Origin of the sequence: Segetibacter sp., from assembly GCF_025963695.1 — a bacterium.
In the GTDB taxonomy this organism is placed as follows: domain Bacteria; phylum Bacteroidota; class Bacteroidia; order Chitinophagales; family Chitinophagaceae; genus Segetibacter.
Genome location: NZ_JAOQAH010000097.1, coordinates 57,672 through 115,342, shown reverse-complemented (window position 1 = coordinate 115,342; position 57,671 = coordinate 57,672). Strand labels below are relative to the sequence as shown.

General features: G+C 39.4%; 49 protein-coding genes (2 of these 49 cut by a window edge). 22 read left to right on the top strand and 27 right to left on the bottom strand.

Features of this window, described 5'->3' with window-relative positions; translation table 11 throughout:
- Both JWR87_RS17580 and JWR87_RS17575 read right to left on the bottom strand, forming a co-directional pair.
- On the bottom strand, positions 1-951 hold the 5' portion of the coding sequence (locus JWR87_RS17580) for a TlpA disulfide reductase family protein (protein ID WP_297822620.1). The gene continues 312 nt to the left of window position 1, outside the view; 951 of the gene's 1,263 nt are visible here — the first part of the coding sequence; the start codon lies at positions 949-951; its stop codon lies beyond the left edge, outside the window.
- 631 nt (positions 952-1,582) lie between these two features.
- Positions 1,583-2,059, bottom strand: a complete 477-nt coding sequence (locus JWR87_RS17575) for a hypothetical protein (RefSeq protein WP_297822618.1) — start codon at positions 2,057-2,059, stop codon at positions 1,583-1,585.
- An 800-nt stretch (positions 2,060-2,859) separates the two neighbouring features.
- Here JWR87_RS17575 and JWR87_RS20315 point away from each other — a divergent pair.
- Complete coding sequence (locus JWR87_RS20315) at positions 2,860-3,150, top strand: exo-alpha-sialidase (RefSeq protein WP_366090933.1); 291 nt, start codon at positions 2,860-2,862, stop codon at positions 3,148-3,150.
- 72 nt (positions 3,151-3,222) lie between these two features.
- On the top strand, positions 3,223-3,402 hold the full coding sequence (locus tag JWR87_RS20310; protein WP_366090931.1) for a hypothetical protein: 180 nt from the start codon (positions 3,223-3,225) through the stop codon (positions 3,400-3,402).
- Between the two features lie 409 nt (positions 3,403-3,811).
- Here JWR87_RS20310 and JWR87_RS17565 read toward each other — a convergent pair whose 3' ends face one another.
- Positions 3,812-5,584: a pyruvate dehydrogenase complex dihydrolipoamide acetyltransferase gene (locus tag JWR87_RS17565; protein WP_297822616.1), complete on the bottom strand. Its 1,773-nt coding sequence runs from the start codon at positions 5,582-5,584 to the stop codon at positions 3,812-3,814.
- A 541-nt stretch (positions 5,585-6,125) separates the two neighbouring features.
- Here JWR87_RS17565 and JWR87_RS17560 point away from each other — a divergent pair.
- The 3 genes from JWR87_RS17560 (at position 6,126) to JWR87_RS17550 (ending at position 9,314) form a co-directional block, all read left to right on the top strand.
- Positions 6,126-7,007, top strand: coding sequence for a sugar phosphate isomerase/epimerase (locus JWR87_RS17560; RefSeq protein WP_297822613.1), 882 nt, complete (start codon positions 6,126-6,128; stop codon positions 7,005-7,007).
- 227 nt (positions 7,008-7,234) lie between these two features.
- Positions 7,235-8,749 (top strand): biopolymer transporter TolR, encoded by a 1,515-nt coding sequence (locus tag JWR87_RS17555; protein ID WP_297822611.1) that lies wholly within the window; start codon positions 7,235-7,237, stop codon positions 8,747-8,749.
- A 112-nt stretch (positions 8,750-8,861) separates the two neighbouring features.
- Complete coding sequence (locus JWR87_RS17550) at positions 8,862-9,314, top strand: hypothetical protein (RefSeq protein ID WP_297822609.1); 453 nt, start codon at positions 8,862-8,864, stop codon at positions 9,312-9,314.
- Positions 9,315-9,385: 71 nt separating this feature from the next.
- On the opposite strand, the gene JWR87_RS17545 is transcribed toward JWR87_RS17550, so the two are convergent.
- The 8 genes from JWR87_RS17545 to JWR87_RS17510 form a co-directional block, all read right to left on the bottom strand.
- Complete coding sequence (locus JWR87_RS17545) at positions 9,386-10,174, bottom strand: NIPSNAP family protein (RefSeq protein ID WP_297822607.1); 789 nt, start codon at positions 10,172-10,174, stop codon at positions 9,386-9,388.
- Between the two features lie 74 nt (positions 10,175-10,248).
- Complete coding sequence (locus JWR87_RS17540) at positions 10,249-11,112, bottom strand: sugar phosphate isomerase/epimerase (RefSeq protein ID WP_297822604.1); 864 nt, start codon at positions 11,110-11,112, stop codon at positions 10,249-10,251.
- A gap of 24 nt (positions 11,113-11,136) precedes the next feature.
- Complete coding sequence (locus JWR87_RS17535; RefSeq protein ID WP_297822601.1) at positions 11,137-11,703, bottom strand: gluconate 2-dehydrogenase subunit 3 family protein; 567 nt, start codon at positions 11,701-11,703, stop codon at positions 11,137-11,139.
- Positions 11,704-11,965: 262 nt separating this feature from the next.
- Entirely contained in the window at positions 11,966-13,435 is a 1,470-nt protein-coding gene (locus JWR87_RS17530; protein WP_297822599.1) for a Gfo/Idh/MocA family oxidoreductase, read from the bottom strand.
- Positions 13,436-13,514: 79 nt separating this feature from the next.
- Positions 13,515-14,156 carry a gluconate 2-dehydrogenase subunit 3 family protein gene (locus JWR87_RS17525; protein ID WP_297822597.1) on the bottom strand — a complete coding sequence of 214 codons (642 nt, stop codon included), beginning with the start codon at positions 14,154-14,156 and terminating at the stop codon, positions 13,515-13,517.
- Between the two features lie 34 nt (positions 14,157-14,190).
- On the bottom strand, positions 14,191-15,876 hold the full coding sequence (locus JWR87_RS17520; RefSeq protein ID WP_297822595.1) for a GMC family oxidoreductase: 1,686 nt from the start codon (positions 15,874-15,876) through the stop codon (positions 14,191-14,193).
- An 85-nt stretch (positions 15,877-15,961) separates the two neighbouring features.
- Positions 15,962-16,750, bottom strand: a complete 789-nt coding sequence (locus JWR87_RS17515; RefSeq protein ID WP_297822594.1) for a TIM barrel protein — start codon at positions 16,748-16,750, stop codon at positions 15,962-15,964.
- Positions 16,751-16,833: 83 nt separating this feature from the next.
- Positions 16,834-18,084, bottom strand: coding sequence for a nucleoside permease (locus JWR87_RS17510; RefSeq protein ID WP_297822592.1), 1,251 nt, complete (start codon positions 18,082-18,084; stop codon positions 16,834-16,836).
- 627 nt (positions 18,085-18,711) lie between these two features.
- On the opposite strand from JWR87_RS17510, the gene JWR87_RS17505 reads away from it, so the two are divergent.
- From JWR87_RS17505 to JWR87_RS17495, 3 genes are read left to right on the top strand one after another with little or no spacing between them, the layout of a single operon-like run.
- Positions 18,712-19,767 (top strand): sugar phosphate isomerase/epimerase, encoded by a 1,056-nt coding sequence (locus JWR87_RS17505; protein ID WP_297822589.1) that lies wholly within the window; start codon positions 18,712-18,714, stop codon positions 19,765-19,767.
- A gap of 29 nt (positions 19,768-19,796) precedes the next feature.
- Positions 19,797-20,192, top strand: coding sequence for a c-type cytochrome (locus tag JWR87_RS17500; protein ID WP_297822586.1), 396 nt, complete (start codon positions 19,797-19,799; stop codon positions 20,190-20,192).
- Positions 20,193-20,194: 2 nt separating this feature from the next.
- Positions 20,195-20,938 (top strand): DUF1080 domain-containing protein, encoded by a 744-nt coding sequence (locus tag JWR87_RS17495; RefSeq protein ID WP_297822583.1) that lies wholly within the window; start codon positions 20,195-20,197, stop codon positions 20,936-20,938.
- Between the two features lie 49 nt (positions 20,939-20,987).
- Here JWR87_RS17495 and JWR87_RS17490 read toward each other — a convergent pair whose 3' ends face one another.
- From JWR87_RS17490 to JWR87_RS17470, 5 genes are all read right to left on the bottom strand, one after another.
- Positions 20,988-22,229, bottom strand: a complete 1,242-nt coding sequence (locus JWR87_RS17490) for a glutamate-5-semialdehyde dehydrogenase (RefSeq protein WP_297822581.1) — start codon at positions 22,227-22,229, stop codon at positions 20,988-20,990.
- Between the two features lie 147 nt (positions 22,230-22,376).
- A complete protein-coding gene (gene proB, locus JWR87_RS17485; protein WP_297822579.1) occupies positions 22,377-23,411 on the bottom strand; it encodes a glutamate 5-kinase in 1,035 nt (344 codons plus the stop codon).
- A gap of 214 nt (positions 23,412-23,625) precedes the next feature.
- Positions 23,626-24,042 carry a hypothetical protein gene (locus tag JWR87_RS17480; RefSeq protein WP_297822577.1) on the bottom strand — a complete coding sequence of 139 codons (417 nt, stop codon included), beginning with the start codon at positions 24,040-24,042 and terminating at the stop codon, positions 23,626-23,628.
- Position 24,043: 1 nt separating this feature from the next.
- Positions 24,044-24,388: a phage holin family protein gene (locus JWR87_RS17475; protein ID WP_297822575.1), complete on the bottom strand. Its 345-nt coding sequence runs from the start codon at positions 24,386-24,388 to the stop codon at positions 24,044-24,046.
- 49 nt (positions 24,389-24,437) lie between these two features.
- Positions 24,438-24,830, bottom strand: coding sequence for a YtxH domain-containing protein (locus JWR87_RS17470; RefSeq protein WP_297822573.1), 393 nt, complete (start codon positions 24,828-24,830; stop codon positions 24,438-24,440).
- A 391-nt stretch (positions 24,831-25,221) separates the two neighbouring features.
- Here JWR87_RS17470 and JWR87_RS17465 point away from each other — a divergent pair, with 391 nt between their 5' ends.
- The 6 genes from JWR87_RS17465 to JWR87_RS17440 all read left to right on the top strand — a co-directional run bounded on the left by JWR87_RS17465 (position 25,222) and on the right by JWR87_RS17440 (position 35,072).
- Positions 25,222-25,485, top strand: coding sequence for a SemiSWEET transporter (locus JWR87_RS17465; protein ID WP_297822570.1), 264 nt, complete (start codon positions 25,222-25,224; stop codon positions 25,483-25,485).
- A 705-nt stretch (positions 25,486-26,190) separates the two neighbouring features.
- Complete coding sequence (locus tag JWR87_RS17460; protein ID WP_297822568.1) at positions 26,191-31,659, top strand: translocation/assembly module TamB; 5,469 nt, start codon at positions 26,191-26,193, stop codon at positions 31,657-31,659.
- Positions 31,649-33,979 carry a BamA/TamA family outer membrane protein gene (locus JWR87_RS17455; RefSeq protein ID WP_297822565.1) on the top strand — a complete coding sequence of 777 codons (2,331 nt, stop codon included), beginning with the start codon at positions 31,649-31,651 and terminating at the stop codon, positions 33,977-33,979. The genes JWR87_RS17460 and JWR87_RS17455 overlap by 11 nt, the downstream gene beginning before the upstream one ends.
- A 17-nt stretch (positions 33,980-33,996) precedes the next feature.
- A complete protein-coding gene (locus JWR87_RS17450) occupies positions 33,997-34,302 on the top strand; it encodes a DUF4286 family protein (RefSeq protein ID WP_297822563.1) in 306 nt (101 codons plus the stop codon).
- Between the two features lie 219 nt (positions 34,303-34,521).
- Entirely contained in the window at positions 34,522-34,791 is a 270-nt protein-coding gene (locus JWR87_RS17445) for an HU family DNA-binding protein (RefSeq protein ID WP_297822560.1), read from the top strand.
- Positions 34,792-34,889: 98 nt separating this feature from the next.
- On the top strand, positions 34,890-35,072 hold the full coding sequence (locus JWR87_RS17440; protein ID WP_297822557.1) for a 30S ribosomal protein THX: 183 nt from the start codon (positions 34,890-34,892) through the stop codon (positions 35,070-35,072).
- Positions 35,073-35,155: 83 nt separating this feature from the next.
- Here JWR87_RS17440 and pdxH read toward each other — a convergent pair whose 3' ends face one another.
- The 4 genes from pdxH to JWR87_RS17420 all read right to left on the bottom strand — a co-directional run bounded on the left by pdxH (position 35,156) and on the right by JWR87_RS17420 (position 38,003).
- Complete coding sequence (gene pdxH / locus JWR87_RS17435; RefSeq protein WP_297822555.1) at positions 35,156-35,797, bottom strand: pyridoxamine 5'-phosphate oxidase; 642 nt, start codon at positions 35,795-35,797, stop codon at positions 35,156-35,158.
- Positions 35,798-35,973: 176 nt separating this feature from the next.
- Positions 35,974-36,684: a UMP kinase gene (gene pyrH / locus JWR87_RS17430; protein ID WP_297822552.1), complete on the bottom strand. Its 711-nt coding sequence runs from the start codon at positions 36,682-36,684 to the stop codon at positions 35,974-35,976.
- A gap of 184 nt (positions 36,685-36,868) precedes the next feature.
- The gene (locus tag JWR87_RS17425; protein ID WP_297822550.1) at positions 36,869-37,603 is read right to left on the bottom strand and encodes a DUF2490 domain-containing protein; all 735 of its coding nucleotides are present in this window, start codon (positions 37,601-37,603) and stop codon (positions 36,869-36,871) included.
- Positions 37,604-37,622: 19 nt separating this feature from the next.
- On the bottom strand, positions 37,623-38,003 hold the full coding sequence (locus JWR87_RS17420; protein ID WP_297822548.1) for a RidA family protein: 381 nt from the start codon (positions 38,001-38,003) through the stop codon (positions 37,623-37,625).
- Positions 38,004-38,078: 75 nt separating this feature from the next.
- Between JWR87_RS17420 and JWR87_RS17415 the strand changes: the two genes are divergently transcribed.
- From JWR87_RS17415 to JWR87_RS17400, 4 genes are all read left to right on the top strand, one after another.
- Positions 38,079-38,717: a 3-hydroxyacyl-CoA dehydrogenase family protein gene (locus tag JWR87_RS17415; RefSeq protein WP_297822546.1), complete on the top strand. Its 639-nt coding sequence runs from the start codon at positions 38,079-38,081 to the stop codon at positions 38,715-38,717.
- On the top strand, positions 38,701-39,390 hold the full coding sequence (gene tsaB / locus JWR87_RS17410; RefSeq protein ID WP_297822544.1) for a tRNA (adenosine(37)-N6)-threonylcarbamoyltransferase complex dimerization subunit type 1 TsaB: 690 nt from the start codon (positions 38,701-38,703) through the stop codon (positions 39,388-39,390). The genes JWR87_RS17415 and tsaB overlap by 17 nt, the downstream gene beginning before the upstream one ends.
- A 104-nt stretch (positions 39,391-39,494) precedes the next feature.
- Positions 39,495-39,836 carry a metalloregulator ArsR/SmtB family transcription factor gene (locus JWR87_RS17405; RefSeq protein WP_297822542.1) on the top strand — a complete coding sequence of 114 codons (342 nt, stop codon included), beginning with the start codon at positions 39,495-39,497 and terminating at the stop codon, positions 39,834-39,836.
- Positions 39,837-39,964: 128 nt separating this feature from the next.
- Positions 39,965-41,368: an MBL fold metallo-hydrolase gene (locus JWR87_RS17400; RefSeq protein ID WP_297822540.1), complete on the top strand. Its 1,404-nt coding sequence runs from the start codon at positions 39,965-39,967 to the stop codon at positions 41,366-41,368.
- Positions 41,369-41,501: 133 nt separating this feature from the next.
- On the opposite strand, the gene JWR87_RS17395 is transcribed toward JWR87_RS17400, so the two are convergent.
- From JWR87_RS17395 to JWR87_RS17375, 5 genes are all read right to left on the bottom strand, one after another.
- Entirely contained in the window at positions 41,502-42,467 is a 966-nt protein-coding gene (locus JWR87_RS17395) for a zinc dependent phospholipase C family protein (protein ID WP_297822538.1), read from the bottom strand.
- A gap of 9 nt (positions 42,468-42,476) precedes the next feature.
- The gene (locus JWR87_RS17390; protein WP_297822536.1) at positions 42,477-43,121 is read right to left on the bottom strand and encodes a DUF502 domain-containing protein; all 645 of its coding nucleotides are present in this window, start codon (positions 43,119-43,121) and stop codon (positions 42,477-42,479) included.
- Positions 43,122-43,331: 210 nt separating this feature from the next.
- Positions 43,332-44,387 carry a UDP-glucose 4-epimerase GalE gene (galE, locus tag JWR87_RS17385; protein WP_297822535.1) on the bottom strand — a complete coding sequence of 352 codons (1,056 nt, stop codon included), beginning with the start codon at positions 44,385-44,387 and terminating at the stop codon, positions 43,332-43,334.
- Between the two features lie 70 nt (positions 44,388-44,457).
- Positions 44,458-45,471 carry an inorganic phosphate transporter gene (locus JWR87_RS17380; RefSeq protein WP_297822534.1) on the bottom strand — a complete coding sequence of 338 codons (1,014 nt, stop codon included), beginning with the start codon at positions 45,469-45,471 and terminating at the stop codon, positions 44,458-44,460.
- A gap of 31 nt (positions 45,472-45,502) precedes the next feature.
- Complete coding sequence (locus tag JWR87_RS17375; RefSeq protein ID WP_147204716.1) at positions 45,503-46,150, bottom strand: DUF47 family protein; 648 nt, start codon at positions 46,148-46,150, stop codon at positions 45,503-45,505.
- A gap of 416 nt (positions 46,151-46,566) precedes the next feature.
- Here JWR87_RS17375 and JWR87_RS17370 point away from each other — a divergent pair, with 416 nt between their 5' ends.
- Entirely contained in the window at positions 46,567-49,386 is a 2,820-nt protein-coding gene (locus tag JWR87_RS17370) for a TonB-dependent receptor (RefSeq protein WP_297822529.1), read from the top strand.
- 308 nt (positions 49,387-49,694) lie between these two features.
- Positions 49,695-51,113 (top strand): hypothetical protein, encoded by a 1,419-nt coding sequence (locus tag JWR87_RS17365; protein ID WP_297822527.1) that lies wholly within the window; start codon positions 49,695-49,697, stop codon positions 51,111-51,113.
- An 83-nt stretch (positions 51,114-51,196) separates the two neighbouring features.
- On the opposite strand, the gene ppk1 is transcribed toward JWR87_RS17365, so the two are convergent.
- Positions 51,197-53,302 carry a polyphosphate kinase 1 gene (gene ppk1 / locus JWR87_RS17360; protein ID WP_297822525.1) on the bottom strand — a complete coding sequence of 702 codons (2,106 nt, stop codon included), beginning with the start codon at positions 53,300-53,302 and terminating at the stop codon, positions 51,197-51,199.
- Positions 53,303-53,753: 451 nt separating this feature from the next.
- Between ppk1 and JWR87_RS17355 the strand changes: the two genes are divergently transcribed.
- Positions 53,754-56,465, top strand: coding sequence for a bifunctional YncE family protein/alkaline phosphatase family protein (locus JWR87_RS17355; RefSeq protein ID WP_297822523.1), 2,712 nt, complete (start codon positions 53,754-53,756; stop codon positions 56,463-56,465).
- A 96-nt stretch (positions 56,466-56,561) separates the two neighbouring features.
- Here the strand turns inward: JWR87_RS17355 and JWR87_RS17350 are convergent, their stop codons facing one another.
- Positions 56,562-56,690 carry a hypothetical protein gene (locus JWR87_RS17350; RefSeq protein WP_297822521.1) on the bottom strand — a complete coding sequence of 43 codons (129 nt, stop codon included), beginning with the start codon at positions 56,688-56,690 and terminating at the stop codon, positions 56,562-56,564.
- A gap of 190 nt (positions 56,691-56,880) precedes the next feature.
- On the opposite strand from JWR87_RS17350, the gene JWR87_RS17345 reads away from it, so the two are divergent.
- Positions 56,881-57,671 carry the start of a DNA polymerase III subunit gamma/tau gene (locus JWR87_RS17345; RefSeq protein WP_297822518.1) on the top strand. The gene runs 1,072 nt beyond the window's last position, so the window shows 791 of its 1,863 coding nt (coding positions 1-791); it begins with the start codon at positions 56,881-56,883; its stop codon lies beyond the right edge, outside the window.

Genomic DNA, 57,671 nt, shown 5'->3' with positions numbered 1-57,671 from the left:
CTCAATGCCTTTCATTTTATTTTGCTTATAATAGCCACTCAAAAACCTGGTCTCGTCCAGGCAATTGGCACACCAGCTACCCATAAGCTGTACTATCACCACTTTGTTCTTATACTTTTCATCCTTTATTGATACCGGATTACCATTCAGGTCGTTAAAAGTAAAATCTAATCGGGTGTAGCCATGGCGCAATTTGGTTGGATCGTTCATTTCGGGCAACGAAATAGTAGAGTCTTTTGTTGCTGTCCACACTTCGCTAGCATCATAGCCGTTATAAAAAACGCCATTTAAGCTATTGTTCTTTATATCAATTTTTGCCTCAAACAAACGGGCATTGTCTCCATCAAAGCTTGAAAGCAAGATAGAGTCACCGGTCACAATTCCATCCAGGTAGCGATAATCTGCGGAGGGTGTAAGAAAGCTACCCGTAAGCCGGTTGCCTTGCTGGTGAAATACGCCCACTGCTTTTCTAATTGTGCCATTTGGCCTGGTAATGCTAACATTCCATTTGCCCGAGATATTACTTTTTGCATTTCCCTGCGTTGCTTTAAATCTTACCAAATCATTGGCCCTTCCAAACACCGGCCAATACTGCACACCAGTTGAAATGCCTTTTATAAAGGTTCCCGTCAAATTGCCATTAGCCTCCACCTTAACCCTAAAATTTGCTTCAAAAGCCGGCATAGTAAAAAATAAAGAGTCTTTAACCGATGTAACCTCCGTCACTTTTATTTTTTCTCCGGCATTCACCACTACTAATGCATTTTTGCCTTGCATCCTGGCTTTTTCTAATTGAAAGATAATCCGCTTGCCGTCCTTTCGTTGTAATGCAATTCGCCAACCTTTTTCATTGGCTCCTTTAGGTTGAGGAAATGCTGGTAGACAAAGCGACATGCATAAAATCACCAGGGAAACATGGGCGACCAGTCTTTGTGTGAAAACGTTGTTCATGGTAAAAGCAAGATAACCCCCATTTTATTACCAATATCATTCGTTGGCGCTTGTGGGATAAATGAGGGCTGGTACTGTATTATTGGTACACGAAGAACAATGTGCTTTTAAAGCTATTTAATCAAATGATCTCGATAATTGTATTTATGGTCAGGCCGAAGTAACCCGATTGATCATCCTTGCGTCGCAATCCGTTCGTTAATATATTTTTTATCAGGCCTTTCTTACCTTTTACCATTTATATGAACAGTGTTTATGGGAAGAATTTGATGGGTATGAAGTGTTGACGTAATGTCGTAAGAAATAACTAAAGAGTTCACTAGTTATTGTTGCTTATACTTATGCTGCTTGCAGCTTTCATAAAAGTAGTGCGACTGCTTTTGCCGCTTATGCCCAGGGGTATATGAATTGTTAGGATCTTTTACAGTCGTTACATTAAAATTCAATTTCTAATAACGTATGGAGTCATCTTTTGATTGCACAACGTAGTTATTGAAAAGGTCAGTGCCGATTTGATTAGGGGAGATAGAGATTTTGAAAAGAGATATAGTAATTAGTGATATCCCTCTACGGAAATGAAAACACGCCATTAACACTCAATTTTATCACTACAGTTTTCATCTGGCTTTCCTTATTTGCTAATTTGCATATCTATTACCGTCCAGTTATTTTTATCAGTCCAATCCCCATTTTTGTATTTAAGCTTTACAACCCAATTATACCTGCGTCTTATACAATTAGCATCATCTGCCTCAACTGCAGATGTAATTTTATAAACGTTGTGTTTCAGTTTTATCCAATCCAAGTCAGAATTGTCGAAAATTGGAGGGGGTAAAATATTGAGCTTTTTGGTTACAAATTCTTTAGCCATTACTATTGCCTCAACATGGGTATAATCGTCTATTGGCCTGGAAGCTAAGTGAATCTCATTTGAAACTTTAGGAGAATCTGCTGGCTTAGCAGGGCGAGTATCTACGTTTTTAGAATAATCCGTAGAAACGTGATTAACACCTACTTCATCAACGCAGGAGATCGTTATAGAAAGCAATAAAGGATAAATAAGCCTTTTTTTCATCAGCAAGCTTACTTTAGCAACATCAATCAGCATCTTTTAATTCTAATACCTTATTTAAAGGTCTGAAATAATAGTTGCAGAAGCAACAGAAAGTTATCCTCATTACTTCGTAAAAGCTTTATAATAACACCAGCTTAATTAAAAAATACGAAAAGGATAAATGAAGAAATACAGGAGACTTAGATTTAAACTTCTATACGATAGGTGATTACTTTAATTGTATTCACTCATTAATAAGTGAAATATACGTGTCAGGACAGCCTTTTATTTTTGCTATTAAAACCGGATTAACTATTGGAAAAAATAGAAGGTGTTTCGAATTAGCAGGCTTTTACTAATAAATGCTTGTCCACCTCCTCCAATTTTACATTTTGTAAACGAGTTCGAAACTTGCTTTGAATGGCCATCCTTTTCGTTTCTTGTTCATTAATTTGTGTAAGATGGTTAAAGTATAGGATAAGAGACGCGGAGGATATAAACATTAGTAAAAAAGTGAAAAATAGTATCATATAAAAACTTTTAAAAGCTTCTCTTAAAGATAATTTAACGTGCCAACGATTGCAAGTTTAAAGAAGGCTTTTTTTAAATAAATGAAAGAACTGAAATTTATAAAAAGGGGGCTGCCTTTTTCTCAGCTAATCTTTGTTCGCTTTACTAAGTAACACTTTGACAATAACACTATTCAAGCAAAAACATACATTTAGAAAAATGAATAGAGCCCCAAAAATTGTCGATTAACAATTTTTAAAACCCGAATTATTAGCTCAAATACCTGAAGACTATGAGAAAGTTTTTTGTTGCAATTGAGCCTTCATACAAGTCTTAATTTTTTAATGGCCCAACCACCGCACTTTAAAAGTGGAATGGTTGAAGATGAATTGATCTATGATGCTGCTCCTTTTTCAGCATGTCATGCAGATACCATTGTAGAAAGGCCTAAGGGGTTGGTTACAGGCTTCTTTAGGGGCACAAGGGAAAGAAATGCTGACGTAAAAATTTATGTTTGCAGAAAAGAAGGTAAGAAATGGACAGCTCGAGTTTCGGTCGCTAATGGAATTCAATGCAGTTCGCTTCGCTACCCCACCTGGAACCCGGTTCTATACCAAATACCTCGCGGTGATTAATGGTTGTTTTATAAGATTGGTCCCAGCCCTTCCACCTTGAAAGGAGGGGTGAAAACCCCTAAAGACAACGGTATGACATGGCGAGAAGCAAAGGCATTGCCTGAAGGGTTTTATAGGACCGGTGAAAAACAAACTGCTCAGGTGGGCAAGCACCGTTTAATTGCCACGTCAAGCAAGGAAGGTAAGGGATGGCAGGTGCACTTCGAAATTCAGACAATTTTGGTAAGTGATGGAAGATGGGGGAGCTATTAATGATGGCAAATCGATTAGCGCGACTCGGCCCGGCATCCTGGTTCATAGAGACGGAAGATTGCAAATACTTGCGCGTAGCGAAAACAGGGCAATAATGAGGTATGGTCCTTCGATAAAGGTGATAGCTGGACCACGTTAGTAAATCATAGCTACCTAACAGCAACCCGGAAACTGATGCAGTTACCTTAAAAAATGGAAAGCATCTTGTAGGTTATAAACATATTTTTAGCACTAGGAAATCGGGCAGGGGGACCGGGAACAACTCCTTATCTAACCTATTCAGATGATGGCAAAGCGTGGAATGCCAGTGTTGTTCTGGAAAATTCAGCTATTGGCGAGATTTGGCATTGGCTATAATAAAAAAAGCGAGACTTAGTCTCGCCTTTTTTATTAATTCTATAAGTCGGTTCTACACTAGCATTCTCAAAGGTTCTTCCAACAAGCTCTTTAGAGTTTGTAAGAAGGCAGCACCAGAGGCTCCGTCAACAACGCGGTGATCGCAACTTAGCGTCACTTTCATCACATTTCCCGGAACGACCTGTCCGTTTTTAACCACCGGTACCTGCGATATTCCTCCAATCGCCAAAATACAAGCATCCGGAGGATTGATGATAGCTGTAAATTCATCTATACCAAACATTCCCAAATTACTAATGGTAAATGTGCTTCCTTCCCAATCGGCCGGCTGCAACTTTTTGTCTTTTGCTTTTTGCGCAAACTGTTTTACTTCAACAGAAATTTGGCTCAACCCTTTTGCATCTGCAAACCGAACTACCGGTACCAGTAAACCTTCGTCTACAGCAACCGCCACACCAATATTTACATGATGATTAATGCGAATCTTATCTCCTAACCAGCTACTATTAACTTTGGGATGCTGCTTAAGAGCCACTGCCGTAGCTTTTAGAACCATATCATTAAAGCTGATTTTAACAGGAGAAAGTTCATTTAGCTTTACCCGTGTTTGAACAGCCTGGTCCATATCAATGCTCATCGTAAGGTAGAAGTGGGGAGCAGAAAACTTACTTTCAGCAAGTCGACGGGCAATGGTCTTGCGCATTTGTGAAACCGGAACTTCATCGAAACTTACTTGTCCTATTCCAGAAGCTGCAGGTGCTGCTTGTGGTTTGGTTTCTGCTGCTTTTGCAGCAGGTTCTATCGCCGCTGGTTGCTTTGCTTCAGGTTGTGGTGCTGCAACTGGTTGCGCTTGTGGTGCAGTTTGCGGTTGTACAGGTTCCTGTTGTTGGGCCGGACTAAACCCATCTATATCTTGTTTCACAATTCTTCCATTATCACCGGAACCCTTTACAAAGCGTAAGTCAACACCTTTTTCTTCAGCAAGTTTTTTCGCTAGTGGAGAGGCGATGATCCGACCTTCGTTTACTACTTCCATTTGTGGTGGAGCTGTTGCCGGTTGTGGCGCTGTTGAAGTCTGCGTTTGAGCAGCAGCCTCAGGCTGTGCAGATGGCGCGGCACCACCTTTCGATGCTGCAACGATAGCGTCTATATTCATTCCTGCGTCACCTATTATACAAAGCAGGTCATTTACCTGAATTTTTTCTCCAGGCTTAGCTCCCTGGTACAACAACGTTCCGTTTTTATAACTTTCAAGCTCCATCGTAGCCTTGTCCGTTTCAATCTCAGCCAACACTTCACCTTTCTTAACTGTATCGCCAATGTTTTTTTGCCATGCAGCTATTACGCCTTCTGTCATTGTATCACTTAACCTTGGCATCAGCACCACTTCCTCCATATTTGCAAGGTCCAAAGGCTGAGTGCTTACACCTGCTGATTGAGGTGCAGCAGGTTCTGCTGCTGCCGCAGGTGCAGGTGCCGCAGGTGCAGGTGCAGCGGGAGTAGGTTGTTGCTCCGGCGGTGTTGGTTCCTGAGTAACTTGTCCATTAACACCTGCATGTTGAGCAACCAATGCAGCTACATCTTCTCCCTGTTTACCAATAATCGCTAATAAATCGTTTACCTGTAATTTCTGACCATCGGGCGCACCTCTATGCAACAATACGCCCTCCTGGTAGCTTTCCAATTCCATGGTAGCTTTATCCGTTTCTATCTCGGCCAGTAAATCGCCTTTCTTTACTGTATCTCCTACGTTTTTATGCCATGCAGCTATTACACCTTCTGTCATGGTATCGCTCAACCTGGGCATTAATATCGGTTCGGCCATACTTATATATTTTGCTGAACGTCTTAACCCGGATGCCTTTACACGGTAAAGAGTTAAGCGTTAATTTTTGAGCCGTGAAATTACATGAAATTGAATTAAAGGCAAGATGGCTAAAAAAATTTCCTATAAAAATAGTTGATTAGACAAAGATGGATAGAAGCCCTAATCGAAGCGCTTTTGATTTTTGCATAATTATTCTTTGTTGTTTCAATTCTTTTGAGGCATCAAATAAAATATCAGAAGTTTCTATTTGTTTAGCAAAGGGAATTTGAATTTTTTGTTTACCAGCTTACCATTTTTACTCAACATTGTTGTGTCACTCTCTTGTACTTTTAATTAGTAAGTCATCAGGCGGCAAACGTAATCTTTAAGCTTATGGCGTGCAGAAAGCTTTAACTAGTAATACTACCAACATCATTACCCATGTTCTGCTTCGAACCTGTTTACATAACAAATAGTCTTTCCATAATTTTTAATGCTGCTAATGGGTTACTTTTATTAAAGAAATTTACTCTTTAATAACATCTTAATAACGATCAGCATGTCATCCAGACGTTCCTTCATTAAATCGGGTTCGCTTCTTACAGCAGGCGCTTTTATTAAACCTCCTTACTTCGATAAGAAAACGAACTATATCGGGCTACAGCTATACACTGTTCGCGATGCCATGCAGAAAGATCCTGTTGGCACACTTGCTAAAGTCGCTTCAATTGGTTACAACTCTTTAGAGGGTGCAACCTATACCGGAACACAGAAGTTTTATGGTATGGATCCTGCAGCTTTTTTAAAGGTTTTGAAGCAGCACGGATTAATTATGCCAAGTGCCCACTATCGCCTGGGTAAAGAAAAGGAGAACGGGCAAATTCAAAAAGGTACAATGTTGTCAGAATGGGACAGAGCGGTAGACGATGCTGCTAAGGTGGGTATTAAGTACATGGTTTGTGCTTATTTGTCGGACGCAGAGCGTGGCGGTATAGATCATTATAAGGTTGTAGCAGATGCGTTGAACAAGGCAGGAGAACGTTGCAAAAAGTCAGGAATACAGTTGTGTTATCACAATCATGATTTTGAGTTTCAAGCCCAGGGCTCAACCCTTCCGTACGACGTTCTTTTAAAGACTGATAAAAACCTGGTTAAGATGGAAATGGATTTGTACTGGGTTAGCAAAGCAGGTAAAGACCCCGTTGAATTGATCAACCAGCACCCCGGCAGGTTTCCTTTGTTTCATGTAAAAGATATGGACAAAACCCCGGCTAAGGCATTTACAGAAGTGGGTAATGGTTCAATTGATTTTAAAAGAATTTTTAAACAGGCTGATAAAGCAGGAATGAAATACTTTTTTGTTGAACAGGATACGACCCCCGGAAATCCGTTTGACAGCATAACAAAAAGTATTACTTACATTAAGAAGAACCTTGTATAGTATTCGTTCAACATTTTATTTGCAGCCTTGCTGTCTTTGCATTTAATAACATGCAATCAAGGTAATTAGACATGTAATGGCGGGTAAAATATGGTTTTACAAGTACAAGTGAGTGACACAACAATGTTGACTGCTGTTATACTGTTCGTATAAAAAATAATATTACTCCACGCCGGCTTTTAATAAAAAAATTAGAAGTCTGTATTTAACTAATAAGACCTGCACATATGAGACTTAATTCGTTTGCAAAAGCCATTTTCGCACCTGTTTTTTTGCTTGCCTGGTTGCCCGCTTTTTCCCAACAAAAAGTAGGAATTTTTGACGGGCAGACCGATATTGGCGCAAAGGTGCTTCCCGGTTCAGGTTTATATATTCCTCAAACCGATCAATATGTTATTTCTGGTGCGGGTTATAATATCTGGTTCGACCACGACGAGTTTCATTATGTATATAAGAAACTGAAAGGAGATTTTTTGCTGTACACACGTGCTGAGCTGGTGGGTTTTCAGGGAGTAGACCCACACCGAAAAGTGGGATGGATGGTACGTAAAAGTCTTGATGCAAAGGCTGCGCAAATAAATGCTGTTGTACATGGAGACGGACTGACTTCGTTGCAGTTTAGAAGAACCGATGCAGCCACTACTGAAGAAAAAAAATCTGCCACAACACATGCGAATATTGTGCAGCTTGAGAGAAAAGGTAACACCTATACGATGAGAGCTGCCAAATTTGGAGAACCTTTTATAACTGAAGAAGTTACTGATCTTAACCTGGGAGATGAGGTATATGTTGGCTTGTTCGTTGGCTCACATAATGCTGACGTAGTGGAGACCGGGGTTTTTAAAGATGTGCAAATTTCGGTACCTGCGCGTGAGGGCTTAGTGCCTTACCGGGAATACCTGGGAAGTAATATTGAAATTTTAAACGTTGCCTCGGGTGATCGTGAAAGTATATATACTTCTCCAAAATCGCTACAGGCACCTAATTGGACTCCCGATAATAAGAGCCTTATTTATAACAGCGAGGGATTGATCTATAAGTTTGACCTTGCTTCACGCCAGCCATCTGTAGTACCTACCGGCGATGTAAAAAATAACAATAACGACCATTTTTTATCTTTTGATGGTAAAATGCTGGGATTGAGCAGTGGCGTTTCGGCGCTTGGTGGTTCTATTCTTTATACCGTTCCGGTAACGGGTGGAACGCCAAAACAGATTACTCCGAAGGGCCCATCTTATGGTCACGGCTGGTCGCCAGATGCAAAAAGTATTGTCTTTACCGGGCAACGAAATAATGAATTTGATATTTACAAAGTGCCATCAAATGGAGGAGCTGAAGTGCAACTGACCACAGCTAAAGGGTTAGATGACGGACCTGAATATACTCCTGATGGAAAGTATATTTATTTTAATTCGAACCGTACAGGCACCATGCAACTATGGCGTATGAATGCTGATGGAAGCAACCAGGAAGCTGTGACAAACGGTGATTTTCACGATTGGTTTCCACATATTTCACCTGACGGTAAATGGATTGCATTTATCTCATTTTTAAAAGAGGAAGTTACTTCGGGTGACCACCCATTTTACAAGCATGTATATATCAGGTTGATGCCAATTACAGGCGGAAAGCCTAAAGTAATTGCCTATGTGTACGGAGGACAGGGAACAATGAATACTCCCAACTGGTCTCCTGATAGCAAGTATCTTGCTTTTATCAGTAACACTACTATGACTAAATAAGAATCGTTTTTTTCCTTGCTGATTAATAAGGAAGAACTTCAACCGGTAGCATTAAGGGTTTGAGTATTGAGCTTGCAAGGGTTTACCCTTTTATAAATTATAAAACAATGGTATGGAAGGCAAAGAATTAGAGAGCACTGTAAGAAGAATAATAGACGAAGCTGAAAAGCTGATTCCTTTTTATATGCAAAATGAAGAGGATAGAAGGATAGCAAACGGAAATGTTTCAGTGTGCATAATAGATGATCAGGGAGTTATTTATGGAAGAATGTTTGGAACCAATAAAATACGTGCGAGAGAGTCTTTCTCGGTGGCGTGGACAAAAGCAAGCCAGGTACACATTACGAGGCTAAAAACGGGCGAGTTTGAAAAACTGGCGTTTAATAAGGAGATTGATGAGGAAAAGTTCGGTATTGAAAGACCGGACTGGATTGGTTGGGAAGGTGGCCAGTTGATTACCTTAGGTGATGGAACAGCGTTAGCTGTTGGCTTCAGCGGCTTTAGAGGAGTAGTTGACCTTGAAATTATTGTACGGGCTTTAGATGCTGTAAATATTGCCGGGTGATGATGTAAACGGCTTTAATAAAAAAGGGGATGCTTTTTTTAAAAGCATCCCCTTTTTTATTAAAGCAAACTTTATAGATCAGAATATTCGGTTGGCCTTAAAAACGTAATGTCAATATGTGAAACGTTACGTTGATACTCCGGTTTGGCAGCAAGAACTTTCCATTCTGGATCGGCACTGAAAGCCTTCCAATGTTCGTCTCTTGATTTTTGGTTTTCAAAAGAAGTCATATACATTAGGTTAGGCATTTTTGCTCCGAAAACAACTTCACTATAAAAAACGGCATTAAAGCCAAGCCGCGAGAACAATGCAATTTCTCCACCCTCGTTAAACATTTTTACCTTATTTCTGAAAAGCTTTTCTGTTGCTCCTTCATAGCTTCTTAGTTCGTAAACTCTTTCACTTTTTGGGCTGCTGAGTTTAGACGGCGCTATTGCTTCCATCGTTGGAAAAGCCTTTAACAAAATAGTTTCGAAACGGGTGTAAGCGGGTTTGTTGTAGGCGGCATTTACATATCCTGCATCCCCGGTTATAGTAGGTTCTACAGAATTGGAGGAAAAGCTCTCCCAGGCTTTTAAAGATTTAAAAGGAATTAAGACGTAGATCTTTTTATCAGCCGCCGTGTCGTTAGCAATTGCTTTAAAAACCCCTACATTATTTAATTTGGAAGAATGTAAAAAGGGAACGTATTTATATTGAATGAAGCTGTCGATAGAAGCCTCTTGCCTGGCATCTTTAAAATGGTAAACCTTTAAAACAAAGTAAGCAGCATTTTTTGCTGTTGGTGCCGATACCGCATTCTCAACACACGCTAATTGTAAAGCAAACAGTAGTATTATACAAGAAAGTAATTTCTTCATTAAAATAAATGTGATTAATTAAAATAGTAATTATCGTTAAAAAAAAAGCTTAACCATCAGGTAAGCCGGTACGTTTAGATCTTCAATTTCTTCATGTATTCCGCGTCGTCCTTCACTGCAGCCAGGGGGGTAGTTCCCTCGTATTGTTCCTGTTCTACTATAAAGTATTCCATTCCATCTTTTTGAGCATCTTTTAAAATAGTAGGATAATCTATATTTCCTTTACCCAGTGTTGTTGTCTCTTTACCTCCACGATCTTTAACATGCCCTAATTTAAAACGGCCGGGGTATTTTTGAAACCATGCTTTAGGATCCTCGCCTGCTGCAACTACCCAATACATATCGAGTTCAAAATCTACAAGGTCTTTATCCGAGTGCTGCATCATTACATCTTGCGGAAATTGCCCCTCCATTTTTTTGAAAGAGTAATCGTGGTTATGGTAGGCAAACCTCATTCCTCTCTGTTTACATATTTGACCGGCTTTATTAAAGTCTTCAGCCGCCTTTTTATATAAATCAAGACTCTTCTGCGCTCCAAGGAAAGGGCACATTAAATACTTGATCCCAATTGCTGCAGCCTCGTCTGCTTTCTTCTCCAGGTTTTCTTTCCAGTTGCAGTGACTGGAAACCATTTGCATACCCAGGTCATCCATGTACTTTTTAAACTCGGTATTTGTCATTCCCCAATAAATTCCTTTTGGACCTTCAAAGCCTTCCAGTTGTTTATAGCCAAAAGATGCAACTTGTGCTAATACGCCTTTTGGGTCTTTAGGCAAGTCCGTACGGAGACTGTATAATTGAAGGCCAAACGTGTTGTTTTTACCACTCAATTTCGAGCTTGTACCGCATCCGCTTAATTGTGCTGCCACACCGGTAAGTGCTACTCCCGAAGCAAAAGTTCCCGCTATCTTTAAAAATTCCCTGCGTTTATAATCCATCGTTATTTTTTTAATTAATTTTTGTCAGGCCCAGGTTTTGTCTCCCTTTTTATACGGCACACAAGCTTCATACCTTCCAGGAGTTTCAATATACCTCCTGGCTTGTGTACAGCCTACCTCAGAGGTAAAAAATCCAAGCAAAGTAAGCTCTTTCATTAATCGGAAATACGGTTTTGGATGAGGCTCCTCCCAGGTCTTCATAAACTCAGTTGTCTCGTTATCCATTTTGGTAAGTAAAGCCAACCGCTGCTCAGGCTTCAAATCCATAAAATCATCGCCCAATTCTTTCTTTGCCCTGGCTTTAAGATCTTTTATACCGTCGTAGAAAATGATTTGATCTCTTTCTTCGTAGCAATCATTAACCATTACTTTCATGTGCTGGCCTACTTTCGCTGCCTTGGCCCCGGGGGTATTGGTAGCAGGTAAAATGGTTTCTCCTACCTCATCCAGAAAGTCTACATCCCCGGTAGAAAAGTTAACTTTCCTATTGCTATCCCCGTCAGTACTGCAGCCGTTTAAAAAAGCGGCTGCGCCTACTATACTCCCTCCTAATAAAAGGCTGATATGTTGAACCGCTTCTCTTCTGTTCACAGTTCAAAAAGTTCTGACGATGGATGATTTTTAATTGCAACTATTCAGTTCCAGGTTCAACCTTCAACTGGCTGAGTGGATAAGAGTTAATGGGGTGCCGGCATTTATTTTCAGTTAAGCATTGTTGTGTCACTCCCTTGTACTTTTGGTTACTTTATTCATCAAGCAAAACCATCAGGCGACTGTCTAAAAAATACATCCTAACGATTTTTAACCTCAGCTCTTAGCCTTCCACTGAACAAGGTACCGACTCGACCAGTGCTTACACTAACTCCCCTATGCCAAATCCATCCCGGTATTTTCTGCGAACAAACTGGTTAACGTCGTCCAGATTTGTCACTTTCATATTCTCATTATCCCAAAGCAACTTTACGTAGCGGCCCGGATAAGTAAAGCCGGTACCCGTAGTTCTTGGCTTACGTATATCGTAGCCCCTAATAGCAAGGTTGGCCATACATAAAGCTTCAGTAAGTGGTCCCGCAATTTCGAAAGGTGAGCTCATTTGCCTGTTACCATAACCTGCTATGCATCCCTCAACCCACTGGGCATAATGTCCCTCTGCCTGGCCCGGCACGCGTGCATATTTTTGTTTCACCTTTACCTGCTCGTTTTTTGATAATGGCAACAATCTAGCATTTGCACCATAAGTGCTACACATCATTTTGCCTTTTGTGCCTATGAACAGAGTACCATTACCGCCGTCTCCAAACATTTCATTAGGTCCAAGTTCTTCAGGTCTTTCAGGTTGAATACCGCCATCCATCCAATGAACAACTACTGGCCCTTTTGTTTTACCTGTCTTGGGAAAGGTCATTGTAACGTGACTGGAAGGTGGAACGCTTTCAGGAAAATACCCTTGTTTAAACTCGTCCACATATACAGTACCTACGCTAGCCTGTACATCAGAAACATACTGAAGATCCAGTACACGGAAAGGTGCCTCCAAAAGATGACAGCCCATATCACCCAAAGCACCTGTGCCGTAATCCCACCAGCCACGCCAGTTAAACGGAATTAATTTTTCGACGTAATCTTTCTGCGGAGCTGTGCCCAGCCAAAGATTCCAATCCAACGTTTTAGGAACTTCTGCTTTATTTGTAGACCAGGGAATGCCTTGTGGCCAAACCGGTCTGTTTGTCCAGGAATATATGGTATGAACATTTCCAATCACGCCATTGTCATACCATTCCATCATTTGGCGTACACCATCATTCGATGCTCCCTGGTTACCCATTTGTGTTACTACCTTATACTTCTTAGCTGCATTTGTAAGTACACGGGCTTCATACACATCGTGGGTTAACGGCTTTTGTACATATACGTGCTTACCAAGTTGCATCGCTGCAAGGGCTGCCACCGCATGGTTATGATCGGGTGTAGAAACGGAGACTGCATCAAAGTTTTTCGATTCTTTATCAAGCATTTGGCGCCAGTCTTTATACACTTTTGCTTTGGGAAAGTTGCCCACTGTTTTTGCTGCACGTTTTTCATCTACGTCGCACAAGTAAGCAATATCTGCTTTACCACTTTTGAAAAAGCTAGCGATGTCACTTTCACCTTTTCCTCCCACACCTATACTTGCAATAGTAAGACGGTCACTTGGCGCAATAAAACCTCTTCCGCCCAGTACGTGGCGCGGAACAATCATAAAACCAGCAGCTGCAAACGCAGTATTTTTTAAAAAATCTCTCCTGGAATTATCTGGTTTGTTTTTGTCTTTTTCTTCAATCATTTTATAAAAGGATTTACAAGTATAAATTTTGTTTCGAAATTCACTTTTACCGGCACTAAATAGGAGTTGTTGCGAAAGCTTATGTTAGACCGGCAAACGCTTTATCCCCTTTTTTATAATCAATAACTGCTTCAAACTTTCCTGGGATAGGAGTATACCGTAACGCTTCTGTTCTGCCTTTTTCTGAAGTGAAGTATCCAAAAATCGCAAGTTGTTTTAGCTGTTGAAAATAGTGGTTGGGCATTGCCTGCTTTTTGAAATCGTTTGTATTTCTTTCCTGCCCTTGTTTTTCTTTTTGTCCTTGTACATTCACAGCATCTGCCTGCCTTTTTACATAGTCTTTCGTTTCCTTATCTACGGCAATAAGTAACTGTTTGCGTTGTTCAGGAGTAGCCTTCATAAATCCAACTTTATGCATTTTATTGCATTCGTCTTCTAAAATGTCTAATCCCTTGCGGAATATTTCCTGGTCTTCTCTGGTATAGCAGTCAATCACCATTACCGTCATAAACCTTCCTACTCCTGCAGCTTTAGCCCCGGCAGTATTTGTCTGGGGTATTATTGTTTCAGCTATTTCATCCAGGTAGGCAATATTTTCATCAGTAAATGCAACAGGTGCAGAATCGGGGTTTGCTTTACATCCTGTCAATAAAAATTCTCCACCAATCATAGCAGCGCCGGTAGCAGCTGCAATCATTTTTAAAAGTTCACGTCTGTTCATCTTAAAAAGTTTTTATAACTAGATAAACGATAATTTAAATATTTCCTTTTTTTAATTCCTTAACGGCAAAATCAGCAGCTCTTGCTGTCAGTGCCATGTAAGTTAAAGATGGGTTTACGCACGACGCTGACGTCATAAAAGAACCGTCAGTTACAAATACGTTTTGGCAATCCCATACCTGGTTGTTGCTGTTTAGCACCGAGGTCTTAGGATCTCTCCCCATTCTTGCAGTACCCATCTCATGTATTCCCCAACCTGGTTCACAGCCCTGGTCCTGACCTATTACATTTTTAACGCCCGCAATCGTAAGCATTTCAACAGCATCAGCAACCATGTCTTTTCGCATGTTTAGTTCATTTTCCTTAAACTCAACATCAAACTCAAGTACCGGAATGCCCCATTTGTCTTTTGTGTCTTTTGATATAGAAATCTTATTCTCGTGATAAGGCAACATTTCACCAAATCCTCCTATACCCATAGTCCATTTACCGGGCTCTCCCAATGCTTCTTTCAAATCGGCGCCTATATTTAATTCGGCCACTTGCCTGGACCAGTTTTGCCGGCTACCGGCTCCCTGGTATCCAAAGCCGCGTAGGTAGTTTCTTTTTTCATCACCCGGCAAATTGCGGAAGCGGGGAATATAAATACCGTTTGGCCTAAACCCCGAATAGTACTTATCGTCAAAACCTTCCATATCGCCGCTCGCACCCAGCTTCAAATGATGATCCATTACGTTATGGCCCAACTCTCCACTGCTGCTTCCTAATCCGTCTGGCCATACATCGGTTGCAGAACGCATTAATATTGCTGTAGAGTTAAAAGTAGAGGCACACAAAAACACTATTTTGCTATTAAATTCCAGCGTTTCATTTGTCCTTGCGTCTAAAACCTTCACCCCTTTTGCCTTTTTTGTATTCCTGTCATACATGATTTCGGTAACAATGGAAAAAGTGCGTAGCGTTAAATTACCGGTTGCATTTGCCGCAGGCAATGTGGAGGATTGTGTGCTGAAATAAGCTCCGAAGGGGCATCCGTTTGAGCAAATGTTTCTATACTGACAGGGCGTTGGCCTTCCGGGAACTGCTTCGGTAAGATTGGCGGTGCGCCCTATAAACATTGTCCTCTTATTATTATAATGTTCCTTTATTCGGGCCGCAACGGTTTGCTCAACAATATTCATTTCCATTGGAGCTATAAATTTGCCATCGGGTAAATGCGGCAATCCTTCCTTTGATCCGCTAATGCCAGCGAACGTTTCTGTGTAATCGTACCACGGAGCAATATCCTTATAGCGAATAGGCCAGTCAACAGCGATTCCGTCTTTTGCGTTGGCTTCAAAATCAAGATCACTAAGGCGGTAGCTTTGCCTGCCCCACATTAATGAACGGCCGCCTGTATGATAGCCGCGAAACCATCCAAATGGTTTTTTTTCAACGTAAGGATTGTCTTTATCCACCGTCCAAAAAGAAAGGTTGCGTTCATTTAATGGGTAGTCCCTTTTTAATACGGGATATTCCTCAATCATTTTTTGGGTTCTTCCACCACGATGGGGATATTCCCACGAAGGCTTATTGCTCTCTGCATAATCTTTCACATGCTCTATGTGGTGGCCACGTTCAAGCAATAAAACCTTCAGCCCTTTTTCGGTGAGCTCTTTTGCAGCCCACCCTCCACTAATACCGGAGCCTACTACAATAGCATCATAAGTGTTGTTTGCCATACCAATCGTTGATTGTTAGAATTTTAATAAAGAGGATTTGAACCTGCTTGAGAATAAGGAGTTATAAAATTAAAGGTTATTGAAATTACACGTCACAAATTTTTATTGCCTCGCTTAATGATAAAATTTTGTCTTCTTTAACAGGTATAAATTCCTGCGCAACAAAACCATTAAAACCGGTGGCTTTTATAGCTCTTAGTATAGCCGGGTAATTCAATTCCTGGTTGTCATCTATTTCGTTTCTGTCGGGTACCCCGCCAGTATGATAGTGTCCAAAATAATGATGATGCTCTTTTATGGTTCTTATTACGTCTCCCTCATCAATTTGCATGTGATAGATGTCGTACAATAATTTAAAGTTTTCAGAATTTAGCCTTTTGCATAATTCGGTACCCCATATCGTTTTGTCACACATGTAATCAGGATGATCAATTTTACTGTTCAATAATTCCATATGAAGAACTACTCCTTTCTTTTCAGCGATTGATAATATTTTTTGTAGACCCTCTGCGCAATTTTTCAAGCCAGTCTCATCTGGTATTCCTCTCCTGTTACCACTGAAGCAAATAAGATTTTTATAGCCTGCATCAGCAACAAGGTTTATATGTTCGGTATAGCTTTTTATTAAAGTGGCGTGGTATTGCCTGTCATTCCATCCCTCTGTAAGACTAATTTCAGCACCATTGCACATAGAAGAATAAATACCAAGTTTCTTTAGAGTTGGCCAATCTTTTGGTCCTGCCAGGTCAATAGCAGCAAAGCCAATTTCCTTTACTCTTGCGCACAGTTCATCTAAAGGAATAAAATTGTAGGTCCAATAACAAACAGAGTGCCTTATGTTTCCTTTCAAGTTGTTTGTTTTTACTGTTGTCATTACAGTTTTATTAATGAAAGCATTTCAAACAGATTAAATACTGCTTCCTTTAGCCGATGAAGTTCGTCGGCATCTGCTAGCCCCTATGTTGCCGGGCTTGTTGCTAAACCTTTTTCCGCTTCTGCTTCAGAAATAGGTTTCTTCTTAACTTCTTTAAAAAGAAAAGCATACATTAGAAATACAACTATAGATATAAATGCGGGAACTAACCATATACTCTTCCATTGGTGACCTCCTCCTGCTACCGCATATTTTTCTGCCACCAATCCGGCAATCCAAAAACCAATCAGCATACCTACGCCATACGTTGCAAGCGTAATCATTCCCTGCGCCGAAGATCGTATTTTTTCACCGGCCACATCATTTGTATATACCTGGCCTGTAACAAAGAAAAAGTCATAACAAATTCCATGGAGGATAATGCCTGCATACAACATCCACATACCCGATCCGATGTCTCCATAAGCAAACAAGAAATACCGCAGCGCCCACGCGATCATGGCTATCAACAACATTTTCTTTACACCTAACCGAACGAAAAATAAGGGCATCAAAAACAGGAATAGTAGCTCCGACATTTGACCATAAGTCATCTTGCCCGCCGCACCTTCTACCTTAATTTCATTTAGAAAAATATTAGTTTCCTGGTAGTAAAAGGCAAGCGGAATACAAATTAACAAAGAGGCTAAAAAGAAGATAAGAAAGTTTTTATCTTTTAATAGTCCGATAGCATCAAGGCCAATAATCTCACGGAAACTTGTTTTAGTTCCGGCTTTAGGCGGTGGAGTATTTGGCAACGTGAAACTAAACAGTCCCATTACTATTGATACCCCTGCCGATAAACGAAAGGTATTAAGCAGGCTACTTTTTTGCTCCCACGATAACCATGCAATGATGAGCCCTGCAACGATCCAACCTACGGTTCCCCAAACACGAATGTTTGCAAAATCTTTTTCAGGATTATCAATCTGTTTAAATGATACTGCATTCACCAGGGCAAGGGTCGGCATAAAAAGAATCATATAAATAAGCAAGGCAGGATAAAAAGCTGAAAAGCTATTTATAGTAGATATGTAATACAAAATAGCAGCTCCTAAAATATGTAAGACGCCCAGAATTTTTTGAGCAGCAAAATAACGGTCAGCAATCAGGCCGATAACAAATGGAGCGATGATAGCGCCTAATGATTGTGTTCCGTAAGCAATGCCAACTTGTACATCGGTTATACCAGGAATTGATTTAAGGTAAGTGCCCATTGTAACATACCACCCACCCCAAACAAAAAAGTTGAGGAACATCATAAAAGAAAGTTTGAAGCGGGTAACATAATTCATTAGCAGTTGATTTTTATAAAAGGAAATTTTTGCCAAAACCAATATCCAAGACTTTAAGATAAACAGTGTTAAATAGTTCTTTAGTAGTAATGAGGTTGTAGAAAATAAATGTAGCAATTAATAAAATACATTTGGCGTTTGGCCTAATAATTTAATCGATCCAATGAAGAAGGCTTGAATAAGATGAGCCTACATTTAAGACTGGGGTTTACGTGTTTTTGCTGGTAAAAAATCAGGAGCGAATTAAGATGCGTTGATTTTGCTATCAAAAAAAGAGGATGTTAGCTTAAAAGCAATTTTGTAAAAAGCAAGTGTTGCAATATTGTACATACGTGAACAAAACCTGCCGTGCTGATTTATTATCAAGGCCTTTTAATTTTACTTTTATGATGGCTTATATTGTGCCTGTTTCATAGAGTAAATGGTATGGTTATTTAGGCTAGTGCCGAAGGCCGCTGAAGAAAGAGGTGGGTTGAAAGAGTTATTGAGATGTTACCAGCTTTAGGTATTCGAGGAGCTTTTGTTGTGTCACTCACTGTACTTGTTGTTCTAATGTCGGCCTGCTTATTTTGTATTTTGCTATAAGATTTTATATATTTTTCTAAAGACCAAACGCAACGCTTAAATATGAAAACAATAAAAGGACCGGGCATTTTTCTCGCACAGTTTATGGGTGACAATCCACCCTTTAATGATCTTAAAAGTATTTGTCAATGGGCAAAAGGTTTAGGTTTTGTTGGGGTGCAATTGCCAGCATGGGACTCCCGATGCATTGACTTACAAAAAGCCGCAGAAAGCAAAACATATGCAGATGAACTTAAGGGACTGATAAATGAGTGTGGGCTGGAAATAACTGAACTATCAACTCACTTACAAGGCCAACTGGTGGCGGTTAATCCTGCCTATGATGCTATGTTTGATTCCTTTGCCCCCGAGCAGGTTCGTAACAATTCGAAAGCAAGAACAGAGTGGGCAATACAGCAGGTAAAATTTGCCGCTAAAGCTTCTCAAAACCTGGGATTAAAAGCGAGTGCTACTTTCAGTGGTGCGTTACTTTGGCATACTGTTTACCCGTGGCCACAACGCCCGGCCGGCCTGGTTGAAATGGGGTTTGCCGAACTAGCTAAAAGATGGCTACCAATCCTTGATGCTTACGAAGATGCTGGCATCGACCTTTGCTATGAAATTCACCCGGGTGAGGATCTGCACGACGGCGAAACCTACGAGATGTTTTTAGAAGAAGTAAACAACCATAAACGCGCTTGCCTGTTATATGACCCATCGCACTTTGTTTTGCAGTGCCTCGACTATCTTACTTATATAGACTATTATCATGAACGTATTAAAATGTTTCATGTAAAAGATGCCGAATTTAATTCTACAGGAAAACAGGGTGTATACGGTGGTTATCAAAGCTGGGTTAAGCGGGCAGGCCGGTTCCGTTCTCTCGGAGATGGACAGGTAGATTTTAAGGGCATTTTTAGTAAGCTTACCGCTTACGATTACGATGGCTGGGCGGTAATGGAATGGGAGTGCGCTTTAAAGCATCCCGAAGAAGGTGCAAAGGAAGGCGCAATATTTATAGACAATAATATCATAAGAGTTACCGAAAAGGCATTCGATGATTTTGCCGGTTCTGATAATGAGGACCAGCTTAATAAAAGTATTTTAGGATTAGTATAATTATTAAAATTTCAATTTAAAAGTTTATCATGAAAAAGCTATTTGTAATTCTTTCCTTTAGCTGCGTAGTAATCAGTTGCGGCGGCAATGACAGTAACGATTCAAAAGAAAATTCGAAAGAGGAGGCAAAGCAAGGTGCAGCAGCGCCCGCCGCTAAAAGTGCGGACTATCAAAAAGGCCTTGAACTGGTTGCGCAAAGCGACTGTTTTACTTGCCACGACGTGAGCCAGAAGAAGATAGGGCCGGCTTACAAGGATGTAGCCGCCAAATACCAAATGAGCGATGAGGTGGTAGAGAATTTAGCTGGTAAAGTTATCAAAGGCGGAGCAGGTGTTTGGGGACCCATTGCAATGACCCCGCATCCTCAATTATCTAACGATGATGCAAAAACAATGGTCAAGTATATTTTGGCTTTAAAGAAATAAGTATGAGACACTTTTTATTTGTTGTTATAGGTGTTGTTCTTATTCTTAATAATAGCTCAGCACAAAAGACTTCCCTAAGTATGCAAGACAATTCGTTATCAACCCAGGAAAAAAGCGAGGGCTGGAAGCTTTTGTTTGACGGAAAGACAACAAATGGATGGCATAGCTACGGCTATAGCACTGTGGCAAATGCCTGGAATATTGATAACGGGTCATTGCACCTGGATGTTGCGGACAGAAAGAACTGGCCCGCCAATGAAAGCAAAGATATTTTGACTAATGAAGAGTACGATAATTTCCATCTAAAAGTAGATTGGAAGCTGGCTAAAAAAGGCAACAGCGGAATTATCGTTTATGTGCATGAAGACAAAGCGAAGTATCGGAACACTTATGAAACGGGGCCCGAAATGCAGGTGTTGGATAACGCAGGCCACGCCGACGCAAAAATTCCTAAACATCGTGCAGGAGACTTGTACGACCTCATCTCTTCTTCATCTGAGCCTGTTAAGCCGGCAGAAGAATGGAACCATGCAGAAATAATGTGTAAGGATGGAAAACTGCAATTTTTTCTAAATGGAGTCTCTATTGTCACAACAACTATGTGGAACGATAGCTGGGAGAAAATGATTGCTGGCAGTAAGTTTAAATCGATGCCCGGCTTTGGAACCTTTAAAAAAGGAAAGATCGCTTTGCAGGAACATGGAGAGGAGGTTTGGTTTAAGAATATTAAAATAAGAAAGCTGTAGTTTAAATAAGAAAGGAGTTGCAAAAGCAGCTCCTTTCTTATTTAAATGGTTATCGTATTTGTCCATCTCCTTTAACAATCCATTTCTCCGTTACCAACTTCTCTAAAGCAAACGGTCCGCGGGCATGTAACTTTTGAGTGGAAATGCCTATCTCCGCACCCAAACCAAATTCTTCTCCATCTGTAAACCGGGTTGATGCATTTGTATACACTACAGCAGCATCTACTTCTTTTATAAACCGCTCGCATTTAGCTTTGTTTTCCGAAACAATAGCTTCAGAATGTTTGGTTGAATATTCCTGTATATGCGCTAAAGCTTCATCAATATTGTCCACTACTTTCAGTGCACATTTAAGACTTAAAAATTCACGTCCAAAATCTTCAGAACTAGCCTTTCGAAGCCGGCTATAACCTTTTAGCAAATCCAAAGCTATTGGATCTGCAAAAATTTCCACACCATATTCTTTAAACATTGGCTGTAACTTCTCTAAAAACTGCCCTGCAATCTTGCTATCCACTACAACGGTATCCACTGCATTACACACTGACGGCCTGGTTACTTTAGCATTTACAACAATTCTAACAGCTTTTTCTATATCCGCTTCTTCCTCAACATAAATATGACACACCCCGGCACCCGTTTCTATCACTGGTACCATGCTATTCTTTCTTACAAATTGTATAAGGCTTTCTGAACCACGGGGTATTAGTACGTCAACATATTTTGTCGCTGTCATTAGTTCCTGCACCGACTCCCTTGCCGGGGGAAGCAAGGTTACACAATCAGGATCTATATCATTTTTCTGTAGGGCATTTTTTATCAGTGCGATAGCGGCAATATTACTGCTCTCAGCATCACTACTTCCTTTCAAAATACAACCGTTCATGCTACGTATACATAAAGCTGCTATGTCATAAGTTACATTTGGCCGCGACTCGTAAATAGCTCCCACCACACCTAATGGCACCGCTATTTTCTGTAATTGCAAACCATTATACAAGGTCCTTTGCTCTAACTGCCTGCCCGTGGGGTTAGGTAGTTGTGCCACTTTCTTAATGCTTTTTGCAATATTTAAAACACGATCAACATTCAATCGCAAACGATCGGTTTTTGGATCACCCGCGTCTTGTCTCGCCACATCTTTTTCATTCGCTTTTACAATAGCTTCCTTATTATCTGCTATAGCATCAGCAAGCATACTTAAGGTTTTAACTACTTGCTCATCTGTCGCATTTCTTAAAGATGCGGCTGCTTTATATGTTTTTATTATGAGAGGCTCTATCGATTGCATGTTTTTTTATGTATTCGGCTATAAACCCGTGCTGAACATTTCTTGCGACGCTCCCTTGTACGGTAGCCATCTATTGATCTTGTTTTGATCGAATTATTTGTTTAAAAGTAAAGAGAACAAGGGAATTATATTAAAAAGTAAAAACGGCTAGAACAAAACAATATCATCACAATGAGCTGCCAGTGCATTCTTTTTAGAAACCTGTTCTGCCATTTGCGATGCAGCAAGCCTTACTTTCGCTACGCCTATAATCGTTTCCTCTTCATTAATTAACTGTACTACTTCACCTGCAGAAAAAATGCCTTTTACCTCTTTTACCCCCACGGCAAGTAAACTTCTTCGATCATTCAGCGCTTTTTCAGCTCCTTTATCAACGTGAAGACTTCCAAGGGTTATAGAGCCGCTTGCAAGCCATTTTTGTCGTGCTTTTAAGTTTGACTTTTTCGGTTTAAACGTTGTTCCCGTGTTCCCCGAAAGGGCTTCACTCAACGGGTTTTCTTTGTTCAAGCCAGTCATAATAACTTGTATTCCTAACGAAGTCGCTAACCTCGTAAAAGTAAGCTTTGAAAGCATTCCACCAAGACCAACTGAACTCTTTTCCGAATTGACATAACTAAGAATTCGACTGTCAATTTTTTCGACAAAAGGAATGATAGCCTTATTATCATCAAGGAAGCCGCCAACAGAGGTGCAAATAATTAAGGTTTCCGCGTCAAACCCAATTGCAATTAAAGTAGACAGCTCATCGTTGTCTGAGAATTTCAGCTCCACGTTACTTACCAGGTCATTTTCATTTACTACCGGGATAATGTTGTTATCCCAAAATTCATAAAAGGTTTCTTTAAGTTGTAAAAACTGTGAACGGTTAGAGAAGTGATGACGCTCGCAAAGGGCTTGTGCTACAATTAAACCATGCATCGAAAAATGCTTGTAATACAACTGTATAAGAATTGGATTTCCAACTGCAGCGGCAGCCTTTCGTTCAATCAAAGTCCCCTTGTAATTTTTAATAAACGCCTTTCCACTTCCCACGGCCCCACTCGACACCAGCACCACTTTATACAATTGGCTTAGTTCAGCAATTTCTTCAGCAAGTTTCGTTATAATCGTCTCATCGGCTTTACCATCCGGTCCGGTTATCACTGCTGTTCCTAATTTTATAACCAACACCGGCTTATGCATGAGAAAGGATTTTAAGAGCGCAATTTATTATAGTTGAAAATATATGGGGGATGAATTTTCCTTTTGACTAAAACTATGTCTGAATTAGCGTTCCTTAGTATCTGTTTTAGGGCTTAGAAAAAGCAACTAAAGCTTGCGTTAATTAAAAAGCCACTACTTTATGTAGCGGCTTTTTAATTAACAAAAACAATTGGTTTATGATAAGCAATAAAAACTATTTATATCGAACAAAAGGATAAATCGGGGAGTCGTGAGGAGTATGCTTCCTTAAAAGAGTAATGCCCTTTGATAATAAAGTGCCGGGTTCTTTATTTTCTATCTTGGTAATATGGTGATTAACCATGTTGTGAATAGTTCGATCAAGGGATTTTTCAGACAGAAGCTCAACAGCCTTTTTAGAAGCGTAGCCTAAGATGAAGCCAATAACTGTATTAACTAAAGTTCTTTGAATCTCCGGAGTTTCAGCTACATAGCTAAAAGTATTCTTTATAACCCTTTTTGGTCGTAAATTCTCTTTTACCTGCTCGTAGTTGTCTTGTATCTCCAGCTTCTGAACCTGTACTTTAGCTTCCAAATCGTTAATTGCTTTTCGCAAGTCTTCATTATTGGAAATTTCTCTTTTCGTTGCCATTCTATAAAAATTTACCAATAATCATTTTAGTGATTGGTGTCTTAAAAATCTTATCCCTTTTTGAAAATAAAACAACTCCGGCGATTCCGTAAATGGCAGCTAGTATTAAAAATCCTAAGTAAGCTTTACCTATTAAATCACCAATTAGTAAGGCAATACCAATATTAAACACAATAAAAAAAATAAAGAAAATAACAAAGAGCGCTACATATGCAATGATAGAAGACGCGACCGAAGAGGTCTTGTCAATCATTTTCAACTTGAACAACTCTAACCTGTTGTCTACGTAATCTTTCGACTCACTAAATAAGGATTCTATTAAAGTTAAAGTGGGCTGCTTACTCATAGCTGTTTTTTAAATCGCCGGAGACCTGTTAATTCAACTGTTGATACTATTATATTTGATTGAAACCACTTCCAGCTTCAGCACCTGCTCTTGCACCGGCTGCTGCTCCTGCTGCTCCACCCGATGCTGCTCCTGTAGCGCTAGATACATTAGATGCAACATTACCTGCCTCTGACTTTAGGGCGCTCACAACACTGCTTGCTTTTTGTCTTCCCTGGTCAATAAGGTCTGTAGCGCTTTCCTTAACGGTTTCATATCTGTCAGCAAGTCCGTCAACAAATTCTCCAAATTTATTCTTCAAATTTTCAGTAACGTCTCTGCTTCCTTCAGATATACGTCTTCTTGTTTCATCTCCTTTGTCAGGAGCAAATAAAACTCCTAAAATAGCACCGGTAGCGGCACCAGCTAAAACTCCTAATAAAACTTTTGATCCTGAGCTCATAATAAACGGTTTTTAATGGTAAAAAATATTTTTAATGCTTTATGGTTGAAATTCAAAAAACAATGCCAGAACAAAAAACAGTACAAACATTAATAAAGCCTAGATTACAAGCGAGTTATAAATATTTTGTGGAATAATTTTCCCACGGAATGGCAAATTTTAAGAGCGCGTTCAAGTTTAAAAAGTGAACGGATTGAAGGCAGCAGCGCACTCTTTATTAAAACCGTTATAATCATTTAATCCCCCTCGTCGTATTTCTTTTTTTCATGGTGTTTACTGTACAAAGGCCTGTTATTTGAAAGGGTTACGCTGCAAAAGGTACCATGAAAACGTGTTTCAAGATGGCAACAATTTGAAGCAGCAAAGGAAAAATAAATTTAAAATTAGAGCATTGAACACCATTGGCGTAATTGGAATTGTTGCAGGAATATTTACATCAACTTCACTTCTTCCACAATTAATAAAAATCTTAAAGGAAAAGAAAGTTGAAGGTTTGTCAATGACAATGTTTTTGTCTTTACTAATAGGCATCATTCTCTGGGTCGTGTATGGTATTCTGCGTGATGACTGGCCAATTATAGTAACGAACAGTTTCTCTGTTGTGCTTAATCTTTTTATCCTTGTTCTAAAATTTAAATATAGAAGAGCTTCATAAGTAAGTTGGCACCAGTTTTACTTACCAAGTTGTAGGATTTCCAAACCTCCGATCGTTTTAACCCAGCTGACGAACGCTTTAATAACACATTGAAGACGGTTCACCGAATTTATAGTTCGACAGAAAATGTGGGCTTTTGCGTGAGACTATTAACGGAATGTTTTTTCTATATTGAATGAAACTGATTTTAAAAAATTAAACGATGAGAAAGAATCTTTTATTAGCTATGATGTTTACTCTTACAGTTAGCATACTTTCTAGTTGTGAAGCTATAGGTGGTATTTTTAAAGCGGGAATGTGGGTTGGGGTTATTGTTGTTGTCATAATAGTTGCATTAGTCTTGTGGCTAATAGGGAAAGTTAGGAAGTAGGCTAGAGCCTCGGGGATCCTTACCGGAGCGCTGTTCTTGTCATCTTATCTGTTGCTTTTTTAATTCTTTTAGGAGCTAAAGCCAGTTATTCGAGGGCTCCTTAAGATCGTTAGATCAGTATTAGCAAAGGTCAAAATGTACCTCTTAATTTTAATGCAGTTTTCTTTTGTTAAAAGAGTCTGGTTTTCGTGAGGAAGAATTTCTACACCAAAGGTAAAAGCCAATTAAAATATCTTTATATCTATTTGAAGAACAAAAAAGTATAAAGAAAAATCGTTTGGTGCGTCTTTTGACTAATTAGAGTATTATTAGCAGATTAAAGATGATGAAGGCGTATGCAACAAACTACTAACCCCTCCCCAAAAAAATCAGTTCTCGCAAAAATAGGACGAGGTTTCGCAATTTTCCTACTATCACTTATCGGGCTTATTGTCCTTCTCCTTATTTTAATTCAGACCGCACCGGTTCAAAATTTTGCCAGGAAGAAGGTTGTCTCTTTTCTTGGAAATAAACTACAAACAAGAGTTGAAATAAAGGGACTTGATATCGAGTTCCCAAAAATGCTTGTGCTTCAGGGCGTTTATATCGAAGACCGAACTAAAGATACTTTAGTTGCAGGAAACCAGTTAAAGGTGGACATAGACATGTTTAAATTATTGAGCAAGGAAATTCAAATCAATGAGATAAATTTAAACGGAATCACCACCAAAATAAAAAGGCAGCTTCCCGACACCACTTTCAATTTTCAATTTATTGTAGACGCTTTCGCTTCACCTGTTGATACGACAAAAAAGAAGGATACAGCAGCCATGAAGATGGCGATAGAAAAGATTATTATTGATAAAACGCGTCTTGTATACCTGGATGTAGTTACAGGAAATGACGTGGATGTTTACCTTAATCATTTCGACACAAGGATTAAGACTTTCGATCCAACCAATCTTCGTTACGATGTTCCAAGTATTGTTATAAATGGGGTGAAGGGTCGGATTGCTCAAACGCAGCCTATTGCAGTTACGACGGTTGTTGACAATCCTAACCCTACAGTAAAGAATGAAGCTCCAAAGTTTTTAAACTTTACCAATAAAGAAATTCTTCTTAGCGATTTTGACATTAGTTACAGTAATGCTGTATCTGCCATGTCAACACGTCTTTCTTTGAAAAATTTCAATATTCATCCAGAAAGCTTTGATCTTAAAAATTCTGTAGTCGCGCTAAAAGACGTTGAATTGAACAATCTTGACGGCTTTCTTAGAATGGGTAAAGCCAATACTCCTCCCGCTATTAAACTTACCAACGAAAATAAAGAAGAAGTCTCTACCGCTACCCAGCCTTTACCGTGGCGATTTACAGTAGCATCAATACGTTTTGACAATAACAATTTTGCATTTGACGATGACACGAAACCAAGGATGGGCAGGGGGATGGACTTTGCTCACCTGGCATTTAAAGACTTTACTCTTCACGCAGATAATTTTCTTTTTCACAACGACACGATAGCAACAAACATTGTAGAAGGTCGGCTGAAAGAAAAAAGCGGCTTCCAGTTGGATAAGTTCCAAACCGATGTAGTTTATACCGACAAAGGAGCATCATTACAAAATATGCTCATCCAAACCCCTGGTTCTGAGATAAAAAGGAGTGCTATCATCCGCTATCCCTCTTTGGCTGCCATTCAAAATCAAATGGGATTATTAGAACTGGATGTAAACATTGACAACAGCTATCTACAGGTAAGAGACATTCTTGCTTTTGTTCCAACTCTTGCTGGTCAGCCTGCCTTCAGAAATCCCTCCAGCAAAATTTATTTTAATACCCGGATGAAAGGAAGCCTAAACAGGCTCAACATCCAACATTTTCAATTTAGAGGCTTAAGTAATACAAGCATAGATGTTGCAGGAGTTGTCAACAACGGAATGGATAGCAAAAATGCCTCTGCCGACTTAAACATTAGAAAGTTTACGACAGGTAGAAATGATATTGTCTCACTAGTTCCTGCCGGCACCCTTCCTAATGGCATAAGTCTTCCGGAAGTGATGAGTTTACATGGAAGATTAAGGGGGGGAATGAAGCATCTTGAAATTAATAACCTTCAATTCAGCGACTCTCGTAATACCAATTTAGACCTTTCGGGAATAGTTAATAATGCTGCTGATCCTAACAATGTGTATGCTGATATTACTATTAATCGATTTAATACCACAAGGGGCGAAATAATGGCGCTAGCTCCGGCTGGAACTATCCCAAAAAATATCACCGTTCCTGAAACAATGGCTTTAAGAGGACGGATCAAAGGAGGAATGAAAAACCTCGCAACTGACCTCGCGATAAATACATCTCTAGGTTCAGCCAAAGTAAATGGAAAGATTAGTAATGCAACCGATAAAAACAATGCTAGTTACAACGCCTCAATTTCAACAACAGCATTGAACCTGGGGGCTATAATGCAACAGCCACAAAACGTTGGTGCTATATCTGCAAATTTTACAGTTAGTGGTCGCGGGTTCAATCCAGACCGGGCAAATGCAAGAATTAAAGGAAATATAATATCAGCGGAAGTAAAAAAATACACTTATCGAAATCTAGCCTTAAACGCTTCAATAGCAGATCAAAAGTTTACCGCCGATGCCGGTATGCAGGATCCTAATATTCACTTTGCGTTACAGGCAGAAGGAAATATGGGCGGTAAACTTCCTGGTTTTGTAATAAACGCAGAGATTGATAGTATTAAAACATTACCCTTAAACCTTACACCAAATGCCATTATTTATAGGGGAAAAATAACTGCTAATGTTCCTGAGTTGAACATGGATGCCTTAAATGGAGAAGTCTTTATCTTAAACTCTCTTCTATTAATAAATGGCCAGAGGATCGCACTTGATTCATTGTCGGTAGTAGCAAGCAATGTAAACAATCAACAAACAATTGCACTAAAAACCGATTTTGTCAGTGCCGTTATTCAAGGTCAATATAAGTTGCTTCAGTTGGGCGATATCATGACAGAAACTATTCAGCCTTATTATGCTATTAATACCACAGGTGCACCTTTAAAAATTGTAGATCCTTACAATTTTACCATCAATGCAAATGTTATCGATCATCCAACTCTTCATGCTTTTGTCCCCGATCTAAAACGATTTGACGGAATAGCTCTTCAATCTAATTTTTCGAGCAGCGATGGTTGGAATGCTAACATGGCCGCGCCTGATATTTTAGTTGGTACAAACGCCATCAATAATTTATCACTTACTGCCGTTGGAAGAGACAGTAGCTTAAACATAGTTACTACCGTTAACCAGGTATCAAATGGTAGTAGCATCGCTTTATATGGTACGAGATTAACCGCTAGTTTGGCTAATAACAGAATTAATTTTGGTTTGTCCATAAAGGATAAGGCGGCAAAAGATAAGTATAGACTGGCAGGAATATTTGCCCAGGAACCAAATAGTATTTATGCTTTGTCTCTAAGACCTGATAGCTTAATGCTTAATTACGACGCCTGGTCTATTAGTCCTGATAATCTCATTCGCTTTGGCTCTACTTTATTAAATGCCAGAAATTTCGACCTGAGTCAAAACAACCAGCATCTAATAATTAATAGTCTAAATACTGCACCTGATAGTCCCCTGCAAGTTGCTTTTACAAATTTTAAGGTTGCTACGTTAACTGCATTTGTTCAGTCGGATAGTTTATTGGTAGATGGCCTTTTAAACGGAAACGTACAGGTTAGGGACGTTTTAAAACAACCCAATTTCACCACTGACCTAACCTTAAATAATCTGGCAGTAAAAAAGGACACTATTGGCGATGTAAATATTAAAGTTAATAACAATACTCAGAACGTTTTTGCCACCAATGTAACTATCAGCGGCAAAGGAAACGATGTTAACTTAACCGGTAATTACTATTTAAAACCCGCCAACAACAGCAATTTTGATTTCATTTTAGATATTAGGCAGTTGCCATTTAAGACAATTGAGGCGGCAAGTATGGGAGCTATAAACCAATCTACAGGTAACCTTACAGGAACTGTGGCAATTAATGGTACAACCAAAGCTCCAAACATCGATGGCGGAATCAATTTTAATCAGACCGCTTTCAATGTTGTTATGCTTGGCAGCTATTTCAGAGTGGACGGTGAAACAATTAAAGTGAATAACCAGGGTATAGCATTTAACACATTTACCATAAAAGACTCTGCTGATAATAGCCTTATCGTAGATGGGCTGGCAGGTACCAGTAATTTTATAAACTACAATTTAAATTTAACTGTAAGGGCAAGAAATTTCAGAGCAATCAATACTACGAAAAGACAAAATAGCCTGTACTATGGCAAATTGTTTTTAAATACCAATATGAATATAAAAGGCACAGAAGCTGCACCTGTAGTTGATGGATCGTTGCGAGTGAATGAAGGTACAGACTTGTCAATTGTATTACCTCAGGCCGAGCCGGGTGTAGCTGACAGACAAGGCATCATAGAATTTGTAGATATGGATGCGCCGGGCAATGATTCGTTATTTAAACAAACCCTCGCGACCTATGACTCTTCCTTCAATAAAACGGCTGTTACGGGAATGAATGTTTCCGTAAATATGGAGGTGGTAAAAGAAGCAAATTTCAATGTTATTATTGATGAGGCAAATGGGGACTTTCTTAATTTAAAAGGAACTGCTGTGTTGAACGGTGGTATAGATCCTAGTGGTAAAATTACCATGACTGGTTCTTATACAATAGAAGAGGGTGGATACGAGTTGTCTTTTAATTTCCTTCGTCGCAAGTTTGCAATAGAAAAAGGAAGTAAGATTACATGGACCGGTGAACCGACTACAGCCGATATAAATGTTACCGCGATTTATGTTGCCAATACTTCAGCTATGGAACTGGTCGCTAATCAAATTCCTGAAGGACAGAAAGGGTATTATCAACAAAAGCTACCATTTCAGGTAAGGCTGATGGTGAGGGGCGAGCTTATGCAACCTACGCTAACATTTGATATTGCGTTACCAACAGAAAATAATGCAAGAGTGTCAAACGAGGTGTTAACAACGGTTACTACAAGATTAGATCAGATAAAGACAGAACCTTCAGAATTAAATAAACAAGTGTTTGCTCTACTGTTGCTAAATCGGTTTGTAGCTGAAAATCCTTTTGCAACCAGTGGAGGCGGTGGTGGTTTCAATGCCGCTTCATTTGCAAAGCAGAGTGTAAGTAAAATATTGACGGAGCAATTGAATAACCTTGCAGGAGACCTGATTGCAGGGGTTGATATTTCATTTGATGTAAACACTGCAGAAGATTACTCCACCGGCGAAAGAAGAGACCGAACAGACTTCAATGTTGCGTTATCAAAACGCCTCTTAAATGACAGGCTAAAAGTAACTGTAGGAAGTAATTATGAATTAGAAGGCCCTAGCCAGGGAACCCAAAATAGTAGCAACGTGATTGGTAACGTAACTATAGATTACAACCTGACGCAAGATGGCAAGTATCTTTTACGCGGCTATCGTAAAAATGACTACGAAGCTGTTGTTGAAGGATTTGTTGTAGAAACTGGATTAAAGTTTATTATTTCTGTCGATTACGAGAAATTCAAAGAAATATTCACAGACAGAAAGAAGAGACGACAGCAAAGGCGGGCGCAGAAAGAAAGAGAAGAAGCATTAAAGTCTTCAGATAAAGCAACAACAGCTAACGACAGCATACCAAATGAAAATTCTCCGGTCACTTTTGATAAGGTTATAATAGCCGATGACAGAAAAATAGTTCCTGCGACAGAAAAAGATTCAACAGATGCAAATTAGAAAATCTAAACTACTTACTTATTATTCGAAAATTACTGCTATCGGTATCTTGTTGTCTGGCTGTAACATTACTAAGAAAGTTCCCGAAGGTGATGCTCTATATACAGGACATAAAGTAAAGGTTGAAAATGCCTCTGTCTCTAACAATGAGAAGAAGGTAATCACTGCCGACCTGCAAGCCTTAATAAGACCGAGGCCCAATTCAAGACTTCTCGGTATCCCCTTCAAGCTTGGCTTGTACAATATGGCCGGTAAGAAGAATAATTTTATAAATAAGTTTCTGAGAAAAAATGGTGAACCGCCTGTTCTGCTAAGTTCCGTTAAACTTGAACGTAACCTGCAAGTACTTACCAATACGCTTGAGAACAGGGGTTTTTTTCATGCAAAAACGACTGCTGATACAGTTGTAAAGGATAAAAAAGCAAGTGCTAGTTATGTTGCTAACACGGGAAGTCAATACAAAATAAACGAGGTGTCTTTTCCGAAAGATAGCAGTGCTATTAGCCGGGCTATACAATCAATTTCAAATAAAACGATATTTAAAAAAGGGGATGCTTTTAATCTTGATGTTGTCAAGGGGGAAAGATTGCGTATAGATGCAGCTCTTAAAGAAGAAGGCTTTTACTTTTTTAGTCCTGATGACCTCATCATATTTGTCGACAGTACTATCGGCAATAACCTTACTAACCTATACGTTAGCTTTAAGCCAGATGTACAAATGGCCAGAAAGCAGGCTTATACTATCAACGATATTTACATATACTCAAATTACAACCTGAATACCGCGAGAAGGGATACCCTTAAAGCCGACTCAGTGCTTTACAAAGGGTATTATGTGATTGACCGAAATAAAACTTTTAAGCCTTTGGTTTTCGAACAGATGATGTTGTTTAAGCCAGGCGACTTGTATAACCGTACAGATCACAACCAATCTCTTAACCGGCTTACAAACTTGGGGGCATTTAAGTTTGTTAAAAACCGCTTTGACGTTGTTGCCGATTCTTTCAAGCTAAATACTTATTACTTTCTAACGCCGCTTCCTCGAAAGTCTTTAAGCGCGGAGATAGGAGGCCTTACAAAATCAAATAACGCAACCGGTTCAGAAGTTACTGTAAGATGGAAAAATAGAAACGCGTTCCGGGGTGCAGAACAACTTAGTATCAATGCATATTTTGGAACCGAGGTGCAGGTTTCTGGCTCTTACAGCGGTTTCAATACCCTGCGGTATGGTGCAGAGCTTAATCTTTCGCTTCCCAGGTTTGTAATACCATTTTTTGATTTGAATACTACCGGCGCTTACGTTCCTCGTACAACTATACAATTTGGGTACGATATATTGCAAAGGCAAAAACTATATTCCTTAAATTCTTACCGTGCAAACCTTGGATACAATTGGAAAGAAAGTGCTCAGAAAGAACACCAGCTAAACCCTATATCTGTTACCTATGTTCAGCCCCTTAATGTTACTCAGAGATATATCGACAGCATACTCCTTTATCCTGTTCTTCAGCGGGCCATTCAGCCGCAGTTTATACTTGGTTCTACTTATAACTATAATTACAATCAGTTGGTGGGCCGTGAGAAAAATGCTTCCGGAATTTACTTCAACGGTCTCCTTGATGTCGCAGGTAATGTACTTGGCCTTGCTTCCGGCGCGGATGCCAAAAATGGTAAAGTACAAAGCTTGTTCGGCTCGCCTTTCTCGCAATATGTTAAGGCCGAGTTTGACATGCGTTTGTACCGAAAAGTCGGGTTAAACAGTCAGTGGGCAAACAGGCTAATAGTTGGTCTCGGTTATCCTTATGGCAATTCAACTATCTTACCTTTTGTGAAACAATATTTTGTAGGAGGCAATAACAGTTTACGAGGTTTCAGAAGTCGGTCAGTTGGCCCGGGTAAATTTGTCGGCGGGCAGGTTGCAAACAGAAGAGGGTTTTACCCAGATGTTACGGGAGATTTAAAACTTGAAATGAATACTGAATACCGCCCTAAATTATTCAGCATTCTTTACGGTGCAGTATTTCTAGATGCAGGTAACGTTTGGCTGGTAAATGACAATATAGATCCAACTACCGGTGCAAATCTTTACCCTGGCGGAAAGTTCAGTAAAAATTTTTTAAAAGAGCTTGCAGTTGATGCGGGTGTTGGATTAAGAATAGATATTCAAATATTGTTGCTTCGCCTTGACCTGGCTGTTCCTTTAAGAAAACCCTGGCTTCCCGAGGGGCAGCGCACGGTGCTTAACCAGATAGATTTTGGCAGTAGTGAGTGGAGAAGCAATAATCTTATACTTAACCTGGGTATTGGTTTGCCCTTCTAGGTTGATAAACATAACGCATGATTATTTATAACGTTACTATAAAGGTTGACTGGTCAATTGCAACGGACTGGGAGAAATGGATGAAAGAGGAACATATACCCGAATTACTTGAAACGGGGTGTTTCGATAAACACCAACTTGTGAGACTATTGCAGGTTGACGAAACAGAAGGGCCTACGTACGCTGCTCAGTACTACGCAGCAAGCTTAACTAAGTATGACTACTACCTTCAACACCATGCCCCGGCACTTCGAAAAAAAGTTTCGGAAAAGTGGGGACAGAAATGTGTTGATTTTAGAACTTTGATGCAGGTGGTAGACTAAACGCCGATCAAGTCGTTTAGAAATTCTTCGCACTCGTTTGTTGATTGTATCACTTCTCCTGTTTAATATCTTTATCCCCTGTTATGCTTTCCTTATCCGGTATTAGATAAGTTAGATGGTTATTAAGATTTATATAGGTATTAAAAGTTGATGAAAACTTTTTCTGCTAAGTAAAAGCTAATAAATTTGCGATGTTTAATTCTAACAAAAAAAATTACAATGAACAAAGCGGAACTAATTGCTAAAATTTCTGATGACACTGATGTTACTAAAACCCAGGTTAATGCTGTTTTAGACTCGTTTGTAGATGCTGTAACTAAAACTTTGAAGGGAGGAGATAAGGTTACTTTAGTCGGATTTGGAACTTTTTCTGTATCTAAACGCTTAGCACGTAATGGTCGCAATCCTCAAACAGGTGAGATTATAAAAATTAAAGCTAAAAGAGTAGCTAAGTTTAAAGCAGGTAAAGAGCTTTCAGCAAGAATATAAGATTAAGAGTTTTTTCTAAATAAAGGCAGGTTATCCTGCTTTTTGCGTTTTTAGCATAAAGTGTTTTATGAGAGCAACAAGGTGTATAATTTTAAGCTTTGATAAATTACACAAGTTATTGTAGGTTTGCAGCCTGTTATTTAAATTTTAAAAAAATAGTTATGGGAAGAGGTGATAAAAAAACTAAAAAAGGAAAAATTTTTAAAGGATCTTTTGGAAAGACAAGACCAGCGAGAGTTGCAAAAGTAACCAAGCCGGTTGAGGAAAAAAAAGAAGCTTAATTAGTTGACTGTTGATTGAGAGCAGCAATCGTGCTGAGCTCAATCAACCGAAGCTAGTCAGGAAGGATTTATCTAAAGTTATTTTAAGGGGCTAATCGTTCTACATTCCACTTTTCACTTATCTGGCTATATAGTATTCTGTCATGAAGCCTGCTTCGTCTGCCTTGCCAAAATTCTACTCTTACAGGCTTTACTATATACCCACCCCAATGCGTTGGTTTTGGAATGTTTCCTTCTCCAAACCTATCCTGGTATTTCAGAAAACTTTCTTCAATGATTTTTCTGCTTGATACAATTGTGCTTTGGTCAGATGCCCATGCACCGATTTTACTTGCTGCAGGTCTTGAAGCGAAATAAGCTGCACTGTCTGCTTCACTAACCTTTTCTACAGTTCCTTCAATTCTTACTTGTCGTTCTAATTCTTTCCAGAAAAATACTAATGCACCCTTTGCGTTTGCTGCTAATTCTTTTCCCTTTTGACTGTTGTAATTAGTAAAGAATAAAAAGCCATCCTTAGATAGGCCCTTTAGCAATACGATTCTTGCTGAGGGTATTCCATCCGGCGTTGCTGTTGCTAAAGTCATCGCGTTTACTTCATCTATCTTACTGTTTACAGCTTCACTCCACCAATTTGTAAACTGTTCAATCGGGTCACTGCTAACGTCTTCTTCTGATAGAGATCTTAGCTTATAATCCTTTCTTATATCGGCAATAGATTGGTGCATATTGTTTCATTTTCTAAGCAAGGTGTAGCCAAGACCATGTTATTTGCTGGGTAGAAAAAGTTGAAAGATTTGTTGAGGATGAACGAAATGCGACGCAACAATGTGAAATAGTACTACAAAAGCCTGTACCAAAACACTGATTCAACTGCTAACGGCAAACCTGGGCTCTTTAAGGATTAACTTACATATGTTCCCACATCCATACCCTGGACTACCTGAAGCAAGGTACCCGGGGTATTCATATCGAAAACAATAATTGGCAAACTGTTTTCCTGGCATAATGTAAAAGCAGTCATATCCATCACTTTCAGATTCTTATTGATTACCTCTGCGAATGAAATTTTATCGAATCGTTTTGCTGTAGGATCTTTTTCAGGATCAGAAGTGTAAATGCCATCTACGCGAGTACCTTTTAAAATAACGTCAGCTTTAATTTCAATAGCTCTTAACGAACCTGCAGTGTCAGTTGTGAAGTAGGGGTTTCCGGTGCCGGCGCCAAAAATAACAACACGACCTTTTTCAAGATGTCGAATGGCGCGTCGACGTATGTAAGGCTCTGCTATCTGCTCCATCTTAATGGCGCTTTGCAGACGTGTGTATACACCCACTTTTTCAAGTCCTGCTTGCAGTGCCATGCCATTTATAACAGTGGCAAGCATGCCCATATAATCTCCTTGCGCCCTTTCTATCCCTGTTTCAGCCTCGTTCATGCCACGGTATATATTACCACCTCCAATAACAATGGCAACCTGTACACCCAATTCTATAACCTGTTTAATATCCAACGCATATTGAGCGATGACGCTTGAGTCGAGACCAAAATTCTTATCGCCCATTAAAGACTCGCCGCTAAGCTTAAGAAGAATTCGTTTGTACTTTGGAAGCATGTAAGTTTGATTTTCGTGTGCAAAGAAACAAAAAGTAACGGTTGAAAAAAGTTTCATCTTTCCCCAAAGTACTGGTATACAATAACCCTAATTGGCGAAATTTAAAATAAGAGGGTGTAACAATACAAAACCGAAATTATCATACAGTGATAATTTCGGTTTGATTAACTGGCAGGATGCTTTTTTAAAAATTGAGATAGGTATTTAGGATGATTCCATTATTGTATTGAATGACATTCTTATTTTCTATCTCTCTTCCCAACTGAACCGTTTGATTGATGAAGCCAGCTTCTATTCTAAAAAGGTTGGAGGGTTTATAACCTATCATGGCACTTATCCGGTTTTGATCAAAAATGTTTTCTCCCACATTTTCTCCAAAACCAATTAATATTTCATTGTAGGCGGCGGCATACCACTTTTGGCTAAGTGGATAGTCTAACCTAGGCATAAACCGAAACCTGTTTAAAAAAACAAATACCGGTTTTTCAGCGTCAATTGACGCAAACCTTCCAATCCATCTTTGCTCTAATCTGAAACGATTGGTAAGAGCAGCTTTACCGATGGTAGAGTTGAGAACGATCTGTTCGTAAATACGGTGTTCAGGAAAAACTTTTGGGACCGCTGAGAGTGTGTATGTGCCATATGGAAAGGTAGGTGCCCAGGCGTAACCTACCTGCACCGCAACTTGTGGAGTGATCTTATAAGTTATTCCTGTTCTTACCAAGCTTTGTTGCCAATGCTTTAAGAAGTTAACGCGACGCCACTGATATTCGCCATGTAAACTTATTTTTTTACTTAAAGCGGGAGTAATAATTGTGGTAAACCACCCAATTGTATTGCGCTCACTCAGACGGCTGCTCTGAGAAAAAGAAAGATGATTTAATAAAATAAAAATAACTGCCGATAACCCTTTTTTCATGTTCTATAATTATGCTTGTCTACATTGTCGCAATCATACTGATCTCAACATTTACATTTTTTGGTAAGCCTTTAACTGCAACCGTTTCTCTCGCAGGGTAATCGCCGGAGAAATAAGATCCGTAAACTTCATTAACAGAAGTGAACAGACCCATGTCGCTTAAAAAAATGGTGCTCTTAACAACGTGGTTAAAATTTATGCCAGCTTCTTCAAGTATTTCCTGCAGGTTGCGCATTACCTGGTGTGTTTCTGTAGCTATATCACCAGAAACTAGCTCATTTGTTTGGGGAATAAGCGGTATTTGACCGCTGATAAAAACCATGTTATTACTTATGATAGCCTGGTTATAAGGGCCAATAGGAGCAGGAGCTCTTGCAGTATTAATAATTTTTTTATCCATTAAGGTGGTTTAAAATAAAATTGCGACATTTTGCTTCAACTAACAAACATAATTTTGCTATCTCAATACTTGTCTATGCAAATTGTGGTAGTAGCCGATGGAGTAACCCAAAAGGAGTTTCAGGATAAACTTATACCTGAGGGTATAGTAGTTCAATTTGTTGCAACTGTTGGTGAGGCGAGTAAGGGAGCGGGCGCTTATTTCTATCTGCGTGAGGAAGAAGATTTAGTAAAAGATCGAGAAATAATAGAAAGCCTTGGTGCTCCCACGTTTGTGCATGCCGTATCAACTACTTTACACGACCTTCCTGACAATTGCATAAGAATTTGTGGTTGGAGAGGTTTCCTTTTGCAGGAGACCATCGAAATATCTGCCACAAGAAACAATATAGAAGGGGCCTCTGAAATTCTAAATACTTTGCACTGGCGTTATCAGGAGGTTCCTGATATACTAGGGCTAATAGCACCACGAACTACTGCATTACTAATAAACGAGGCATATTTGATTTTGCAAAACGATGCAAGCCAAAAACAACAGATAGATTCTGCCATTAAACTCGCGGCTAATTTTACCAGTGGTCCTTTTGAACTGGCGGAAAAAATTGGCGTGCAGAAAGTTTTTAATCTGTTAGTACACTTAGCAGTATTAGATATGCGTTATAATCCGGCACCATTTCTTAAAAACGAAATTTCTGATCTTGGCGCTGCTTCTTAACATAGATACTGCAACAGAGGTTGCATCTGTATGTGTTTCTCTCAATGGTATTTCAATAGCGTTTGAAGAGAATCAGCATCAGAGGGAGCATGCCTCATTTGTTCATGCTGCCATTGCGAGCGTGTTAAAAGAAGCAGGCTATACGTTAAATGACATAGAAGCGTTTGCTGTCACGTCTGGTCCCGGCAGTTATACTGGTTTACGGGTAGGTATGGCAACTGCCAAAGGCTTTTGTTACGCACTTACGAAGCCTTTTATAATGGTGAATACCCTGGAGGTTATGGCAAAAGCAGCTCTGCAAACCGGCAGTACAATTAGCAATACCGATTTGCTATGTCCGATGATAGAGGCGCGGCGAATGGAGGTTTTTACGGCTTTATATAATACAGACCTGAAAAATATTCTTTCGCCTCAACCGCTAATATTAGAGGAAGAAAGCTTTACCAGATTTATGATAGAAAGGCGAATTGTATTTTTTGGTAGCGGAAGTATAAAATTTAAAGCAATAATGGTTAATCAAAATGGAGTGTTCGTAAGCGTAGATCATAATGCCACACACCTTGGAATGTTAGCTGACAAAGCTTTCGAGGAAAAGATTTTTTTTGATCTTCCGTATTCTCAGCCGACTTATTTTAAAGATTTTCAGTCAACCCAAAAAGCCAAAAAAGAGTAAGATTAATTCATAATTCATATTTTAAACATTCCTTTTAAAAATATATAGAAAATCATTTTTATATTTACAATTGAATATTAAAAAAAACCCCCAAAAAGTTCATTATGATTGCAACAACTCAGAGCATAACTATTGCTAATAAAGAGAATAGTAGCTCAATTAAATTAGATTTTTTGCACCTTAAGAAAGCTGCTCTGGTATTACGTGCCATGAATCATAAGCTCCGTCAGCAGATGATTAAACTGCTTGATGAGAGTGAAAGAATGACGGTTACCGAGATCTATGTAAAATTACGGTTAGAGCAGTCTGTTGCATCTCAACATCTTGCAATACTCCGTCGTGCAGGTATTGTAATTACCCAACGTGATGGCAAGTTTATTTACTATGCTATTAATTATGATCGGGTTGCCGAAGTAAACCAATTTGTTGAGGACCTTGTAGCATAATCATACAAATCCTATTTATCTCAAAGGATGTTTCTAAGAAGCATCCTTTTTTTATTTGCCAAATCTTAACCCACCTTCAACAAACAACCTCGTTCGTTGTGGTTATTTTTGCATTTTAAATCTTATTTATGTTTATAAAGCAATTATATACTAACGGTCTTAGTGAAGCCGCTTATTTTATAGAAAGTGAAGGCGAGGCAGCGGTTATAGACCCGTTAAGGGATATAGAAGAATACCTGCTTTTAGCTAAAGAAAGAAACGCAACTATTAAGTATATTTTTGAAACACATTTTCATGCTGATTTTGTAAGCGGTCATATCGATCTTTCAAAAACTACTTCAGCGCCTATTATTTACGGACCTACTTCAGAAACAAGGTTTAAAGCAACTGTTGCTAAAGATGGGGAAGTATTTAATATTGGAAAGCTTCAAATAACAGTTCTTCATACTCCCGGCCATACTATTGAAAGTACCTGCTACTTGCTGAAAGATGAAAATGCTCAAGATCATGCAATATTTACTGGTGATACGCTTTTTGTCGGCGATGTTGGCCGTCCGGATCTAATAGGTGGAGATACAACTAAGGAGGAAATGGCAGTGATGTTGTATGAAAGCCTGCAACAAAAGATCCTCCCTCTGGCTGATCACGTAATAATCTATCCGGCACATGGTCCGGGTAGTAGTAGCGGTAAGAATATCGGTAGTGCTACCCAAAGCACAATAGGAGAACAAAAGCAAACAAACTATGCATTACAACAAGACTCAAGAGAAGCATTTGTTAAGGTAGTTACAGAAGGGCTGGCAGCCGCTCCAGGTTATTTTCCTCTAAATGTCAAAACAAATAAGGAGGGATACGACAGCATCGATACATTATTGCAAAATGGACTTACCGAATTACCTGTTAAAGAATTCAAAGAGCACATTGCTCATGATGCGGTTGTTATTGACACCCGTAACGCATCTGTCTTTTCAAACGGTTTTATCCCAGGTTCTATATTTATAGGACTTGAGGGAAAGTTTGCTGAATGGGCAGGAAGCCTGTTGCCATTCGACAAGCCGCTGATATTAGTAACAGACAAAGGGCAGGAGAAGGAAACCATTACACGCCTTGCAGGGGTTGGTTTTTCGAAGATACAAGGTTATTTAAAGGGCGGATTTGAAGCATGGCAAAATGCAGGAGAAAAAATAGATTTAATTATAGAGGTAGAAGCTGATGAGCTGGCAATGGACATACCGTTTGATGAAAACCTTGTAGTAGTAGACGTAAGAAAAGAGGTGGAGTATGCCGATGGTCATGTAAAAGAGGCTGTAAATATTCCTCTGGGCAACATGGTAGACCCGGCAAGTATGGCAGACATAGAAGATACAGACAATTTATACTTGTACTGCGGAAGTGGGTTTCGTAGTGTCATTGCTGCATCGCTTCTTAAAAGACAGGGAATTCACAATCTAAGAAATGTAGTAGGTGGTTGGGATAAAATAAAAAGCGAGTCAGAAATCAAGACAGAGAAAGATGCGTCTGTATTAAACTAACAAATTGGTGTGCAAGCTGAACAACTTTTATCAACATTGTTGTGTCACTCACTTTTACATTAAATCATTATCGAACATGTAAGCAAGTCTATCCTGCCAGGTCTCTTTATGGTTTGGCAGGTGCTGTTCGTAGTTATTCATGAGGTCTTCCTTTTAACGAACTATTTTTCCACGCAGCATTTAGTACTTCAAATTCCTTAAGATCTTCCTCTGAAAAAGCAAGAGGTTGCAAATGTTTCAAATCCGGCTGGCCCGCATCTATCCAGGCAGTATACCAGAAACTGGCAGTCGAAGCTATGGCCATTTGCATTCTTCGCTCCACCATTCCTTTTAGCTCGTCATTAAACGCTACGGTGAAATGAGACGAATATTGCCTTACTATTTTTCCGTTTCTTTCTTCAAACGCAAATTTCCTGTCTGTTGAAAGTTTTTTGGTTAACGCTGCTTCGTTTTGTAGTACGCTATCAGCTTCTGCTGCACTCTCTAAAACCCGTGTCCAAATGAATTTTGAAATATTTGAAATGTAGTGGGCTTTTCCTATCATAAAGTCAAATTCCTTTTCTGCTAATAATTCCGGTATCCGGCTTTCCCAAAATGCATGAATTCCCTTTTGGCCTGTCAATTGCCCATCATGATTTGAATTAGCATGCAACGGCACATGTGCATCTGCTACATAGTGGCCTATTTCTGCCGATAGCTTTAATATTTTAGCAGCACTTTTTTCTTTGAAGGCGTTGGTGAGTCTTGCTTGCATAGTTTGTATCCACCAGGGTGCTATGCCATTTGCAACAACTGTATCTTCCGAAAATTTTTTTATTGCGCTGTCGTATCTCGTCGGCAGTTCCTCAAAGGGAAATTCGCCGTAACGATCAATATCAATGTAATGTCGCGGCGCCTCTGATGCTAATGCATACCTGCGTTTATCAGGATCGACAGCATGGTCGCTTAGAAACTGAATATTGGGCTTGTAGAAAACCAGCATTTCTGGCGGAAGTAGAAAGACAGAAAAGTAATTAATGCGCTGATGGGCATAAAAACCCCAGCAAAAGCTTTTGATTGTCAGCAAGCAACACGCACTAAAAAACAAGACTCTTTTCATTAAAGGGTTTTAATGAGTCAACTCTGCCACACCACCGCTTAAAGCAAACTTCATTGCTTCTGTAGAAGATACATCGTGCAATAATTTCACTTTTTCAATCGGAACAATATATACAATACCACTTACAGCATACGAGTGAGGCACGTACACAACCACATGATCTGCTAAACTTAGTTTTGCGCCACTTTCTTGTGTCATGAATCCTACTCTCCACACGTCAGGGGCGTCAACACTTACCAACACCGGTTTATCAAACTTTCTTTTTTCACCTGCAAACGCCTCCAGAAAATCTTTCACTGCAGTATAAATGAATTTAATACCTGGAGTTCTTTCTAAAAGATGGCCAAAAAAGTCGACTATCTTACCGACTATGTAAGAGGTAGAAACGTAACCTACAAGAATAATAATTACTGTAATAACCAGGAAACCAACTCCAGGTATTTTTTCAATATCTCCGTTTTCATCAGGCTTATAAAAAACAGGGAAAATAGAGTGAATAAAGTTTGGAAGGATATTATCAATATACATGAAAAGGGAGACTACGGCCCAGGCGGTTATAGTGATAGGTGCTAAAATGATTAATCCCTGGAAAAAGTAATTTAGTAGCTGTCTCCATCTAAACCTCAGCGGATCCTTTACATTATTGATATCCATATGCAACAAAGTAAATAGAAAATAACAAGAAAGCTGTGCTCAGTTACCAGGTAATAGTTACTGGTAAGCTGTACCGAGAGTATTTGCTTACTGGTATTAGTACGGCAAACAGAAATAATTAGAAAATCGTTTGAACACAGGGTAAGCTTTAAACTAAAAATGCACGAATATTATTACATCGTGCATTTTTAAAAAGATTGTTTTCAGTTACTAATTATACTGAAACTTCTGGGTTTTTATAATCTCTTCGTCCTGCTTCACTTTTACCTCCCATGCCCATGCGGTGCGCATCATTTCATTTAGATCATATTTTATCTCCCAACCTAAAGTAGTACGGGCGTAATTGTTATTTGCATAAATGGCAACCACGTCGCCAGGACGACGAGGGCCGACTGTATAATTCAATTTTTGTCCGCTCACTTCTTCAAAAGCTTTAATTGCTTCTAAAACTGTTACTCCGTTGCCTGTACCCAGGTTGAAGATGTCACAATTAGTTTTGTATTTATCACCAACCAGGTGTTGAATAGCTAAGGTATGGGCATGTGCAATATCCGAAACATGAATATAATCACGAATGTTACTGCCGTCGCGGGTTGGATAGTCAGTTCCGAAAACTGTTAGTTGAGGAATTTTTCCAATTGCTGCCTGAGTAATAGCAGGAACAAGGTTGGCGGGTTTCCCGATGGGAAGTTCGCCAATTAAAATAGAAGGGTGAGCACCAACAGGATTGAAATATCTAAGTAAAATTGCTTTTGTATCCGTTGCTTTTACCACGTTTGTTATAATCTCTTCACCCATTTGCTTGGTAGAACCATAAGGAGATTCCGCTTTTTTAATAGGAGATTCCTCAGTTACGGGAATTGTATCAGGGCTGCCATATACTGTACACGAAGAAGAAAAAACGAAGTGAGGAACACGAAATTCATCTACGCACTTCAACAGGTTAATTAACGAAAACAAATTATTTTCATAATACATCAACGGCTCTTCCACTGACTCTCCCACAGCCTTATAAGCAGCAAAGTGAATAATTCCAGAAATGTCTTCATTTTCCTGGAACACTGCCCTCGTGTCGTTGTAGTCCTTCAGATCTACTTTATAATTTTTTACTTTTTTGCCGGTTATCTTTTCTATTCCATCTAAAAGATAACGGGTGCTTCGCGACTGGTCATCTATAGATATTACGTCAAATCCATTTTCTATAAGGTCAACAATTGTATGCGAACCAATATAACCGCAGCCACCTGTAACCAGGATTTTTTTCATAAAATATGTATTAACAGTATTTACACATGCAAAATAAGTGTAAATACTGATTCTGCATGTGTGATTTTTATTATAGAAATGCTTTGATAAGATAGAAGATGAGGGCTGCAATAGTACCACTGATTGGTATCGTAAGAATCCAAGCCCATAAAAGGCTTACGGTTACACCCCAGCGTACGGCCGAAAGGCGTTTAGTTGCTCCAACGCCAATAATGGAACCAGTAATTGTATGCGTAGTGCTAACAGGTATTTTTAGATGCTCGGTTAAAAAAAGGGTAACTGCGCCTGCAGTCTCTGCCGCAACACCTTCGAGGGGAGTAACTTTTGTAATGCGGGTACCCATGGTTTTTACAATTTTCCAGCCACCACTCATGGTTCCTAAACCGATAAATACAAAGCAACTAAGCGGTACCCAGTCAGGAATACTTTTCAAGTCGGGGATATAGTTGCTCGCAACCATTGCAACACCAATAAGTCCCATCACTTTTTGTGCATCATTGCCGCCGTGCCCTATGCTAAAAGCAGCAGACGATACCAATTGCAAACGCTTAAACCATCGCTCCGCCTTGTAAGGGTTCGATCTTTTGCACAGTTGCACTATCAAAACTGTAATAAAAAAAGCCATGATCATACCTATTAACGGAGCAGCTACAATAAAAAAAATGGTAGGTAAAACTTTGCTGGCGTTTACGACACTGAAAGTATGGTAATGCGCAACAGCACCACCAATAAGACCACCTATCAATGCATGAGATGAACTGGAGGGAATACCGAACCACCATGTTATAAGGTTCCAGATAATAGCAGATAAAAGCCCCGCAAGAATTACATACAATGCCAATGGATCCCCTTTTTGTATGCTTACACTTTTGGCTATTGTGTCTGCAATACCAAACCCGCCAATAATATATTTTGAAATAAAAAATGCAGAGAAGTTAAAAAACGCCGCCCACAAAACAGCCTGGAAAGGCGTAAGAACCTTTGTAGAAACAATAGTGGCGATACTGTTTGCCGCGTCGTGAAACCCGTTAATAAAGTCGAAAATAAAAGCGAAAATGATTATAATAACCAGTAAAGAAATCATACAAAAATTTTGATGTGAGGGTAAGAACTAATTAAGCATATTTAACGATAATAGACTCAATTACATTCGCAGCATCCTCACACTTATCTGTAGCAAGTTCTAACACCTGGTATATTTCTCTTCTTTTAATAACCTCTTTAAAATCGTTTTCCTGGTTAAAAAGCTTCTCAATGCTCAAGTCAAAAATGTCGTCAGCCTGGTTCTCAATATCATTAACCCTTACCAACGCTTCAGTTATTTTTCTAAGGTTTTTCATATTGCGCAACTCTACAACCGCGCTTTGCACGTGTATCGTACCTTGTTCAATCAACTCAACCATTTTTTGAATGCCTGGATCATTTGGATTAACCCTATAAAAGATGATCTTTTTCGCCGAAGAATAAATATAGTCTGCAATATCATCTAAGGCAGAGGCAAGAGTATGAATGTCTTCTCTGTCAAAAGGAGTAATGAAATTGCGGCCCAATTCAGTAAACAATTTGTGAGTATGATCATCATTTAAGTGTTCCAGGTCTTCCAGCTTGCTCGAGAGGGAAGCCCTTTTATCAAAGTCAGGTTCATTAACCAGTTGCTTTAATACTCCACCCATGGTACGAACAGTTACAGCAACCTCTTCAAACAAATTGTAGAAGATGGTATTTTTTGGCATGAACAGTTTACCGATAGAATTTAATCCCATACATAAAAATTTAAGCAAAAATAGAGTTAAGGCATCTATCTACAACGCTTAACGATTACTTAATAATAAGATAATATTGAGTAAGATTTATAGTCTTATGAGTATAGTATTTTTCAAGTGCTGTTTGTTACCGGCTTTATAACTTCTTTCAACATCGTTGTGTCACTCACTTGTACAATTTGGTCTTGTAGCAGCTTTTAAACTCTCATCTAAAATTCGCCCTGGCAAAGTAGCATAACGAGCATCAACAAAACCGTGCTAACAGTACCTTTTTAAACCTGAAGTCTTTTTTAAAAACAAACAGAAATACCTCTTCTGTTAATACTATGGTAACATTTAGGTAACAGCGAATTAATATTGGGGTAATAGTACCATAACATAGCCCTGATACTTTTGCTGCAACCAAAGTAACTACCTTGAAAACTTATATTTTCTTTTTTACAACTGCACTCACACTCATCTCTTACTCAGTCTGTGCTCAGACCACGGCTAAGATCAATGGTAAAATAAGTAACATAAAAAACGAGCCTCTTTCCGGGGTGTCTGTTACTGTACAAGGTTTGTCAACCGGAACATCTACAGACGTAGAAGGCAATTTTGTACTATCTGTTCCAGCTTCCAAACTTTTAGCCATTCAGGTATCGGCTGTAGGGTATAAGGAAAAGATGGTTGCAGATATAATTGTAGTGGCAGGTAAAACTGAAGAGCTAAACATAATTCTGGAAGAGGCAAGTAAAAAGCTTGAAAATGTCGTAGTAAAATCTTCCGGAGCAAGAAGAGAATCGGTAAACGCATTAATCGCTTACCAAAAGAACACCAGTGCTGTTGCGCAGGTGATTTCTGCAGAGGCCATCAGAAGATCGCCAGACAAAAACACAGGAGAAATACTTAAGAGAATTCCGGGAACCTCTATACAGGAAGGTAAATATCTTGTTGTAAGAGGTTTAAGTGACCGCTATAACCAGGCAATGTTGAACGGGGTCTTATTAAGCAGTACCGAGCCTGACAGAAAGACTTTTTCATTTGATATTTTTCCTGCAGCAATGATTGATAATATGATTATCAATAAATCTTTTATTCCCGAATTAAGCGGCGAATGGGCTGGTGGTTTGGTGCAGGTAAATACTAAAGATGTTCCTTCAACCAATTTTCTGAATGTTCAAATAGGTACAGGTTTCAACACGCAAACAATAGGTAAAGACTTTTATACTTACCGTGGAGGAAAGCTGGATTGGTTAGGCGTTGATGATGGCACAAGAGGTTTGCCCACAGGCTTACCAACCAAATCTAAATTCAGTGATGCCGGATCAACGAAAGTTGAACAGAACGCCTTCGGAAAGCAATTTGAAAACATTTGGTCTGCAGAAAAGAACGCAACCAACATGATACCTGTTCTAAATAAATCATTCCAAGTGAGTGGTGGTTTTAATAAGAGACTGTCTGCCAACAATAAATTAGGGACAATATTTGCACTTACTTATAATCAGCAAAATAAGAGAACCGAGTTTCACAATACGCTCTACTCTTTCCAAAACAATCTTCCCAGTGTAAATTTCGACTACAATAACAATAAGTATAGCCGCGATGTTTTGTGGGGAGCGCTTGGAAATGTTACCCTTCAACTCGGAGGCAATCATAAGATATCGTTCAAAAACCTGGTCAATATAAATGCAACCGATTATGTAACTCATAGAACAGGTAAAGACTTTGAATTCAATTCTTCACTGGGCCAGAATATTAAGGCAACAGAGTTAGCGCTTAAATCAAATACATTTTTTAATACGCAATTATCTGGCGACCACAATTTTCCACGCTTGCAATCCAAATTGCACTGGTATGGAAGCTTCAACATTTTAGATCAATACATTCCGGACCAGCGCCGTTTGCAATACAACCAGGATCCGGAAACACCCGACGCAGCATACATTGCATTAATAGCAACATCAAAGACATCGCAGAAGTCAGGAAGCCGTTATTATGGATTTTTGAACGATTACATTTATAACACAGGTGCCGACGTGGCTACTTCTTTTAAATTGTTCGATCTAAATCAAACTATCAAAGCAGGTTACTTCTTCCAAATAAAAGACAGGTTGTTTGATTCAAGGCCTTTCGCCATCTATATTCCTAATGGAGAGAACCTTGCTTTACAAACCCTGCCCGAGCATAAAATTTTTAACCCAGAAAACTTTGGAAATGGAGCAGATGATAAGTTTTCATTTAACGAACTGGCAGGAGACAGGTTTAGGTATATAGCCAACACCATTCTTAATGCAGGCTTTCTTCAGTTTGATAACCAGGTTACTGATAAACTAAGAGTAACCTGGGGTGTGAGAGTAGAGGATTATGACCAGGTAATTGGCAGTTTAAAACAAAGTGATCCAAGGCATTTACATACCCGTACAACAGATTTTCTTCCAGGCTTTAACCTTACTTACAAAGTAACCAATAGCGCTAATATTCGTTTGTCAGGTTCACAAACTGTTATCCGTCCCGAGTTTAGGGAACTAAGTGATTTTCAGTTTTATGATTTTGAGTTGGGTGCAACGGTTGCAGGATATAGAAACCTGGTTCGTACAAAAGTGACCAACGCCGATTTGCGATATGAACTATATCCAAGAGCAGGCGAACTTTTTACGGTGGGTCTGTTTTATAAGTATTTTAAAAATCCTATTGAATCTTATTTTAACGCTGTTGCGGGCGGGGGTAGTTCTTATAACTTCCTTAATGCTGATAAAGCAAATGGCTTTGGCGCAGAACTAGAGCTTAGAAAAAAACTTGACTTCACTGAGGCCCTGCGCAACTTCACTTTTCAAACCAATCTTTCTTACATATACAACAGGGTAGAAAGCCAGACTGCACAAATAAGGCGGCCGATGCAAGGTCAAAGTCCTTATGTATTTAATGCTTCACTTCAATATGATATTGAAAAACTGGGATTGAATACTACACTTCTATATAATCAGATTGGTGACAGAATATTATATGTTGGTGGCGATAACACTCCACCCATTTGGGAAGCCTCACGTCCTTTAATTGATTTTCAGATAGCAAAGAAAATAATGAAGAATAAAGGCGAATTAAAGCTGAACACTTCTGACATTTTGAACCGGGCAACCAACTACTATGTAGACCTGAACCAAAACAGTAAGTACGATAAAGGCCGGGATGCTTTAGCCATCAGGAGAAAGTTTGGTACAAACGTTAGCTTTTCATTTGCCTATAATATACGGTAGAAGCGCGGGCGCTAAAGGGCCCTGTTGTTTGGTTACGGTATGTAGAAAGAAAGAAGTAGGCCGGCATTGCGAGGAACAAAGCAATGTGCTCGCCTACATAGAAAGGTCTTTTGTTTTCTACAGGCAGATTGCTTCGTTGTTCCTCCTCGCAATGACGCCTGCCAATGCTTAACTAAATGACAATCCTTAAAGGGAGAAGGGAAAAGCATTACAGTACAAGTGTGCGACGCAACAAAAGTTTAATGGGTGTTCAAAAGCCGGATACCAAAAAATAATTATCAAAAAAAAACTTAAAGTAAAATAAACACATGAAAAAGTTGTTCATTCTTTTTATCGCAGCAGGCGTTGCAATAAGCAGCTGTCGTAAAATAGAGGTTGACGGACCGACAACGGTTATAACAGATTCGAATGGGAGCAGTAATACCAACGAGAATGTTATTCTTGAGGGTAGAGTTACAGCAAGCAGAACCTTAAAGGCACAGTACACTTATAAGCTTCGGGGCCTTGTATATGTAACAAACGGGGCAGTCTTAACCATTGAGCCAGGCACTAAAATAGTAGGCGAAACGGGTAAAAACGGTGGACTGATTGTAACAAGAAGCTCGAAGATAATAGCGGATGGTACTGCTGATAAACCAATTATTTTTACATCAGAAGCAGCTACACCACAACGTGGAGACTGGGCAGGATTGGTGATTTTGGGGAATGCACCTACAAACGCATCATTTAACGGCGTGCAGGGCGTAGGGGAAATTGAAGGTGGAATTAATAACAGTGATGGTTTAGGTCTTTACGGTACACCCACCACACAACAACAAAACCCTGCTGATAATAGCGGTATTTTAAGGTATGTAAGAATTGAATATGCGGGCTATGCATTTTTGCCTGATAAAGAAATTAACGGTTTAACTCTTGGAGGAGTAGGCAACCAAACTGTTGTTGACTATGTACAGGTTTCTTATGCAAACGATGATTCTTTTGAGTGGTTTGGAGGAACTGTAAATTGTAAACACCTTATTTCTTTCCGCACGTTAGATGATGATTTTGATACTGATAACGGTTTTGCAGGTAAGGTGCAGTTTGGTATTGCTTTAAGAGATCCGGCTATTGCAGATATATCGAAAAGCGAGGCGTTTGAAAGCGACAATGATGCAAACGGAAGTGCATTGCTTCCACAAACAGCAGCAGTATTTAGTAACATGACAGTGCTAGGGCCGAGGGCTACGTCTACAACAACGGGTAATAGTTTGTATTTGGCAGGCGCACAAATTCGCAGAAACTCTTCCCTTTCAATTTTCAATTCAATTATTGCAGGGTGGCCTCAAGGTATTGTAATTGACGCATCTAAGGGAGTACCTACTGACCTGAATATTACATCTGCAACACCTTCTTTGCTGATGCAAAACAACATTGTTGCTGGTTGCCCTCAACCGCTTGTTTATGCCGCAAGCTCAACAGCCGCAACTGGTGCTACTACAGCTTCTGTTTTTGCCTGGTTTAATACTGGAGCCTATTCAAACACCGTCTTAACTAATAATGAAGAAGCTGGACTAACAGCTCCGTTTAATTACACGTCACCTGATTTTAATCCGACAGCGAATTCTGTAGCTAGAGCAGGTGCAGTTTATACCAGCGGAAAACTTTCAGGGTTAACGGAGGTTAATTACAAAGGCGCTTGTGGGCCTGGTGATAGCTGGTGGAAGGGATGGACGAAGTATAGCTTGTAATATTTGGCAAAACATCAAAAAAGCTATCGTTATTGGCGATAGCTTTTTTGATGTTTGCCATAAAACCTATCATGAAAAAATCTTTAAATTAAGGTAGTTGCGGCATGCGGTTCTGGAATGGTGTCTTGAATATGAAGCGTCTTTTGCTGCAGGTAATTGAAGATTTCGATTTGCGACCTTACCTTATGATGTTCATCTTTTTCGACATAATTGTTAGAAAGTTCGCGATCGAGCAACCGGGCTTTTATATTGTCTTGTAACTGGATGTTTATAATGTCTTTCAATTCGGTAACGATATCTTTATTTGTGACCTGAATAGCAGCCTCTATACGATGGTCAAGGTTTCTTACCATCCAGTCGGCTGAAGAGATAAAAACTTTTTCTTTGCCATCATTGTGAAAAATCAGGACGCGGGCATGCTCAAGATATTCGTCAACAATACTGATGGCACTGATTGGTTTTTTAAATTTTGAATTTTCAACAACGGCGCAAAAGATCCCTCTTACTACCATTTTTACTACCACACCTGCCTGCGCTGCCTCGTACAGCTTTTCTATTAGGTCCGCATCACTCAGCGAGTTCAATTTTAAAGTAATACAAGCATCTTTTTTTGCTTTTGCATTCTTAATCTCCTTATTTATTAATTGCGTTAACTCATGCCGCATGCTAGTGGGGCAAACTAATAATGTTTGGCAGAGCTTTAAAGATTCGAAGCTTGATTTGGGATTTTCGAGAAAATTAAAAATCCGGTTAATATCGGTCATAACATTCCGGTTGCTTGTAAGCAAGCAATGGTCGCCATACACCTTTGCCGTTGATTCGTTTAAATTGCCGGTACTTACAAATCCGTACTGAATAACCTGGTCTGCCACCCGTTTCCTGATCATGCAAATTTTTGCATGCACCTTCATATTGTCTACTCCAATCAATACTTTTACGCCTTCTTCTTCCAGTTTTTCTTTCCAGATAAGGTTTGCTTCTTCATCGAAACGTGCTCTTAATTCAAGCATTACAACAACTTCTTTTCCATTACGCACCGCATTTATCAATGCATTTATAATTTTAGAATTAGGGGCAAGGCGATATAAAGTTATTTTTATAACAGTTACATAGGGATCTATTGCGGCCTCCCTTAACAGATCAATAACTGAATTGAAAGAATGATATGGAAAATTAAGCAGTACATCTTTTTCAAGTATTACGTCTGTAACCCGAAGCGAGTGAGAAAGGTCAGGATGCATGAAAGAACCCCTGCGATGATTTTCTGAATTAAATACATCAGGAAAATCCATAAAGTGCTTAAAGTTGTGAATACGAGCGCCGGGAATGATATTGTCTTTTCTTGAAAGGTTTAATTTCCTGATCAGGTATTCCAACAAACCGGCATCCATTTCTTTGTCATATACAAAACGCACCGTTTTTCCTTTGCGGCGATTTTTTATGCCTTTTTCTATTTTTTGGATAAGCGATGTTGAAATGTCGCTATCTATATCAATTTCTGCGTCTTTGGTTACTTTAAAAATATGTGACTCAAAATGATCGAATCCGAAGTAAGAAAATATGGAAGGCAGGTTAAAGCGAATAACGTCTTCAAGTAGAATAATATTTTGCTCTCCATTTGTGGCAGGCAGTAAAACAAATCGTCCTAAAGTCCGGGTTGGTATTTCTATCAGCGCGTACTTTTGTTCATAGGCACTATTTACCTTTCTCATGATTACCGCCAGGTAAATTGATTTTTCCCGCAGGTAAGGAAATTGCGGAATGCTTTCTACCAACAGCGGTATTACGTTACTTCTTACTTCTTCTTCAAAATATTTTCTTACAAATTTGCTCTGCTCCTCATTTAATTGTTTTTCGTTTAGAAGGTAGATTTTCTCATGTTCAAGTTCAACCAGTATATCCTCCCAAATTCGGTTAAATTCATTCTGCTGTTGCAAAACGGTCATTTGAATATCATCCAAAATCTTCTGAGGATCCTCTTCAAGGTGCATATTCTTCTTTCCGATCTGCGTCATCCGTTTTAAAGTAGCTACCCGTACCCTAAAAAACTCATCGAGATTATTTGAAAAAATGCCAAGGAAACGGATCCTTGCTTTTAATGGAACACTTGGGTCATTTGCCTCTTGCAGCACTCGTGCATTAAAACTTAACCAGCTAATATCTCTTGGAATGAATTTGTTTTTACTCATGATAATTAATCTTCTATCTAACGGTCTGACTTATCAATAAATTTGATCTGTTATTTTTATTTGGTTTTTTTCCATCTGAAACATTTGTGCCATTACGGAAAGTGTGAAGGTAAAAGTTTGCGAAAATTGTTTTAGACTGGTGGTTTTGAGATTAATCTGGTTAGTCATATTCTGATTTCCTTTACAACTTACCGACTGTTGCATAATCCCGTTTTATGGATATATGAAAAATAGCATTTAAACGGGGAAAGACAAAATGTACAATTCGAAGTTTTCTCTCTTTACTATGACGACTAATAATACGTTGCGTTGAGATACTTTTACCGGACGTTGTCATTATGTAAAAAAGCCGGCCTTGCAGCCTTGCAAATTTTTGAGAAGAAGCACTACTTCTGGAAATGTTTGTAAGAATGGCTTCTTTTTCCAATTAAATACTTCTTTTGTAAAACTTATGAATACTGCCGCAAAAGGTTTCTTTCTGATCTTTCTAATCTCACTTGCATTTCAAACTCCTGCCCAAAGGCTCCTGAAGATTTTAACTGTGCCCGGCAAGGATGCGTACACAAACATTAATAAAAATGGAAAAACCGTTTTACCAAGCGGCAGACTTGTTACTCCCGCTGGTCAAACTATTCAGATAACTCACGATCCTTTTGGTATGGCCATTTCTCCTGACGGAACAAAAACGATCACGCTGCATAATGGTGTATTTACAATAATCAATAACAGCACGTTAAATAAAATACGGGTGCCTTCATATGATAAAACTATTGCGTCACCTTTTTCTAACGGGTCTTTTTTAGGAGTTGCATTTTCGCCCGATTCTAAAACTGTTTATTTAAGTGGTGGCGATAACGGATCGGTACTTATATATGACGTAGAAAAATTCAGGCGAGTTGATTCCATTTCATTAAATGGGAGTATAGAAGGGGTTGAGTATGGCGACAGCTTTACCTCTGATCTCTTGCTGAACAATATCAATCATGAACTATTGGTGCTCGACAGAGGCAATTTCAGACTGGTTCGTATTGATATTCATACAAAAAAAATAACCGCATCTATAAAAACCGGCCGTCAACCTTTTGGACTCGCAATTAGCCCTGATTATAAAACAGCGTTTGTAGCCAACGTGGGTGTTTATGATTATCCTTTATTAACTGGGCTTACTCCGAAAAATAAAGACAGCCTGTCCTTGCCATTTCATCCTTATGGCGATAATACTAAAGAGGCAATCGAAGGCTATGAATATAAGGGAAGGAAAGTGCCTGGTGTCGGAAGTCCATTAGCTCCTGAAGCAATGAGTGTGTATACAATTGATTTAGTAACTAACAAAGTGATTGATAAATTTAAGCCGGGCCACCAGGTAGGCCAAATGGTGGAAGGTGCAGAAGTGGTGGGCGGCGCAAGCCCCAATTCGATAGTTGTCGGCAGCAGGTATGCTTATGTAAGCAACGCAACCAATGATAATATTTCGGTTATTGATTATCGCAACCATAGAATCATTGGTCATATTCCGATTAAGGTAGATCCTTTGATTGATCGTTACCGGGGCTTGTTACCTTTTGGAATATGTTTGAGCAAAGATGAAAAAACGTTGTACGTAGCGCTATTAGGATTTAATGCGGTTGCAGTTATTGATGTTGAAAAGAAAATTACGAGAGGGTTAATTCCGACGGGATGGGGGCCGGCACGGGTGCAACTAAGTAACGATGAGAAGGAATTGTACGTGATTACTTGTCGAGGTTATGGAGCCGGTCCAAATGGGGGTAAAGGTTTCGTAGAACCTGAACAGGGAACTTATATTGGAGATATTCAACTCGGTACTTTTCATAAAATACCAGTTCCCGATGTAAAGCAGCTAAGTGCATATACCAAGCAATGCATCGATAATACTTTTATTGAAACAGCGGCAAGGGATGACATGAAAAATCCGGTTCCTCTGTTACCCGGATTAAGAAGCAGCCCGATTAAGCACATCGTTTACATTACTAAGGAAAACAGGACATATGATGAAGTGATGGGTCAATTAAACACGGGTAAAGGCGATTCGAGTTTGGCCCGTTTTGGCGTGCGTGTAAATATTAGTGATACAAGCGGAGACCTAAAGAACGTCGATGTCTCTCCAAATCATTTAAAAGTAGCAAGTGAGTTTGCTTTTGCAGACAATTTTTACTGTGATAGCGATGCCTCCATTCATGGGCACCACTGGATGATGGGCGTAATACCGAATGAATGGGTAGAAACCAATTCAAGCGTAGATAAAAGGGCGAAAATATTTTCAAAAGCTTCAGGCAGAAGATTTCCCGGATCTACAGGCAGTATCGACCCGGAAGATTATGCAGAAAGAGGTGGTTTGTGGGAAGCTTTGGATAGAAAGAAAGTATCTTTTTACAATTTTGGTGAAGCGAATGAAACAGCTCATGTACGTGAAGAATGGACGGACACCGCCACGGGCGCAGCACATGCGGTAATGGTTCCGATGCAAAAAGCGCTGTGGAGCAGGACCAGCCACGATTATGCCGGTTATAATACAAATATTCCCGACCAGTTCAGGATGGAACAGTTTGAAAGGAACTTTAAAAAGATGTGGTTAACAGGCAAAAGTAAAATGCCTCAATTGGTAACCATGCAGGTTCCTAACGATCATACTGCCAGTCCGAGACCTGCAGATGGATATCCTTATCGTCATTCTTTTGTGGCCGATAACGACCTGGCAGTTGGCAGAATTTTACATTTTCTTTCCCGCACACCTTACTGGAAAAATATGCTGGTAATTATTACCGAAGATGATCCGCAAGGGGGAGTAGATCACATAGATGCCCATAGAAGTATCCTTATGATGGCAGGTCCTTATGTAAAGCGGGGTTATACATCGCATACTCACTCGAACTTTGGCTCCATTTTAAAAACTATTTATAATATTTTAAATGTTCCTTACGTAAATCAGTATGATGCTACTGCTTCAGGCTTGCAAGACTTTTTTACAGGTAAGCCTGATTATACTCCATATAATTTAGTCATGCCTTCTAAAAAAGTATTTGATCCCACCAATGCGATGAAGCGTTATAACCGGGATATTGACTGGCGAAAGATTATAAAAGGCCCCGAAATGGATGATGAAGATGACCAGCGCAAAGACCATTATGACAGCAAACGGCAGTGACGATGGAACACCGATGGCGGATTTGGGGGTATGGTTTGAACACGGATGACATGGATTTAAACGGATTTGCCGGATAAAAGGATTTGGAACAAATGGCTACTTCTTAATTAGCAGCATCTCTTTTGGCTGCCCGTTCTTAGTCGCTGCTACAACGAACAAACTTTCAACGGCAACCGGGGGCTCTTTAAAAATAGTTTCGCCACCTAAAATGTTTGCTGTCAACATACAATTTGCTGTGTTGCGGTTTTTGTTGCGGTCGAAGTGTGCGACGCAACAAAAGCATGGTACTATTTTACCGCCCGCTACCAAAAAAATTAATAACAGTACAGACTCTTTGGTGTGAATAATGAAGGTGCAATCCTTTAGCAAAGTTTGTTAATTTGCACTTCAACCCGTTTTTGAGAGAGAGAAAATTATGGAAAAATTTATCGTTTCAGCGCGAAAATACAGGCCTCAAAACTTTAATACGGTGGTGGGGCAAAGCCATATTACCACTACCTTAAAAAATGCTATTCGCAATCATCAACTGGCTCATGCCTTTTTATTTTGTGGTCCGCGGGGAGTAGGTAAAACAACTTGTGCCCGTATTTTAGCTAAAACAATTAATTGTGAAAACATACAACCAGATGGTGAAGCATGTAACGTTTGCCATAGTTGTGTTTCGTTTAATGAAGGAACTTCCCTTAATATTCACGAGCTCGATGCAGCCAGCAATAACTCTGTAGAAGACATTCGCGCACTGGTTGAGCAGGTTAGGTTTGCACCTCAGGCGGGTAAATACAAGATCTACATTGTAGATGAGGTACACATGCTTAGTACAAGTGCTTTTAATGCATTTTTGAAAACATTAGAAGAACCGCCTTCTTATGCCATTTTTATATTAGCTACTACCGAAAAGCACAAGATACTTCCTACCATTTTAAGCCGTTGCCAGATCTTCGATTTCAAGCGTATCACCAACAACGACACGGTTGAGCATTTGCAGGAAATTGCCGGAAAAGAAGATATTCATTCAGAAAAGGCTGCCTTGCAATTGATCGCTCAAAAAAGCGAAGGTTGTATGAGAGACTCGCTTAGTATACTTGACAAGATTGTAAGTTTTACAAATGGAGATGTCACTTACCAAAATACATTAGAGCATCTGAACATACTGGACCACGATTATTATTTCAAAATGCTCGATACCCAGATTAACCAGGATATGGC

Coding starts and splice junctions, on each gene's coding strand:
- JWR87_RS17575 (WP_297822618.1), bottom strand. CDS start 2,059: ATGCTGATTGATGTTGCTAAAGTAAGCTTGCTGATGAAAAAAAGGCTT.
- JWR87_RS20315 (WP_366090933.1), top strand. CDS start 2,860: ATGGCCCAACCACCGCACTTTAAAAGTGGAATGGTTGAAGATGAATTG.
- JWR87_RS20310 (WP_366090931.1), top strand. CDS start 3,223: ATGACATGGCGAGAAGCAAAGGCATTGCCTGAAGGGTTTTATAGGACC.
- JWR87_RS17565 (WP_297822616.1), bottom strand. CDS start 5,584: ATGGCCGAACCGATATTAATGCCCAGGTTGAGCGATACCATGACAGAA.
- JWR87_RS17560 (WP_297822613.1), top strand. CDS start 6,126: ATGTCATCCAGACGTTCCTTCATTAAATCGGGTTCGCTTCTTACAGCA.
- JWR87_RS17555 (WP_297822611.1), top strand. CDS start 7,235: ATGAGACTTAATTCGTTTGCAAAAGCCATTTTCGCACCTGTTTTTTTG.
- JWR87_RS17550 (WP_297822609.1), top strand. CDS start 8,862: ATGGAAGGCAAAGAATTAGAGAGCACTGTAAGAAGAATAATAGACGAA.
- JWR87_RS17545 (WP_297822607.1), bottom strand. CDS start 10,174: ATGAAGAAATTACTTTCTTGTATAATACTACTGTTTGCTTTACAATTA.
- JWR87_RS17540 (WP_297822604.1), bottom strand. CDS start 11,112: ATGGATTATAAACGCAGGGAATTTTTAAAGATAGCGGGAACTTTTGCT.
- JWR87_RS17530 (WP_297822599.1), bottom strand. CDS start 13,435: ATGATTGAAGAAAAAGACAAAAACAAACCAGATAATTCCAGGAGAGAT.
- JWR87_RS17525 (WP_297822597.1), bottom strand. CDS start 14,156: ATGAACAGACGTGAACTTTTAAAAATGATTGCAGCTGCTACCGGCGCT.
- JWR87_RS17520 (WP_297822595.1), bottom strand. CDS start 15,876: ATGGCAAACAACACTTATGATGCTATTGTAGTAGGCTCCGGTATTAGT.
- JWR87_RS17515 (WP_297822594.1), bottom strand. CDS start 16,750: ATGACAACAGTAAAAACAAACAACTTGAAAGGAAACATAAGGCACTCT.
- JWR87_RS17510 (WP_297822592.1), bottom strand. CDS start 18,084: ATGAATTATGTTACCCGCTTCAAACTTTCTTTTATGATGTTCCTCAAC.
- JWR87_RS17505 (WP_297822589.1), top strand. CDS start 18,712: ATGAAAACAATAAAAGGACCGGGCATTTTTCTCGCACAGTTTATGGGT.
- JWR87_RS17500 (WP_297822586.1), top strand. CDS start 19,797: ATGAAAAAGCTATTTGTAATTCTTTCCTTTAGCTGCGTAGTAATCAGT.
- JWR87_RS17495 (WP_297822583.1), top strand. CDS start 20,195: ATGAGACACTTTTTATTTGTTGTTATAGGTGTTGTTCTTATTCTTAAT.
- JWR87_RS17490 (WP_297822581.1), bottom strand. CDS start 22,229: ATGCAATCGATAGAGCCTCTCATAATAAAAACATATAAAGCAGCCGCA.
- proB (WP_297822579.1), bottom strand. CDS start 23,411: ATGCATAAGCCGGTGTTGGTTATAAAATTAGGAACAGCAGTGATAACC.
- JWR87_RS17480 (WP_297822577.1), bottom strand. CDS start 24,042: ATGGCAACGAAAAGAGAAATTTCCAATAATGAAGACTTGCGAAAAGCA.
- JWR87_RS17475 (WP_297822575.1), bottom strand. CDS start 24,388: ATGAGTAAGCAGCCCACTTTAACTTTAATAGAATCCTTATTTAGTGAG.
- JWR87_RS17470 (WP_297822573.1), bottom strand. CDS start 24,830: ATGAGCTCAGGATCAAAAGTTTTATTAGGAGTTTTAGCTGGTGCCGCT.
- JWR87_RS17460 (WP_297822568.1), top strand. CDS start 26,191: ATGCAACAAACTACTAACCCCTCCCCAAAAAAATCAGTTCTCGCAAAA.
- JWR87_RS17455 (WP_297822565.1), top strand. CDS start 31,649: ATGCAAATTAGAAAATCTAAACTACTTACTTATTATTCGAAAATTACT.
- JWR87_RS17450 (WP_297822563.1), top strand. CDS start 33,997: ATGATTATTTATAACGTTACTATAAAGGTTGACTGGTCAATTGCAACG.
- JWR87_RS17445 (WP_297822560.1), top strand. CDS start 34,522: ATGAACAAAGCGGAACTAATTGCTAAAATTTCTGATGACACTGATGTT.
- pdxH (WP_297822555.1), bottom strand. CDS start 35,797: ATGCACCAATCTATTGCCGATATAAGAAAGGATTATAAGCTAAGATCT.
- pyrH (WP_297822552.1), bottom strand. CDS start 36,684: ATGCTTCCAAAGTACAAACGAATTCTTCTTAAGCTTAGCGGCGAGTCT.
- JWR87_RS17425 (WP_297822550.1), bottom strand. CDS start 37,603: ATGAAAAAAGGGTTATCGGCAGTTATTTTTATTTTATTAAATCATCTT.
- JWR87_RS17420 (WP_297822548.1), bottom strand. CDS start 38,003: ATGGATAAAAAAATTATTAATACTGCAAGAGCTCCTGCTCCTATTGGC.
- JWR87_RS17415 (WP_297822546.1), top strand. CDS start 38,079: ATGCAAATTGTGGTAGTAGCCGATGGAGTAACCCAAAAGGAGTTTCAG.
- JWR87_RS17405 (WP_297822542.1), top strand. CDS start 39,495: ATGATTGCAACAACTCAGAGCATAACTATTGCTAATAAAGAGAATAGT.
- JWR87_RS17400 (WP_297822540.1), top strand. CDS start 39,965: ATGTTTATAAAGCAATTATATACTAACGGTCTTAGTGAAGCCGCTTAT.
- JWR87_RS17395 (WP_297822538.1), bottom strand. CDS start 42,467: ATGAAAAGAGTCTTGTTTTTTAGTGCGTGTTGCTTGCTGACAATCAAA.
- JWR87_RS17390 (WP_297822536.1), bottom strand. CDS start 43,121: ATGGATATCAATAATGTAAAGGATCCGCTGAGGTTTAGATGGAGACAG.
- galE (WP_297822535.1), bottom strand. CDS start 44,387: ATGAAAAAAATCCTGGTTACAGGTGGCTGCGGTTATATTGGTTCGCAT.
- JWR87_RS17380 (WP_297822534.1), bottom strand. CDS start 45,471: ATGATTTCTTTACTGGTTATTATAATCATTTTCGCTTTTATTTTCGAC.
- JWR87_RS17375 (WP_147204716.1), bottom strand. CDS start 46,150: ATGGGATTAAATTCTATCGGTAAACTGTTCATGCCAAAAAATACCATC.
- JWR87_RS17365 (WP_297822527.1), top strand. CDS start 49,695: ATGAAAAAGTTGTTCATTCTTTTTATCGCAGCAGGCGTTGCAATAAGC.
- ppk1 (WP_297822525.1), bottom strand. CDS start 53,302: ATGAGTAAAAACAAATTCATTCCAAGAGATATTAGCTGGTTAAGTTTT.
- JWR87_RS17355 (WP_297822523.1), top strand. CDS start 53,754: ATGAATACTGCCGCAAAAGGTTTCTTTCTGATCTTTCTAATCTCACTT.
- JWR87_RS17350 (WP_297822521.1), bottom strand. CDS start 56,690: ATGTTGACAGCAAACATTTTAGGTGGCGAAACTATTTTTAAAGAGCCC.